Annotated in this window: 56 protein-coding genes (2 of these 56 only partly in view); 48 read left to right on the top strand and 8 right to left on the bottom strand. The window is 72.7% G+C overall.

Going from position 1 to position 57365, the window contains the following annotated elements; all coding sequences use genetic code 11:
- Together IEZ24_RS15515 and IEZ24_RS15520 are read right to left on the bottom strand one after the other, a co-directional pair.
- Window positions 1-127 carry the start of a DUF4126 domain-containing protein gene (locus tag IEZ24_RS15515; RefSeq protein WP_129455074.1) on the bottom strand. It extends 464 nt beyond the left edge of the window, so the window shows 127 of its 591 coding nt (coding positions 1-127); it begins with the start codon at window positions 125-127; its stop codon lies beyond the left edge, outside the window.
- A gap of 10 nt (window positions 128-137) precedes the next feature.
- Window positions 138-611 (bottom strand): YbaK/EbsC family protein, encoded by a 474-nt coding sequence (locus IEZ24_RS15520; protein ID WP_129455075.1) that lies wholly within the window; start codon window positions 609-611, stop codon window positions 138-140.
- Window positions 612-657: 46 nt separating this feature from the next.
- Between IEZ24_RS15520 and IEZ24_RS15525 the strand changes: the two genes are divergently transcribed.
- From IEZ24_RS15525 to IEZ24_RS15555, 7 genes are all read left to right on the top strand, one after another.
- Complete coding sequence (locus IEZ24_RS15525) at window positions 658-1125, top strand: hypothetical protein (protein WP_129455076.1); 468 nt, start codon at window positions 658-660, stop codon at window positions 1123-1125.
- Between the two features lie 177 nt (window positions 1126-1302).
- Window positions 1303-1623: a DUF6504 family protein gene (locus IEZ24_RS15530; protein WP_129455077.1), complete on the top strand. Its 321-nt coding sequence runs from the start codon at window positions 1303-1305 to the stop codon at window positions 1621-1623.
- Between the two features lie 10 nt (window positions 1624-1633).
- Window positions 1634-2035 (top strand): SAV_6107 family HEPN domain-containing protein, encoded by a 402-nt coding sequence (locus tag IEZ24_RS15535; protein ID WP_129455078.1) that lies wholly within the window; start codon window positions 1634-1636, stop codon window positions 2033-2035.
- A 9-nt stretch (window positions 2036-2044) separates the two neighbouring features.
- Window positions 2045-5872, top strand: coding sequence for a DNA polymerase III subunit alpha (locus IEZ24_RS15540; RefSeq protein WP_129455079.1), 3828 nt, complete (start codon window positions 2045-2047; stop codon window positions 5870-5872).
- Between the two features lie 28 nt (window positions 5873-5900).
- Window positions 5901-6659: a methyltransferase domain-containing protein gene (locus tag IEZ24_RS15545; RefSeq protein ID WP_129455080.1), complete on the top strand. Its 759-nt coding sequence runs from the start codon at window positions 5901-5903 to the stop codon at window positions 6657-6659.
- A gap of 51 nt (window positions 6660-6710) precedes the next feature.
- Complete coding sequence (gene dinB / locus IEZ24_RS15550) at window positions 6711-7880, top strand: DNA polymerase IV (RefSeq protein ID WP_242498475.1); 1170 nt, start codon at window positions 6711-6713, stop codon at window positions 7878-7880.
- Window positions 7881-8005: 125 nt separating this feature from the next.
- Complete coding sequence (locus tag IEZ24_RS15555) at window positions 8006-8449, top strand: DUF3040 domain-containing protein (RefSeq protein WP_129455081.1); 444 nt, start codon at window positions 8006-8008, stop codon at window positions 8447-8449.
- A 245-nt stretch (window positions 8450-8694) separates the two neighbouring features.
- Here the strand turns inward: IEZ24_RS15555 and IEZ24_RS15560 are convergent, their stop codons facing one another.
- The 3 genes from IEZ24_RS15560 to IEZ24_RS15570 are packed head-to-tail and all read right to left on the bottom strand — an operon-like array spanning window position 8695 to window position 13317.
- Window positions 8695-11064: a transglutaminase family protein gene (locus IEZ24_RS15560; RefSeq protein WP_129455082.1), complete on the bottom strand. Its 2370-nt coding sequence runs from the start codon at window positions 11062-11064 to the stop codon at window positions 8695-8697.
- A complete protein-coding gene (locus IEZ24_RS15565) occupies window positions 11061-12329 on the bottom strand; it encodes a DUF58 domain-containing protein (RefSeq protein WP_129455083.1) in 1269 nt (422 codons plus the stop codon). Before IEZ24_RS15565 ends, IEZ24_RS15560 begins: the two co-directional genes overlap by 4 nt.
- A complete protein-coding gene (locus IEZ24_RS15570; RefSeq protein ID WP_129455084.1) occupies window positions 12322-13317 on the bottom strand; it encodes an AAA family ATPase in 996 nt (331 codons plus the stop codon). The genes IEZ24_RS15565 and IEZ24_RS15570 overlap by 8 nt, the downstream gene beginning before the upstream one ends.
- A gap of 374 nt (window positions 13318-13691) precedes the next feature.
- Here IEZ24_RS15570 and mraZ point away from each other — a divergent pair, with 374 nt between their 5' ends.
- From mraZ to IEZ24_RS15710, 28 genes are all read left to right on the top strand, one after another.
- Window positions 13692-14120, top strand: a complete 429-nt coding sequence (gene mraZ, locus IEZ24_RS15575) for a division/cell wall cluster transcriptional repressor MraZ (RefSeq protein WP_129455085.1) — start codon at window positions 13692-13694, stop codon at window positions 14118-14120.
- A gap of 290 nt (window positions 14121-14410) precedes the next feature.
- The gene (locus tag IEZ24_RS15580; protein WP_165356075.1) at window positions 14411-14572 is read left to right on the top strand and encodes a hypothetical protein; all 162 of its coding nucleotides are present in this window, start codon (window positions 14411-14413) and stop codon (window positions 14570-14572) included.
- A 4-nt stretch (window positions 14573-14576) separates the two neighbouring features.
- On the top strand, window positions 14577-15563 hold the full coding sequence (gene rsmH, locus IEZ24_RS15585; protein WP_129455086.1) for a 16S rRNA (cytosine(1402)-N(4))-methyltransferase RsmH: 987 nt from the start codon (window positions 14577-14579) through the stop codon (window positions 15561-15563).
- Window positions 15560-16141, top strand: coding sequence for a hypothetical protein (locus tag IEZ24_RS15590; RefSeq protein ID WP_129455087.1), 582 nt, complete (start codon window positions 15560-15562; stop codon window positions 16139-16141). The genes rsmH and IEZ24_RS15590 overlap by 4 nt, the downstream gene beginning before the upstream one ends.
- A gap of 91 nt (window positions 16142-16232) precedes the next feature.
- A complete protein-coding gene (locus IEZ24_RS15595) occupies window positions 16233-18008 on the top strand; it encodes a peptidoglycan D,D-transpeptidase FtsI family protein (RefSeq protein ID WP_242498476.1) in 1776 nt (591 codons plus the stop codon).
- A 17-nt stretch (window positions 18009-18025) separates the two neighbouring features.
- Window positions 18026-19606: a UDP-N-acetylmuramoyl-L-alanyl-D-glutamate--2,6-diaminopimelate ligase gene (locus IEZ24_RS15600; protein WP_242498477.1), complete on the top strand. Its 1581-nt coding sequence runs from the start codon at window positions 18026-18028 to the stop codon at window positions 19604-19606.
- Window positions 19603-21009 carry a UDP-N-acetylmuramoyl-tripeptide--D-alanyl-D-alanine ligase gene (locus IEZ24_RS15605; protein WP_129455088.1) on the top strand — a complete coding sequence of 469 codons (1407 nt, stop codon included), beginning with the start codon at window positions 19603-19605 and terminating at the stop codon, window positions 21007-21009. The genes IEZ24_RS15600 and IEZ24_RS15605 overlap by 4 nt, the downstream gene beginning before the upstream one ends.
- A complete protein-coding gene (gene mraY / locus IEZ24_RS15610) occupies window positions 21006-22118 on the top strand; it encodes a phospho-N-acetylmuramoyl-pentapeptide-transferase (RefSeq protein WP_129455089.1) in 1113 nt (370 codons plus the stop codon). Before IEZ24_RS15605 ends, mraY begins: the two co-directional genes overlap by 4 nt.
- A gap of 7 nt (window positions 22119-22125) precedes the next feature.
- On the top strand, window positions 22126-23604 hold the full coding sequence (gene murD / locus IEZ24_RS15615) for a UDP-N-acetylmuramoyl-L-alanine--D-glutamate ligase (RefSeq protein WP_129455090.1): 1479 nt from the start codon (window positions 22126-22128) through the stop codon (window positions 23602-23604).
- A 31-nt stretch (window positions 23605-23635) separates the two neighbouring features.
- Window positions 23636-24973 (top strand): putative lipid II flippase FtsW, encoded by a 1338-nt coding sequence (ftsW, locus tag IEZ24_RS15620; protein WP_242498478.1) that lies wholly within the window; start codon window positions 23636-23638, stop codon window positions 24971-24973.
- A gap of 10 nt (window positions 24974-24983) precedes the next feature.
- Window positions 24984-26075, top strand: coding sequence for an undecaprenyldiphospho-muramoylpentapeptide beta-N-acetylglucosaminyltransferase (gene murG, locus IEZ24_RS15625; RefSeq protein WP_129455091.1), 1092 nt, complete (start codon window positions 24984-24986; stop codon window positions 26073-26075).
- Entirely contained in the window at window positions 26072-27484 is a 1413-nt protein-coding gene (gene murC, locus IEZ24_RS15630; protein WP_129455092.1) for a UDP-N-acetylmuramate--L-alanine ligase, read from the top strand. Before murG ends, murC begins: the two co-directional genes overlap by 4 nt.
- Complete coding sequence (locus IEZ24_RS15635) at window positions 27485-28270, top strand: cell division protein FtsQ/DivIB (RefSeq protein ID WP_129455093.1); 786 nt, start codon at window positions 27485-27487, stop codon at window positions 28268-28270.
- A 208-nt stretch (window positions 28271-28478) separates the two neighbouring features.
- Window positions 28479-29732, top strand: a complete 1254-nt coding sequence (gene ftsZ, locus IEZ24_RS15640) for a cell division protein FtsZ (RefSeq protein ID WP_129455094.1) — start codon at window positions 28479-28481, stop codon at window positions 29730-29732.
- Complete coding sequence (pgeF, locus tag IEZ24_RS15645) at window positions 29729-30424, top strand: peptidoglycan editing factor PgeF (RefSeq protein WP_165356076.1); 696 nt, start codon at window positions 29729-29731, stop codon at window positions 30422-30424. The genes ftsZ and pgeF overlap by 4 nt, the downstream gene beginning before the upstream one ends.
- A complete protein-coding gene (locus IEZ24_RS15650) occupies window positions 30421-31122 on the top strand; it encodes a YggS family pyridoxal phosphate-dependent enzyme (RefSeq protein WP_129455095.1) in 702 nt (233 codons plus the stop codon). Before pgeF ends, IEZ24_RS15650 begins: the two co-directional genes overlap by 4 nt.
- A 61-nt stretch (window positions 31123-31183) precedes the next feature.
- Complete coding sequence (locus IEZ24_RS15655; protein WP_129455096.1) at window positions 31184-31669, top strand: cell division protein SepF; 486 nt, start codon at window positions 31184-31186, stop codon at window positions 31667-31669.
- Window positions 31670-31683: 14 nt separating this feature from the next.
- On the top strand, window positions 31684-31977 hold the full coding sequence (locus IEZ24_RS15660) for a YggT family protein (RefSeq protein WP_129455097.1): 294 nt from the start codon (window positions 31684-31686) through the stop codon (window positions 31975-31977).
- Between the two features lie 103 nt (window positions 31978-32080).
- Complete coding sequence (locus IEZ24_RS22410) at window positions 32081-32824, top strand: DivIVA domain-containing protein (protein ID WP_129455098.1); 744 nt, start codon at window positions 32081-32083, stop codon at window positions 32822-32824.
- A gap of 182 nt (window positions 32825-33006) precedes the next feature.
- The gene (locus IEZ24_RS15670; protein WP_224745399.1) at window positions 33007-33834 is read left to right on the top strand and encodes a TraR/DksA family transcriptional regulator; all 828 of its coding nucleotides are present in this window, start codon (window positions 33007-33009) and stop codon (window positions 33832-33834) included.
- Window positions 33807-34421 (top strand): signal peptidase II, encoded by a 615-nt coding sequence (gene lspA, locus IEZ24_RS15675; RefSeq protein ID WP_129455099.1) that lies wholly within the window; start codon window positions 33807-33809, stop codon window positions 34419-34421. Before IEZ24_RS15670 ends, lspA begins: the two co-directional genes overlap by 28 nt.
- Window positions 34418-35356 (top strand): RluA family pseudouridine synthase, encoded by a 939-nt coding sequence (locus tag IEZ24_RS15680; protein ID WP_129455100.1) that lies wholly within the window; start codon window positions 34418-34420, stop codon window positions 35354-35356. Before lspA ends, IEZ24_RS15680 begins: the two co-directional genes overlap by 4 nt.
- Before the next feature lie 19 nt (window positions 35357-35375).
- Window positions 35376-36089, top strand: a complete 714-nt coding sequence (locus tag IEZ24_RS15685) for a GNAT family N-acetyltransferase (RefSeq protein WP_129455101.1) — start codon at window positions 35376-35378, stop codon at window positions 36087-36089.
- Window position 36090: 1 nt separating this feature from the next.
- The gene (locus tag IEZ24_RS15690; protein ID WP_129455102.1) at window positions 36091-36603 is read left to right on the top strand and encodes a DUF6886 family protein; all 513 of its coding nucleotides are present in this window, start codon (window positions 36091-36093) and stop codon (window positions 36601-36603) included.
- 64 nt (window positions 36604-36667) lie between these two features.
- On the top strand, window positions 36668-37642 hold the full coding sequence (locus tag IEZ24_RS15695) for a DUF2332 domain-containing protein (protein ID WP_129455103.1): 975 nt from the start codon (window positions 36668-36670) through the stop codon (window positions 37640-37642).
- 157 nt (window positions 37643-37799) lie between these two features.
- Entirely contained in the window at window positions 37800-41369 is a 3570-nt protein-coding gene (gene dnaE, locus IEZ24_RS15700; RefSeq protein WP_129455104.1) for a DNA polymerase III subunit alpha, read from the top strand.
- Window positions 41366-41908: a hypothetical protein gene (locus IEZ24_RS15705; protein WP_129455105.1), complete on the top strand. Its 543-nt coding sequence runs from the start codon at window positions 41366-41368 to the stop codon at window positions 41906-41908. The genes dnaE and IEZ24_RS15705 overlap by 4 nt, the downstream gene beginning before the upstream one ends.
- A 69-nt stretch (window positions 41909-41977) precedes the next feature.
- A complete protein-coding gene (locus IEZ24_RS15710) occupies window positions 41978-43630 on the top strand; it encodes a DUF3352 domain-containing protein (protein WP_129455106.1) in 1653 nt (550 codons plus the stop codon).
- Window positions 43631-43662: 32 nt separating this feature from the next.
- Here the strand turns inward: IEZ24_RS15710 and ybaK are convergent, their stop codons facing one another.
- Together ybaK and IEZ24_RS15720 are read right to left on the bottom strand one after the other, a co-directional pair.
- Window positions 43663-44154 carry a Cys-tRNA(Pro) deacylase gene (gene ybaK, locus IEZ24_RS15715; RefSeq protein ID WP_129455107.1) on the bottom strand — a complete coding sequence of 164 codons (492 nt, stop codon included), beginning with the start codon at window positions 44152-44154 and terminating at the stop codon, window positions 43663-43665.
- A 12-nt stretch (window positions 44155-44166) separates the two neighbouring features.
- Window positions 44167-44832: an LON peptidase substrate-binding domain-containing protein gene (locus tag IEZ24_RS15720; RefSeq protein WP_129455108.1), complete on the bottom strand. Its 666-nt coding sequence runs from the start codon at window positions 44830-44832 to the stop codon at window positions 44167-44169.
- An 85-nt stretch (window positions 44833-44917) separates the two neighbouring features.
- On the opposite strand from IEZ24_RS15720, the gene hisD reads away from it, so the two are divergent.
- The 6 genes from hisD to IEZ24_RS15750 are packed head-to-tail and all read left to right on the top strand — an operon-like array spanning window position 44918 to window position 49765.
- On the top strand, window positions 44918-46234 hold the full coding sequence (hisD, locus tag IEZ24_RS15725) for a histidinol dehydrogenase (RefSeq protein ID WP_129455192.1): 1317 nt from the start codon (window positions 44918-44920) through the stop codon (window positions 46232-46234).
- Window positions 46231-47358, top strand: coding sequence for a histidinol-phosphate transaminase (locus IEZ24_RS15730; protein ID WP_129455109.1), 1128 nt, complete (start codon window positions 46231-46233; stop codon window positions 47356-47358). Before hisD ends, IEZ24_RS15730 begins: the two co-directional genes overlap by 4 nt.
- Window positions 47355-47963 carry an imidazoleglycerol-phosphate dehydratase HisB gene (gene hisB / locus IEZ24_RS15735; RefSeq protein ID WP_129455110.1) on the top strand — a complete coding sequence of 203 codons (609 nt, stop codon included), beginning with the start codon at window positions 47355-47357 and terminating at the stop codon, window positions 47961-47963. Before IEZ24_RS15730 ends, hisB begins: the two co-directional genes overlap by 4 nt.
- Complete coding sequence (gene hisH, locus IEZ24_RS15740; protein ID WP_129455111.1) at window positions 47960-48610, top strand: imidazole glycerol phosphate synthase subunit HisH; 651 nt, start codon at window positions 47960-47962, stop codon at window positions 48608-48610. Before hisB ends, hisH begins: the two co-directional genes overlap by 4 nt.
- Window positions 48611-48635: 25 nt before the next feature.
- Complete coding sequence (locus IEZ24_RS15745) at window positions 48636-49079, top strand: DedA family protein (protein WP_129455112.1); 444 nt, start codon at window positions 48636-48638, stop codon at window positions 49077-49079.
- Window positions 49080-49132: 53 nt separating this feature from the next.
- Window positions 49133-49765 carry a hemerythrin domain-containing protein gene (locus IEZ24_RS15750; RefSeq protein ID WP_129455113.1) on the top strand — a complete coding sequence of 211 codons (633 nt, stop codon included), beginning with the start codon at window positions 49133-49135 and terminating at the stop codon, window positions 49763-49765.
- Here IEZ24_RS15750 and IEZ24_RS15755 read toward each other — a convergent pair.
- Entirely contained in the window at window positions 49762-50265 is a 504-nt protein-coding gene (locus IEZ24_RS15755; protein WP_129455114.1) for a polyketide cyclase, read from the bottom strand. The genes IEZ24_RS15750 and IEZ24_RS15755 overlap by 4 nt on opposite strands.
- Window positions 50266-50405: 140 nt before the next feature.
- On the opposite strand from IEZ24_RS15755, the gene IEZ24_RS15760 reads away from it, so the two are divergent.
- From IEZ24_RS15760 to IEZ24_RS15790, 7 genes are all read left to right on the top strand, one after another.
- Window positions 50406-52112, top strand: a complete 1707-nt coding sequence (locus tag IEZ24_RS15760) for an alkaline phosphatase family protein (RefSeq protein ID WP_129455115.1) — start codon at window positions 50406-50408, stop codon at window positions 52110-52112.
- A 58-nt stretch (window positions 52113-52170) separates the two neighbouring features.
- Window positions 52171-52920 (top strand): bifunctional 1-(5-phosphoribosyl)-5-((5-phosphoribosylamino)methylideneamino)imidazole-4-carboxamide isomerase/phosphoribosylanthranilate isomerase PriA, encoded by a 750-nt coding sequence (gene priA / locus IEZ24_RS15765; protein ID WP_129455116.1) that lies wholly within the window; start codon window positions 52171-52173, stop codon window positions 52918-52920.
- The gene (gene hisF / locus IEZ24_RS15770) at window positions 52917-53690 is read left to right on the top strand and encodes an imidazole glycerol phosphate synthase subunit HisF (RefSeq protein WP_129455117.1); all 774 of its coding nucleotides are present in this window, start codon (window positions 52917-52919) and stop codon (window positions 53688-53690) included. Before priA ends, hisF begins: the two co-directional genes overlap by 4 nt.
- A gap of 27 nt (window positions 53691-53717) precedes the next feature.
- Entirely contained in the window at window positions 53718-54623 is a 906-nt protein-coding gene (locus tag IEZ24_RS15775) for an ABC transporter substrate-binding protein (RefSeq protein WP_129455118.1), read from the top strand.
- Window positions 54623-55492: an amino acid ABC transporter permease gene (locus tag IEZ24_RS15780; protein WP_129455119.1), complete on the top strand. Its 870-nt coding sequence runs from the start codon at window positions 54623-54625 to the stop codon at window positions 55490-55492. Before IEZ24_RS15775 ends, IEZ24_RS15780 begins: the two co-directional genes overlap by 1 nt.
- Window positions 55489-56223 carry an amino acid ABC transporter ATP-binding protein gene (locus tag IEZ24_RS15785; protein WP_129455120.1) on the top strand — a complete coding sequence of 245 codons (735 nt, stop codon included), beginning with the start codon at window positions 55489-55491 and terminating at the stop codon, window positions 56221-56223. The genes IEZ24_RS15780 and IEZ24_RS15785 overlap by 4 nt, the downstream gene beginning before the upstream one ends.
- Before the next feature lie 138 nt (window positions 56224-56361).
- On the top strand, window positions 56362-57365 hold the 5' portion of the coding sequence (locus IEZ24_RS15790; protein ID WP_129455121.1) for an ABC transporter ATP-binding protein. 811 nt of this gene lie beyond the right edge of the window; 1004 of the gene's 1815 nt are visible here — the first part of the coding sequence; it begins with the start codon at window positions 56362-56364; the stop codon falls past the right edge of the window.

Consider the following 57365-nt stretch of genomic DNA (forward strand, 5'->3'; position numbering starts at 1 on the left):
GGCCGAGCACGTCGGGGATCTCGGCGAACGCCCCGACCCGGTCGGAGATGCCGAGCACGAGCACGACGAGGTAGGCGTTGATGCCGCTCGCCCACCCGCTCGAGAAGGTCAGTGCCAGTGCGTCCACGGGGCTGCGCTCACTCCACGCTGACCTCGACGGCGCCGGTCATCGCGACCAGCTCGTCGTAGGTCGTGGAGAACACCGCCGCCGGGTGCCCGGCCGCCGCCCACACCACCTCGTGCTGCCGCAGCCACGGGTCGATCCACGTCGGGACGGGAGCGGGGTGGTCGATGGGGGAGACGCCCCCGATCACCTGCCCCGTGTGGCGGCGCACGAACTCGGGGTCGGCGCGCCGCAGCCGGCTCACCCCGATGCGCTGCGCGACTGCCGACGTGTCGACGCGGTGGGCCCCCGAGGTGAGGATGAGGACGGGCTCCCCGTCGCCGTCGAAGAGCAGGCTGTTGGCGATGGCGCCGACCTCACATCCCAGCGCCGCCGCGGCGAGTGCCGCGGTGTGGGCGGTGTCGGGCAGGATGACCACGTCACCGGTGCCTCCGCGCCGGGTGAGGTCGCCTCGAAATGAGGTGATGGATGCGTGCTCGGTCGCCATGATGCGAGCCTAGCGACGAACGACGATGAGTCTCAGGGGAGTATTGATGGCGCGCGACCTGCCCGGATCCGTGGTCAACAGCATGCGAGTGCTGGGCCTGATCGTGGCCACTGCCGGCGTGATCACGCTGCTGACCTGGTGGATGCGTGACGAGGTGATCCTCGGCTGGGCCGAGGGCAACCCGTCGGCGCAGGAGATCCTGGCCCAGGGCGGCATCGAGCAGCTGCGCGAGAGCCCGATCGTGCCCGGCTTCGTGGCGCTGGCCGTGGTGGCGTTCGTCGGGTTCGCCGTGCTGGCGCTGGTGCTCGGGTCGTTCTTCGTCGGCGGGCACGCCTGGACCCGGCCGGTGCTGGCCGCCACGGCAGGCGTCGGCGTCCTCGTCGGCGTGGTCTGCCTCGACTCCCACCTGCCGGCGATCTTCGTGGCGCTCTCGGCGCTGGTGATCGTCGAGGGGCTCGTGCTCTCGTTCTTCCTGTGGCGCCGGGAGACGACCGACTACCTGCGCCGGGCCTGAGAGCCCTCCGTCTCCGTTCTCCACCATCTGCCGGTCCGCCCTTGACGGGCTGTCGGTGGGGAGTAGTACCGTTCGTGGTGTTCGAACAGATGTTCGATGCGATCCGGGTGGCGGTGACCTCGACCCCCACCGCCGCCCGGGTCGGCCGTGGGGTCGACGGATGTGCGAGGAGGCGTGATGAGGCAGTACGACGACCCCGTCGAGGTGCGACGAGGAGAGGCCGAGGACCCCGACCAGTTCCTGTGGCGGGGCAGGCTGTGGAAGGTGCGCGCCGTGGTGGCGCACTGGGTGGAGACCGGTCCGTGGTGGCAGGGGACGCACGGCGCCGCGACCGACCTCCTCGCCGAGCGGGAGCTCTGGCGGGTGGAGGCGGGCCGCGGCCCCGGTGCCCGGCGGGCCGCACGCGCGGTCGCCGGTGACGAGGAGACCTTCGGCGTCTTCGACCTCTCCTTCGACTGGACCGACGGGCGCTGGCAGCTCGTCGGCTGCCAGGACTGAGGGCGGACGGATGGGTCCCCACATGCTGCCGGCCACCGCCCACTCCTACCTCGAGCGCTCCGCGACGTCGCTGCGCGACGCGATCACCGCCCGTGACGTGCCCACCCGCTACGCGTGCGCCCACGTGGCCGCGCTGTGCGCCGCGGCGGCACTGTTGGCGGCTCGGGCCCGACCGGCTCCCCGCGGGCGCCGCCAGAAGAACGCCTGGGTCCTGCTCACCGAGGTGGCACCCGAGCTCTCGGAGTGGGCGACCTTCTTCGCCGCCGGTGCCGCCAAGCGGGCGGCGGCCGAGGCCGGCTCGACCCGCGCCGTGACGGAGCGCGAGGCCGACGACCTGGTCCGCGACGCAGACCGGTTCCTGGCCGTCGTCGAGCAGGCCCTGGGCCTGGTCCCGCACGCCAGCGTCGCCTGAGGGAGCGAGGTGTCGCGCGACCCCTTCGTCCACCTGCACGTCGCCTCCGGCTACTCCCTCCGGTACGGCGCGTCCCATCCCCACGTCCTGGTCGAGCGCGCTGCCGAGCACGGGATGGACACCCTCGCCCTCACCGACCGCAACGGCACCTACGGCGCGGTCAGGTTCGTCCGCGCCGCCCGCCGCGCCGGCATCCGGCCCGTGCTGGGGGTCGACCTCGCGGTCGCCCCGGTGGCGTTGCCGGCCGGTCCGTCCCGGTCCCGCCCCGACGCCCGGCGTACGCCGACGCGGGGCGGGGCGTTCCGTGAGTCCCCACCCGAGCGGGCCGACGGGTCGGGCGGCTCGCGGGTGACGTTCCTGGCCAGTGGGCGCGACGGGTGGGCGGCGCTGTGCCGGATGGTGTCCGCGGTCCACCTGGCCGGCGAGCGCGGCCGACCGGTCGCCACCGTCGAGGGCCTGGCCCCGCACCTGGCCGGCGGTCACGTGCTGGTCCTGCTCGGGCCGTCGTCCGAGCTCGGCTTCGCGGCCACCCGCCGGCGCGACGACCTCGGTCTGGCGGCGATCGCACCCTGGCTCGACCTGCTGCCCCGGGAGAACCTCGTCGTCGAGCTGGTCTCGCACCGCCTTGGCGGCCGCAGGGGGGACTGGGGCCCGGGCACGTCCCCGCACGCGGCCCGGATGGCCGGCGTCGCCCGCACGGCCGGCCTCACGACGGTGCTCACCAACGCCGTGCGCTACGCCGACCGTCTCGACGCGCCGACGATCGACGTCCTCGACGCCGCTCGGCGGCTGGTCCCGCTCGGCTCGGCCGGCCTCCGCGACGTCGGTCCGGCGGCCGCCCGCGGCAACGCCGAGGGCTTCCTCAAGTCCGGCAAGCAGATGGGGGAGGTGGCCGAGGAGATCTGCCGCCTCGCGGGGTTCGGCGACGGTCGGGACGAGGGTCGGCGACTGCTCGCCCGGACCCGCCTGGTCGCCGATCGCTGCGCGCTGGACCCGCGCCGCGACCTCGGCATCGGCGAGGTGCACTTCCCGGAGCTCGAGCTGGCGAGCGGCGCCACCCACGACCAGACGGCCGACACGTTGCTCCGCCGCCGCTGCGAGGCCGCCATCGACCACCGCTACGGCACCGCGCCCCGCATGCGCATCTGGACGCGGCTCGACCAGGAGCTCCGGACGATCGCCACCCTGGGCTACGCCTCCTACTTCCTCGCGGTCGCCGACGTGACCGACCTGGTCGCCCGCATGGGCATCCGCCGCGCGGCACGTGGGTCGGGTGCCGGCAGCCTGGTCACCTACCTCCTCGGCATCTCGGGGGTCGACCCGCTGCGACACGGGCTGCTGATGGAGCGCTTCCTGTCCCCGTTGCGCGCCTCGCTGCCCGACATCGACGTCGACGTCGAGTCCGCCCGGCGCGAGGAGGTCTACCGGGCGATCCTCGACCGCTACGGCGGCGAGCGCTGCGCGACGGTGTCGATGATGGACACCTACCGGGTCCGTCACGCCGTGCGCGACGTCGGCGCCGCGCTCGGCATGCCGCCGGGCGAGATCGACGCGATCGCCAAGGCGTTCCCGCACGTCCGCGCCCGCGAGGCCAGGCGCGCGCTGCGTGACCTGCCCGAGCTGCGGGTGAGCGGGCTCGGAGACGGTGCCCTCGACCGGTTCTTCGACCTCGTCGAGCGGCTCGACGGGCTGCCCCGCCACATCGCCATGCACCCGTGCGGGGTGGTGCTGTCCGACGCCACGCTGCTCGACCGCACCCCCGTCGAGGCGTCGTGGGCCGGGTTCCCGATGAGCCAGTTCGACAAGGACGACGTGGAGGAGCTCGGCCTGCTCAAGCTCGACGTGCTGGGGATCCGGATGCAGTCGGCGATGGCCCATGCGGTCGCCGAGGTGGAGCGGGTCGACGGCGTACGCATCGACCTCGACGACGAGAGCCAGGTGCCCTTCGACGACCCGGCGACCTTCGAGCTGATCAGCAGTGCCCGCACCCTCGGCGTCTTCCAGATCGAGTCGCCCGGCCAGCGCGAGCTCGTCGGCAAGTCCGGCATCGAGACCTTCGACGACATCGTCATCGACATCTCCCTGTTCCGTCCGGGCCCGGTGAAGAGCGACATGATCACCCCCTACCTCGAGGTCAAGCAGGGCTGGATGAGCGCCCGCTACCTCCACGACGACCTGCGCCCGATCCTCGAGCAGACCCGCGGCGTGGTCGTGTTCCACGAGCAGGTGATGGAGATCATCGCCCGGTTCGCCGGGGTCTCCCTCGCGGAGGCGGACGAGAAGCGGCGTGCCCTCGGCGGCACCGAGGGGATGGCCGAGACGCGGACGTGGTTCTTCCCGCGCGCACTCGCCCGGGGCTACGCCCTCGCGCTGGTCGAGCAGGTCTGGTCCGTGCTCGAGGCGTTCGCGTCCTTCGGGTTCTGCAAGGCCCATGCCGCGGCGTTCGCGCTGCCGACCTACCAGTCGGCGTGGCTCAAGACCCACTGGCCTGCCCACTTCCTCGCCGGGGTGCTGACCCACGACCCCGGCATGTACCCCAAGCGCCTGATCCTCGACGACGCCCGCCAGCTCGGGGTCGGGGTGCTCGGCCTCGACGTCAACGCCAGCGCGTCCTCCTACCTCGTCGAGCCGAGCGCGACGGGCGACGGACACGCCATCCGGCTCTCGCTCGCCGACGTCAAGGGCATCGCCTCCGCGGAGGTGGCCCGGATCGTCGAGGCCCGCGACGGTGCCCCCTACGCCTCGTTGTCCGACTTCTTCCACCGGGCGCGGGTGTCCCGGCCGATCCTCGAGAGGCTCGTGCTGGCCGGCGGGTTCGACGGCGTCTACGGCATCGGCTCGGGTGAGCAGGCGGTGCACAGGCGGGGCCGGGTGACGCGGCGCGACCTGCTCCTGCAGGTCGCCGAGCTCAACCACCACGCCCGCTCGATCGACCGCGGCTCGCGGGCGCGTGGGCGCGGGTCGGCCACCCGGCGTACGCCGCCCGCCGCCGCGGCCGCAGGCGCCGCGGCCGCGCGCAACAGCTCCGACCCCGCACTGCGAGCGGAGTCCGGGCCCACCGAGCGGCACGCGCTCGCCGACGGCGGGGTGTGGGCACGCGCCGCCGCACAGTCCCGCGCCCCCGCACAGGCGCCCCGGGCCGACTCCGTGCAGCTCACCCTCCGGTTGGGCGACGAGCCCGGCGAGCCGGGCGAGCGGCCGAGCGGGCTGCCGGAGATGACCACGCTCGAGCGGATGCGCGCCGAGCTCGAGATCCTCGGCCTCGACGTCAGCCAGCACGCGGTCGGGGCCTACGACCCGTTCCTCGACGCGCTCGGGGTGACCCGCAGCCGCGACCTGCTGCGGCGCCGCAGCCGCTCCGAGCTGCTGGTCGCCGGGGTCAAGGTCGCCACCCAGACCCCACCGGTCAGGTCCGGGCGTCGCGTCGTCTTCCTCACTGTCGACGACGGCACGGGGCCGATCGACGCGACCTTCTTCGAGGACGCCCAGGGGCCCTACGCCACCACCGTCTTCTCGTCGTGGCTGCTGCTGGTGCGCGGCGAGCTGCGGCGTACGGGACGGCGAGGCGTCTCCCTGCGCGCCACGGGTGCGTGGGACCTCCCGGCGCTGCACGGGCTGTGGCAGCGTGCCCGCTCGGGCGAGGACGGCGTCGCGCTGGTGCGCGCCGAGCTGGCGCGGGTGCCCGAGTCGCCCGGCGACGAGCCGGCCGGGCGCCGGGTGCTCGTCCACTCCAGCGGGTTCCGGGTGTCCCCCTACTCCGACACCCGGCCTGCCGGCGATCCCGCCAAGGACGTCGCGCGCCACCTCTGGCACCGCAGCCCGGGGAGTCCGGGATGACCACACCCCACGCACTAGGGTTGGCCCCATGCAGCCTCCCGCCACCGCCTCTGCCAGCGAGCGCCGCCAGTCGGTCCGGGCCGGAGTGGTGTGGGACGGCGTACGCCGGCTGCTGGAGGCTCCCGGGGCGTTCCCCGAGCAGCAGGCCCGGATCGTCGACGTGGGGGGTGGCACCGGCGGGTTCGCCGTACCGCTGGCCGAGCTCGGCCACACCGTCCAGGTCATCGACCCCAGCCCCGACGCCCTGGCCTCCCTCGACCGCCGCGCCCACGAGCGCGGCGTCGCCGACCGCGTCACCGGTCAGCAGGGCGACCTCGACGACCTGCCGAGCCTGGTCGACGGGGCCGACCTCGTGCTGTGCCACGGCGTCCTCGAGATGGTCGACGACCCCGCCGCCTCGCTCGCCGCGATCGCCGGGGTCCTGCGTCCCGGCGGTCACCTCAGCCTCCTCGTCGCGCAGCGCCACGCGGCCGTCGTGGCCCGCGCGATGGCCGGCCACTTCCAGGCGGCGCGCGAGCTCCTCGACGGCGACGCGACGACCCCGGCCGGTGGCCGTGCCGGCCGCCGCTTCACCCACGACGAGGTGGTCGACCTCCTCACCGCCGCCGGCCTCGAGCCCGCGTCCGTCCAGGCCGTGCGGGTCTTCTCCGACCTGGTGCCGGGCAGCCTCCTCGACCTCGAGCCCGGTGCGACCGCGGCCCTGGTCGAGCTCGAGCGGGCGGTCGCCACTCGCCCCGAGTACCTCCCGCTCGCGGCGCAGGTCCACGTCGTCGCCCGCCGCGGCTGACCCTCCCGCCGGTGGCGCAGCCACCGCCTCGCACCCCGGCCGCGGTGCGGCGTGACCGAGACCCCGATCCTGCACGTCGACATGGACGCCTTCTACGCGTCCGTCGCGCTGCGCGAGCGTCCTGACCTCGTCGACCAGCCGGTGGTGGTCGGTGGGAGCGGTCGGGGCGTCGTGCTCGCGGCCAACTACGTCGCCCGCCGCTACGGCGTCCGCTCGGCCCTGCCGATGACCCGCGTACGCCGGCTCTGTCCCCACGTCGTGGTGCTGGCGCCCGACTACGCCACCTTCACCAGTGTCTCCGCCTCGGTGATGGAGACCTTCCGCGAGGTCACGCCCCTCGTCGAGGCGGTGTCCCTGGACGAGGCGTTCCTCGACGTCCGTGGCTCCACGCGCCGGCTCGGTCTGCCCGCACGGATCGCCGAGCGGCTGCGGTCGACCATCCACGACGAGCAGGGCATCACCTGCTCGGTCGGCGTGGCTGCCTCCGTCTCGGTCGCCAAGCTCGCGAGCCGCCGCGCCAAGCCCGACGGGGTGCTGGTGGTGCCGCCGGCCGGGGTGACCTCGTTCCTGCACCCCCTCGACGTCGGGGAGCTCTACGGGGTGGGGGAGAAGACCCAGGCGCTCCTGCACCGCTTCGGCCTGCTCACCGTCGGCGACGTCGCGCACACCCCGCTCGCGACCCTGCAGCGCGCCGTCGGCCACCACCTCGGCCGCGAGCTGCACCACCTCGCCTGGGGCACCGACCGCGGCGAGCTGCACGTCAGCGCCGGCCCGCACGAGCCGGAGAAGTCGATGGGCGCGGACGAGACCTTCGCCCGCGACACCGACGACCGGGACGTCATCGTCCGCGAGCTGCTGCGCCTCTCCGCCCGCGTGGCCGGGCGGATGCGGGCGGCCGGGGTGGCCGGCCGGACGGTCACCATCAAGGTCCGCTTCGCCGACTTCACCACCATCACCCGCTCGCGGACCCTCGCCGAGGCCACCGACGTCACCGTCGAGATCCATCGCGCGGCCACCCGCCTCTACGACCGGCTCGGGCTGCAACGCGCACGCCTGCGGCTCGTCGGCGTACGCGTCGAGGGCCTGGTCCCGCGCGCCACCGTGCACCACCAGCTCGAGCTGGGCGAGCCGGAGCGCGGCTGGGCCGAGGCGGACCGCGCGGTCGACCGCGCGACGCGGCGGTTCGGGGCGGCCGCCGTACGCCCGGGCAGTCTCGTCTAGCCCGGCGACGGGCGCCGGCCCTCCGGGCAGGGTCCAGCCCCTGCGTGAGGGTGGAATTTTCTGGGGACGCCTACCGTGACTGGAAGAGCGTGCCTAGACTTGCGACAAGAAGGTGAGGAGGAACCGTGGAGCTCTCCGAGGAAGAACTGCGACTGCTCGAGCAGATGGAGCGCGCACTCGTCGAGGAAGACCCCAAGCTCGCCTCCACGCTGCGCGGCACCTCGATCGTGCGCACGGCCCGTCGGCGCATGATCGCGGGCGGTGCGATCGTCGTGGTCGGCATCGGCCTCCTCATCGTCGCCGTGCTGCTGGAGCTGAGTTCCGTCCTCCAGACCGTCGTCGGGGTCGTGGGCTTCGTGGTCATGCTGGGCGGAGCGATCCTCGCCCTCACGTCGGCGCGCACGCCCCACCAAGCGCCCAAGGTGCGGTCATCGGGCCGCACCGGCTTCGGTGTCGTCGACGGTGGTCGACCGCACCGCCCGGGTCGGCCGGGTCGTCAGCGCTCCGGTGCCCCCTTCATGGAGCGCATGGAGGAGCGGTGGCGTCGCCGCCGCGAGCGCGGGTTCTGAACCTCCCCTCCCTCCACGCTCCTCGCGTCGCCCCGTTGCAGCGCGCCCACTGAGGTGCGCCCACGGGCGCGTCCGGGCGTCCCTGGCCCGACTGGGAGGGGTAGACCGACACTTGGAGGGGGTTGTACACCCCTCCCAGTGACGGACTCCCCGCTCGAGCGGGGAGTCTGCGCACGCGGTGCGGCGCGATCTCGATCCACAGACCCGCGGACAGCCGACCGGACCAGGCGGCGGCCGGGGCAGGGTCAGCCGACGAGCTCGTCGACTGACCGGACGGACTCGTCGGCGGTGGTGTCGCTCCGGGCCTGACCGGCGCGGGTGCGCGAGCGCCAGGACGTACGACGGCCGCCCACCACCGAGGCGGGCCACCAGGCGGCGCGCCGCACGTCGCGAGGCGTGACGCCGGCAGCCAGGGCTTCCTCGACGAGATCGAGGTCGCCGGCGAAGCGGTCGGCGGTGAAGGTCTCCGGGTCGCGGGCGTAGCGGCTCCGCTCGAGGGCGGCGACGAGCCGGTCGAGGGCCTGGGCGGCCTCGGGGGCCTGGTCGCGGCCGCGTCGGGGTCGGTCGGGCCGCGAGCCGTCGCGGACGGGCGTCGCCAGGAGCCTGCCGAGCCAGTCGCCGGCCCGGCGTGGTGAGCGGCCCTCGGGCCACGCGTGCCCCAGGTCGCGCGCGACGTCGCGCAGCTCGACCCACAGGTCCTCGATGTCGCCGGCCAGGCGGCGCCGGCGCCGTGCCGCGCGCGCCAGCCGGGGCGTCATCAGCAGCAGGGCGACCAGGCCCAGGCCCACGAGCCCCGCCAGGATCGGGACCCACGGGATCGACGAGGCGCCGTCGTCGGCGGCCGCGGCCTCGGCGTCGGGCTCCTCGCCGCGCTCCGGCAGCAGCTCGGTCGAGCTGCTGGCGCTCGGCGACGCGGTCTCGGTGACCGCCTCGAACTCGGCCTCGGTGTACTCCGGCGGCTGGGTGGCGCGGGCCTGCGGCGTCGGCTCGAAGCGCACCCACCCCGAGCCGGGGAAGTAGAGCTCGGGCCACGCGTGGGCGTCGCGCGAGGAGAACTCCCACGACCCGTTGGTGGCGCGATCGGGCTCGAGGAACCCCACCGCGACGCGGCTCGGGATGCCGAGGACGCGCGCCATGATCGCCATCGACGCCGCGAACTGCTCGCAGTAGCCGACGCGCTCGTCGAGGAACGCCAGCAGGTCGGCGCCGCCGTCACCCGCCGACGGCACCTGGCCGAGGTCGTAGCGGAAGCCGCCGTCCTCGCGGAACCACTGCTGCAGCACCTGGGCCTTCTGGAAGCGGGTCGGTGCGTCGGCGGTCACGCTCGCCGCGAGCCGCCGGATCTCGTTGTTGAGGGTGCTCGGGACCTCGGTGAAGATGCCGGCCACCGAGCCCGCACCCGAGACGGCGGAGTTCATCGAGTCGGCGTCGTAGGTCAGCTGGACGCCGGAGAAGTCGTACGTGCTGTCGGCGGTGGTGACGTCCTCGCGCGCGGCGATGACGTCACGGGTGTTGACGTCGTAGCGCCAGTCGCTGCTGGCGGCGATGCGAGTCGTCTGCGCGGCGATGGGCAGCCACGTGGAGCGGAAGTCGGGCCCGACGCGAACGTCGTACTTGAACTCGCGGCGCGGCACCTCGAGGGCCACGCCGTCGAGCGGCGGCAGCGCACCCGTCGCCGACTGCGACTCGGGGATCTCGCGGTCACCCGGCGTCCATTCCGAGCCGCTGAACCGGGAGAGCACCGTGTAGCGGAGGTAGCTCGGCCGGGGGCCCGACGTGGTGACCCACAGCAGCGGCACGTCCACGCCGCGGCGCAGGTCGCGGCGCAGGTCGACCATCGGGTCCTGGACCTCGACCTCGCGGGTGCCGGGACCGTTGCCCTCGAAGACGCTCATGCTCATGGTGGGCACGGCCGCGGGCACGACCACCGCCAGGGCGATGGCGGTCGCGCCGAGGGCGAGGGCGGTGTTGGCGATCGCGCCGGTGCGGACCGAGAAGGACCCCTTCTCGCCGTCGGGCGCACGCCCCCAGCTGGTGACGTGGTCGCTGTGCTGGATGAAGACCAAGGTGAGGAACAGGGCGGCGATCACCGCGAAGAGCCACCACGAGACGGCGTCGCCGGTGACGGCGACAGGCAGGGTGTACGCCGCGAGCAGGACGAGGCCGGCCACGGGCGCGCGGCGCAGGGTGCAGGCGATGACGTCGACCAGCAGCACGACCAGCGCGCCACCGATGAGCAGCAGCGGGTGGACCGGCGGTACGCCGAGCTGGACGGGCGCGGCATAGCTGCGCGAGGTCTCGAGCGCGTCCTGGAGGGCGGCGACGAAGACGTCGACGTTGCCGGGCGTCGGGAGGGGCGAGCCGGTCGTCGTCCCGAGGACCAGGAGGGCGCCGATGACGACCTGGGCGGAGACGATGCCGGCGGCCGGGATCCGCTGCCACCGCGCCACGGCCCCCGCCCCGGCGAGGACCACGCCGATGAGGAGCAGCGGGACGCCGACCTCGGCGAAGCCCTCGGTGAGCACGCGCCACGACAGGACGGTGGTCCAGGCGGCGAGCAGGGCGATCCCGGCCATGCGCAGCTGGTGGGGGAGCGTGCTCCACGGGGCGCTCATCGTGCGGCTCCCGCCGAGGCGGTCGCGCGGCTCTGGAGCAGCCCGAGCTCCTGCCACGCGGTGTCGAGGCGGTCACGCGGGCCCACGGTGATGGACCGCCACCCGGTCGAGGTGAGGTGCGCGGCAGCGCCGGGCCCGGGTTGCACGGGCAGGTGCGGTGCCCAGGCGTCGACGTCGAGCGCGATCGCCAGGCTGGAGGACGCGTGGTGCTGGAGCCTGCGCAGGAACGGGAGGTCCTGCTCGCCGAGGCCGCCGAAGATCCCGATGGTGAGGCCGCCGTGCCCGGGCTCGGCCAGCCACTGGGTGTCGGGGGCGGGGGAGTGGTCGAGCTGCACGACCGCGAGGGCCTCGAGGAGCGGGATCGTGCCGGCCCCGGCGGCGTGCGAGTGCCACTCGGTCTCGCGGCTGTCGCCGGAGGCGGTCACCAGGCGCACGGTGTAGCCGTGGTGGGCGAGGTGGACGGCGATCGACGCGGCCGCCGACACGGCGCCCTCCAGCGAGCTGGCCGCCCCCTGGCCGCGGTGCGAGGTGCCACGGTTGTCGAGGAAGACGGTCGCGCGTGACTGCCAGGGCTGCTCCTCGCGCCGCACCATCAGCTCGCCGACGCGGGCTGAGCTGCGCCAGTGGACGCGCCGCAGGTCGTCGCCGCGCCGGTACTCGCGGACGGTGACGTCCTCGGCGCTGCCGGTCGCGAACGCCCGCGGCCGGTTGTCGCCCGACCCCGTCCACGCACCGCCCAGCGGGATGCTCGGCAGCGCGACGGTGCGCGGAGTGACGGTGAGCCGCGAGGTCGCGTGGAACGTGCGCCCGAGCTCGACGAGGCCGAAGGGGTCGGTCACGCGCACGGACATCGGGCCGATGTCGAACTGGCCGCGCAGCTCCGAGCGGACCTGGTAGGTCGCGTGGCGGCGCCAGCCGTGACCGAGGCCCTCGAGCACGAAGCGCGGTCGCGTGCCGAGGACGTAGGGGAGGCGCTCCTCGAGCAACAGCACCCCCGTCGGCGTGCGGGACTCGTTGGACACCGTCAGCTCGACGGTCGCGGGCTGCCCGGCGACGACGAGCTGGGGGGAGACCGTACGCACCAGCGAGAGGCGGTAGCGGGAGCGGCCGACCCACCATGCGGTGAGCAGCGGCAGCACGGCGACGAGGACGCCGATGCGGACGACGGACGAGTGCCCGACGACGATGGCCGCGACGACGGTCGTGATGCCGGCGGCCAGGAACGCCCGTCCGCGGACGGTCAGCGCACCGAGTGCCTCACGCACGGCTGCCACGGGAGTCGGGCGCCGTGGGGACCGGCACGGACTCCACGATCCCGGAGAGGATCGCGGAGGTGGTGCGTCCGTTCATCGTCGCCTCGACGTTGGGCAGCAGCCGGTGCGCGAGCACCGGCGAGGTGATGCCGTGGATGTCGTCGGGGAGGACGTAGTCGCGGCCCTGGGTCGCGGCGACCGCCTTGGCGGCCCGCACGAGGTGCAGCGTCGCGCGGGGCGAGGCGCCGAGGTGCAGGTCGTTGCTGGTGCGGGTGGCGGTGGTCAGGGCCACCGCGTAGCGCTGGACGGCCGGTGACACGTGGACCCGGCCGACGATCTCGATCACCTTGCGGACCTCGCCGGCGTCGGTGACCGGCTCGAGGTCCTCGAGCGGGTTGTGGGCGGTGTGCCCCTCGAGCATCGCGATCTCTGCGGACTCGACGGGGTAGCCGACCGAGACGCGCGCCATGAAGCGGTCGCGCTGGGCCTCGGGGAGGGCGTACGTCCCCTCCATCTCGATGGGGTTCTGGGTCGCGATGACCATGAACGGCTTCTCGAGCATGTAGGTCGCGTTGTCGACGGTGACCTGTCGCTCCTCCATCGCCTCGAGGAGCGCGGACTGCGTCTTGGGCGACGCACGGTTGATCTCGTCGCCGACCACGATGTTGGCGAAGACGCCGCCGGGTCGGAACTCGAACTCGCGGGTGTCCTGGTTGAAGACCGACACGCCCGTGACGTCGGAGGGCAGCAGGTCCGGGGTGAACTGGATGCGCCGCACCGAGCAGTCGATGCTGCGTGCCAGCGCCTTGCTCAGCTGCGTCTTGCCGACCCCGGGCACGTCCTCGATGAGGAGGTGGCCCTCGGCGAGCAGGACCACGAGGGCGGCGTTGACGACGTCGGGCTTGCCGGCGATCACCCGCTCGATGTTCTGGCGTACGGCACCGGTCACCCGGCGCACGGTGTCCAGGTCGGGCGCCTGCCCGGAGAGCCCTGTCGTCACGTCTGTCCGTCCCCTCGTCCACGCTCGTCACCGCTCGTCACCGCTGGTCACCACCGTATGTGGTGCGCGCAACATACCGGTCCGATCGCGCGCATCCTCCACTTCGCTCCACCTCGGGTGGCCGTTCCTCCCCACCGGCGCTCCACCGGCGCTCCACCGGGGTCGAGATCGGCCGATCTGAGCGTGAGGACGGCCTCGTCCACGCTCGTACGCGTCGTCGCCCAGGACCCCACCGGCAGGGCGCGCAGGCGTCGACCTGCCGAAATTCGTGCCTGAGACACGCTCGATCTGGTTGACGGTGGAGTGAAGTGGAGTACTGTGGTGCGAAGTGGGGGACAGGGTCGATCTGCCCGCCGAGCAAGGGGAGGTGCCGGATGTTCTTCGGCACCTACACGCCCAAGCTCGACGAGAAGGGCCGGCTCTTCCTCCCGGCGAAGTTCAGGGACGAGCTGACGGAGGGACTCGTGGTGACGAGGGGACAGGAGCGCTGCCTCACTGTCTGGTCGCTCGAGGACTTCGGGAAGCTCACCGACCGGCTCCGCGAGGCGCCGGTCACGCAGAAGAACACCCGCGACTACGTCCGCATGCTGTTCGCCGCCGCCAGCCAGGAGGTGCCGGACAAGCAGGGACGCATCAACATCCCGGCACCGCTGCGGGAGTACGCCTCGCTCCGCAAGGAGTGCGTCGTCATCGGGTCGATGAACCGGATCGAGATCTGGGACCCGACCGCCTGGGCGACCTACTCCGAGGAGCAGGAGCAGAAGTTCTCCGAGCTCAGCGACGAGGTCTTCCCCGGGATCTGAGAAGCACCGTTCCCAGCACCATCGACGAGCACAGCCTGACAACTCCACAGCCGACATCGCGACCCGCATCACCAGGTCTCGAGCCCGCTCCTCGCGTGGCCATCTGGGGCACTTCCCCGGCACCAGAGGGCACTTCCCAGCGCAGGGGAGCGGGCAGGGACCTGGTGCGGCGGCTCACCCCGTGCCACACGACGGGGGGTGTCAGCCGCACCGCCAACGTCAGCAGCACGTGTCAGCAGCAGCAACCAGCCACCGGCAACAAGACAGCAGCAACAAGTGGGGTCGAGACCATGAGCACCACCCAGCCCTTGGGACGCAGCGCAGCGGCACCGCCGCTGCGGGTGCGCGACCAGGCGCGCGAGGCGGCCGCCCTGATCGCGTTCTCCGCAGCCACGGCCTGCGGCCTCGCCCTGGCGCTCCTCCTGCTGACGCACCTGGGCTCCCAGGGCTGATCACATGACGACTCCCCGCCACGCCCCGGTGCTCCTCGACCGGGTCGTCGCCCTGCTGGCGCCTGCGCTCGAGGCCCCCGGCTCGGTCTACGTCGACTGCACGCTCGGCCTCGGAGGCCACAGCGAGGCCGTCCTGGAGCGACTGCCCGAGGCCCGGGTCGTCGGGATCGACCGCGACCCCGAGGCGCTGCGGAGGTCGACCGAGCGGCTCGCCGCCCACGGCGACCGGTTCACCGCGGTCCACGCGGTCTACGACGAGCTGCCCGAGGTGATCGCCTCGCTCGGCCTCGACCACGTCGACGCCGTCTTCTTCGACCTCGGCGTCTCCTCGATGCAGCTCGACGTCCGCGAGCGCGGCTTCGCCTACGCCGAGGACGCCCCGCTCGACATGCGGATGGACCCCACCACCGGGCAGACCGCGGCCGAGCTCCTCAACACCGCTTCCGCCCAGGAGCTGACCCGCATCCTGCGCGAGTACGGCGAGGAGAAGTTCGCGAGCAAGATCGCCCGGGAGGTGGTCAGGCGCCGCGAGACGACGCCGTTCTCCACCAGCGCCGACCTGGTCGAGCTGCTCTACGCGACGATCCCCGCCCCCGCCCGGCGTACGGGCGGCCACCCGGCCAAGCGCACGTTCCAGGCCTTGCGGATGGCGGTCAACGACGAGCTCGCGGTGCTGCGCCGGGCGATCCCCGCCTCGCTCGAGGTGATCGGCGTCGGCGGCCGCGTGGTCGTGGAGTCCTACCACTCCCTCGAGGACCGCCTGGTCAAGCGGGCCTTCGCCGACGCCACCCGGCTCGACGTGCCGCCGGACCTGCCGTTCGTGCCGGAGGGCGCGGAGCCGGCGTTCCGGCTGGTCACCCGCGGCGCCGAGCAGGCCGACGAGCACGAGATCGCCGAGAACCCCCGCGCCGCCTCCGTACGCCTGCGTGCCGTCGAGCGCGTCCGTCCCCGTTCCACCACCCGCTCCACTTCCCCAGGAGTCGCCCGATGAGCAGTCCCGCCCTCCAGCCACGCACGCGTGTCACCCGCATCGCCCAGGAGGCCGTGGACCGGGCCCGCCTCACGGTGGTGCCCCGGGTGCGGACCCGGGCGCCGCGGGTGCCGTTCGTGACGCTGGTCAGCCTGGTCCTCGTGGGCGGCATCGTCGGGCTGCTGCTGTTCAACACCTCCATGCAGCAGGCGTCGTTCACGGCGTCGTCGCTGGAGACCCAGGCCGACACGCTCGCGGCCCGCGAGCAGACGCTCCGCATGGAGCTCGACGAGCTCCGCGACCCGCAGCGGGTCGCGACCCAGGCCCAGCAGATGGGGATGGTGATCCCGTCCGCGCCCGTCTTCCTCGACCTCGAGTCGGGCACGACGAGCGGGGTGCCCACGCCCGCCACCCGCGAGAACGCGATCCAGCTGCAGCCGCCGGCGCCGATCAAGCCGGCCAACCTCGCCCCGGCGCCGATCGTCGTGGAGGTGCCCGCGGTGCCGACCGTCGAGGAGCAGGCCGCCGCGACGGCCGCCGAGCAGGCGACGGGTGCGCAGGACGGGCGCACCAAGCAGCGCAAGAACCGCAACCGCTGACGGCGCGGTCGCGCCGATCGGCGCACGCACCGACCTAGATTGACGAGCAGGCCGACTCCAGACCGGAGCCGGCCGGAGGAGAGGGAGACCAGTGCCGAGCACCCGCACCAGGCGTGGCGCCTCGCGCGGCGCGCCGATGCTGCGCCTGCGGATCGGGTTCGTCGTCATCGCGATGGTCCTCTCCTTCTTCGGCGCACGGCTGGTCCAGCTCCAGGGTGTCGACCCGCAGTCCTACGCCCTCCGCGCCGCCGCCGAGGGCGCGGCGCGGGTGACGCTGCCGGCCGAGCGCGGCGACATCCTCGACCGCAACGGCGTCCCCCTGGCCGACTCGGTCAAGGGCAAGATGGTGATCGCCGACCCGGCCCTGACCGCAGACTCGGCCCCGGAGCTCGCCCGCCTGCTCTCGGAGCTGCTGTCCATCGACTACTTCAAGGCGCTCACCGCGCTCGAGGGCCGCAACGAGGGCAGCCGCTACGAGTACGTCGCCCGACGGGTGCCGAGCACCCTCGCCGGCGACACGCTCGCCGCTGTCGAGGACGCCGGGTTCGAGGGCATCCGCCTGGAGGACGACCCGATCCGCGCCTACCCCGCCGGCGACGTCGCGGCCAACCTGCTCGGCTACATGGGCACCGACGAGCCCCTCGGTGGCTTCGAGCGCACCTTCGACGAGCAGCTCGCCGGCGTCGACGGCGAGGCCACCTGGCAGTCCAACTCCGGCAAGGGCGTCCGGATCCCGCTGCGCGAGAGCACGCTGAAGGCCGCCCGCAACGGAGAGGCGCTGCGCACCACGATCGACCGCGACCTCCAGTGGTTCACCCAGAAGGTGCTGGCCCAGTCGGTCCGGCAGTACCGCGCCGAGAGCGGCTCCGCCGTCGTCATGGACACCCGCACCGGCGAGATCCTCGCCCTGGCCGACGTGCCCACCTTCGACGCCAACGAGCCGACCGAGGCAGCGTCCCCCGACGACCTCGGGTCGCGGGCGATGAGCGACACCTACGAGCCGGGCTCGGTCGCCAAGGTGCTCACCGCCGCCTCCCTGATCGACGCCGGCAAGGCGTTCCCACGGCAGCGGTTCAAGGTGCCGCCGAACCTCGCGCGCCAGGACCGGGTGATCGGCGACTGGTTCGACCACGGCAACATCCGGCTGACCCTGGCCGGCATCATCGCCAAGTCGTCCAACATCGGCACCGTCCTCGCCGCCGACGCGTTCACACCGGTGCAGCTCGTCGACTACCTCAACCGGTTCGGGCTCGGCCAGCGCACCAACATCGGGGTCCGCGGCGAGACGGCCGGCATCCTCACCCCCGGTGAGGCCATGACGTCCCAGACCAAGGACCGGGTGGCCTTCGGCCAGTCGCTGTCGGTCAACGTCGTGCAGATGGCCGCGGCGGTCAACACGATCGCCAACGGCGGCGTACGCGTCTCGCCGAGCGTGGTCTCCGGCACCGCCGTCACCGACGACGGCGTCACCGTCGGCACCGACGTCGCCACCCGTACGCGCGTCGTCAGCAAGCAGGCGGCCCGCGGCACCGCGAAGATGATGGAGAAGGTCGTCGACCCCGAGGACGGCGTCGCTCCACGGGCCCAGGTGCCGGGCTACCTCGTCGCGGGCAAGACGGGCACCGCGCAGCGGGTGGACGGTGACTGCGGCTGCTACGACGGCAGCACGTCGGTCTCCTTCGGCGGGTTCGCGCCGGCCGACGACGCCCGCTTCACCGTCTACGTCGTGGTCCACGCACCGTCGGTCGACGGCGGCGGCGGCTCGATCGCCGGACCGGTGTTCTCGCGGATCATGGGCTACGTCCTGGGCCGCTACGGCGTGGAACCGACCGGCGGCACGCCGTCGCGTCTCCCCGTCGAGTGGTGAGTCGATACGCTCGGCCGGTGGACCAGCCAGCCGATCCGGCCAGCGCGACGCGCCCGCGCGTGGCCCCGTCGACCTCTGCCGCCGAGCTCGCCGACTGGCTGGCCGAGTCTCCCGACGCCCACCCCGACGCCCACCCCGACGCCTACCCCGACGCCACGGGCGTGGTCCGACACGGAGACCTCGACGTCGCCGTCTCCGGCCTGTCCCTGAGCACCGCGCGGGTGCGCCCGGGAGACCTGTACGCCGCCCTCCCGGGTGCCCGGGCCCACGGTGCGGACTTCGCGGAGCAGGCGCTCGCCGCCGGCGCCGTGGGCGTGCTGACCGACGCCGCGGGCGCGGACCGGCTGCCGGCCGGCACGCCCGCGATCGTCGTGCCCGACCCCCGCCGCGTCCTCGGCCGGCTCGCCGCCCACCTCTACGGAGAGCCCGCGACCGGGTTGCGGGTGATCGGCGTGACCGGGACGCAGGGCAAGACCACGACCACCCGCGTGCTCGAGCAGGGCCTCACCGCCGCCGGCGTGACGTCGGCGGTCATCGGCACGGTCGGCACGCGGATCGCGGGGGAGGCCGTGAAGACCCAGCTCACCACGCCCGAGGCCCCCGACCTGCACGGCCTCTTCGCGGTGATGCGCGAGCGCGGTGTCGACACGTGCGCGATGGAGGTCTCCAGCCACGCGCTGGTGCTGGGCCGGGTCGACGGGGTCGTCTTCGACGTGGCCACCTTCCTCAACCTCGGCCGCGACCACCTCGACTTCCACGCCGACCTCGACGACTACTTCGCCGCCAAGGCCGGTCTCTTCACGCCGGAGCGTGCGTCGGCCGGCCTCACCAACGTCGACGACGAGTTCGGCCGACGGCTCCTCGAGGTCGCCACCATCCCGATGTCGACCTACTCCTCGCAGGGCGCCGAGGCCGACTGGCGCGCCGTCGACGTCGACCTCACGCCCGGGGGTGCGACCTTCACCGTCGTCGGCCCCGGGGTCGAGGTCCCCGCTGCGGTGGGCCTCCCCGGCGAGTTCAACGTCTCCAACGCCCTCGCCGCCATCGCCTCCGCCGCGATGGCCGGCCTCGACCCGCGCCTGGTGGCGGACGGGATCGCGCGGGGCGGCGGCGTACCTGGGCGCCTCGAGCGGGTGTCGGCCGGGCAGGACTTCACCGTGGTCGTCGACTACGCCCACAAGCCCGACGCGCTCGAGGCCGTGCTCGCCACGCTGCGTCCGCTCACCGACGGCAAGGTCGTCGTGGTGGTCGGGGCGGGCGGCGACCGCGACACCACGAAGCGACCGGTCATGGGGGAGATCGCCGCCCGGCTTGCCGACGTGGTGATCGTGACCGACGACAACCCGCGCACCGAGGACGCCGCCTCGATCCGCGCCGCCGTCCTGGCCGGCGCGGCCGGGGCCACGGCCGAGGTCCTCGAGATCGGCGACCGCCGGCTGGCGGTGCGCGAGGCCGTACGCCGCGCCCGCCCCGGCGACGTGGTGCTGATCGCCGGCAAGGGCCACGAGACCGGCCAGGAGGTCGACGGGGTGGTGCACCCGTTCGACGACCGGGTCGTCGCGGCCGAGGAGATCTCCGGGCTCGGGGGCGCACGATGATCGAGATGACCCTCGCGGAGGTCGCCGACGTCGTGGGCGGGGCGGCCCACGGTGAGGCGACCGTCACCGGTGGCGCCTTCGTCGACACCCGTACGCCCGAGCCGGGCGGGCTGTTCGTGGCGATCGCGGGGGAGCGGGTCGACGGCCACGACCTCGCCGCCGCGGCCGGCGACGCCGGCGCCGTCGCCGTGCTGGGCAGCCGGCCCACCGACCTGCCGACCGTCGTCGTCGACGACGTGACCGCCGCGTTGGGCCGTCTCGCCCGCCACGTCGTCGACCGCCTCCCCGACGTCGTGGTCCTCGCGATGACCGGGTCGCAGGGCAAGACCGGCACCAAGGACTACCTCGCCCACGTGCTCTCCGAGGCCGGGACCACCGTCGCCACCCGGGGGAACTTCAACAACGAGCTCGGCGTGCCCCTCACCGTCCTCCGCGCCACCCCCGAGACCCGCTACCTCGTCGTCGAGATGGGGGCGCGCGGCGTGGGCCACATCGCCGAGCTCTGCCGGATCGCGCCGCCGCACGTCGCGGCCGTCCTCAACGTCGGCACCGCCCACATCGGCGAGTTCGGGGGCCGCGAGGCGATCGCGCGCGCCAAGGGCGAGATCGTGGAGGCCCTTCCGCCCGACGGCACGGCCGTCCTCAACGCCGACGACGACCTGGTCGCGGCGATGGCGGCGCGCACGGTCGCCACCGTCACCACCTTCGGCGACGGCTCGGCAGGTCGCGCGCCCGACGTCTCGGTGAGCGAGGTGTCCACCGACGAGATCGGCCGCCAGTCGTTCGAGCTGTCCCACCGCGGCTCCGGGGCCACCGTGCACCTGGCCCAGGTCGGCGCCTTCCAGTGGCGCAACGCCGCCGCGGCGGCGGCGATGGCGCTCGCCGCCGGCCTCGACCTCGACACCGTCGCCGACTCGCTCGCGGACGCCGGGCCGGCCAGCCGCTGGCGGATGGAGCTGACCGAGCGGGCCGACGGGCTGGTCGTGGTCAACGACGCCTACAACGCCAACCCCGAGTCGATGCGCGCCGCCCTCGAGACCCTCGCGGGCATCGGCGCGCGCAGCGGTCGGCGTACGGTCGCGGTGCTCGGCGAGATGCTCGAGCTCGGCGACGAGGCGGCCGCCGCCCACCACGGCGTGGGTGCGTACGCCGCGGAGGTCGGCGTCGACGTCCTCGTCACGGTCGGGCCCGGCGCCGCGGCCGTCGCCGAGGGCTTCGGGGCAGGCGGCACGGCCGGAGTGATCATCCCCACGGCGGGGCGTGACGAGGCCGCCGACTGGCTGCGGCACAATGTCTCGGCTGCTGATGTCGTCCTGGTGAAGGCATCGAGGGGGGCGGCGCTGGAACTGATCGCCGACGACCTCCTCACCCGGGGCGGCAACGAAGGGAGTAGCACGAGATGAGAGCCATCCTGTTCGGAGGAGGACTCTCCCTGCTGATCTCGCTCCTCGGCACCCGCTACGCGATCCGGTTCTTCACCCGTCAGGGATTCGGCCAGCCGATCCGCGACGACGGCCCCACCACCCACCACGTCAAGCGCGGTACGCCGACCATGGGCGGGGCGGTGATCATCCTCGCCACGGTCATCGGCTACTTCGCCGCCAAGCTCATCACCCAGACGGCTCCGACCGCCTCTGCGCTGCTGCTGCTCTTCCTGCTCGTCGGCATCGGCGCGGTCGGCTTCCTCGACGACTTCCTCAAGGTCAGCCGCCAGCACAACCTCGGCCTGCGCAGCCGCGCCAAGATGATCGGCCAGACGGTCGTCGGGCTCGTCTTCGGCTTCCTCGCGCTGTCGCCGACGCTCGAGGACGAGCGGGGCTGGCGCCCGGCGTCGGACCACCTGTCCTTCATCCGCGACTACGAGGGGTTCGCCCTCCCCACGGTCCTGGCGATCCTGCTGATCTGGCTCATCGTCACGGGCGCGAGCAACGCGGTGAACCTCGCCGACGGACTCGACGGGCTCGCCGCCGGCGCCTCGATCCTGGTCTTCGCCGCCTACACGCTGGTCAACATCTGGCAGAACAGCCAGTCCTGCGCCCTCGAGGCCGGCCCCAAGTGCTACGAGGTCCGCGACCCGCTCGACCTCGCCGTCGTCGCCGCCGCGATCACCGGCGCCTGCTTCGGCTTCCTCTGGTGGAACGCCTCGCCCGCCCAGATCATGATGGGCGACACCGGGTCCCTCGCCCTGGGCGGCGCGATGGCCGGCTTCGCGATCATGACGCGCACCGAGCTGCTGCTGGTGGTCATCGGCGGGCTCTTCGTGGCCATCACCCTGTCGGTGATGATCCAGGTCTCGGTCTTCAAGCTCAGCCGTGCCAGCGGCCTCGTGCGCTCGGTCTTCAAGATCCAGGCCGGCCACCGGGTCTTCCGGATGACCCCGCTGCACCACCACTTCGAGATGCTCGGCTGGGAGCAGGTCACCATCGTGATCCGCTTCTGGATCGTCACCGGCCTCGCGGTCGCCACCGGACTCGGCATCTTCTACGCCGAGTGGGTCGCGGGCATTGGCTGACCACCCGATGAGCACCCCCGACATCGAGTCCCTCGGTCGCACCAGCGACTGGTCCGGCGTCCGCGTCGTCGTCGCCGGCTTCGGCGTCTCCGGCTTCGCCGCCGCCGACAACCTGCTCTTCCTCGGCGCGCAGGTGACCGCGCTCGACGAGGCCACGAGCGAGGAGAAGGCCGAGAAGGCCGGGCTCCTCGAGACCCTCGGCGCCACGATCCGGCTCGAGGCGGGCGCCACCGCGGTGCTGCCCGACGGCACCGACCTCGTCATCACCTCTCCGGGGTGGCGGCCCGACGCCCCGCTGCTGGCCCAGGCGGCTGAGCGCGGCGTACCGGTGTGGGGCGAGGTCGAGCTCGCGTGGCGGCTGCGCGACCCCGAGCGGCCGGCGCCCTGGCTGGCCGTCACGGGCACCAACGGCAAGACCACGACCGTGCAGATGCTGCAGTCGATACTCACCGCGGCCGGCCTGCGCGCCGCCGCGGTCGGCAACGTCGGCCTGCCGATCGTCGAGGTGGTGATGGACCCCGAGCCCTACGACGTCCTCGCCGTCGAGCTGTCCAGCTTCCAGCTGCACTACGCGCACTCGATGTCCGCGGAGTCGGCCGTCGTGCTCAACGTCGCCGAGGACCACCTCGACTGGTACGACGACGACCCCGGGGGACCGACCGGGATGGAGAAGTACGCCGCCGACAAGGCGCGCATCTACGAGCGCGTCCAGCGGGCGTGCGTCTACAACCTCGCCGACCCCGCCACCGAGGAGATGGTCCGCGAGGCCGACGTCGTCGAGGGTGCGCGCGCGGTGGGATTCACCCTCGGCATGCCGGCGCCCGGCAACCTCGGCGTGGTCGAGGACCTCCTCGTGGACCGCGCCTTCATCGAGGAGCGCGCGACCAGCGCCGCCGAGCTCTGCACGCTGGCCGACCTCGCCTCGCCCGCGCCCCACTTCGTGGCCAACGCGCTCGCCGCCGCCGCGCTGGCCCGTGCCCACGGCGTCAGCCAGCAGGCCGTGCGCGACGGGCTGCGCGCCTTCCGGCCCGACGGGCACCGCATCGCACACGTCGCCGAGGCCGACGGCGTCACCTGGATCGACGACTCCAAGGCCACCAACCCGCACGCCGCCCAGTCCTCGCTCTCGGCGTTCGACGACGTGGTGTGGGTGGCGGGCGGGCTCGCCAAGGGCGCGCGGTTCGACGACCTCGTCGTCGCCGTGCGCGACCGGCTGCGCGGCGTCGTCCTGCTGGGCCGCGACCGCCACGTCGTGGCCGACGCTCTTTCGCGACACGCGCCCGATGTGCCGGTCATCGATGTGGGCGCCGACGAGACTGGGGACCCCATGGAGCGTGTGGTCGACGCGGCCGCCGGGCTCGCCAGGTCCGGTGACACGGTGTTGCTCGCGCCGGGCTGCGCCTCCATGGACATGTTCACCAACTACGGCGCCCGCGGCGACGCGTTCGCAGCCGCCGTGCACCGACGGATCGCCCGCACCGACTAGTCACCGCCATCGACAGAGGGGAGCGCGAGGAGTGACCACCGCGAACCCCGAGGACGTGAAGGTCGGGTCCGCCGCGGACGCCAGTGCGTCCCCCTCCGTGCCGCTCAAGGTCCGGCCCCCGCTCGGGGCCGGCGTCGTCGCCGCCTCGCAGGGCGTACGTCACACCGTCGCCGGCGGCTGGCGCGCGCTCCGCGAGGCCGTCGACAAGCCGCTCTCCTCCTACTACTTGCTGCTCGGTGCGTCCGCGCTGCTGCTCACCATCGGCCTGATCATGGTGCTCAGCGCCTCCAGCGTCCGCTCCTACATCGTCTACGACGACTCCTACGCGGTGGTCAAGCGCCAGCTGATGTGGGTCGCCCTGGGCCTGCCCGCCGCCTGGGTCGCCTCCCGCGTCCCGATCCGGCACGTACGCCGCCTGGCCTACCCCGGCTTCCTCGTCGCCCTCGTGCTGCTGGGGCTCGTCGCCCGCTTCGGCGTGGTGATCAACGGCAACAAGAACTGGCTCGCCCTCGGGCCGGTCAACATCCAGCCGGCCGAGATCGCCAAGCTCGCCATCGTGCTGTGGGCCGCCAACATCTACGCCCACAAGGAGCGCCGGCTGCGCGAGCTCCACCACCTCCTCGTGCCGGTGGTCCCCGGACTGTTCGCGATCATCGCGCTGGTGCTGGTCGGCCGCGACCTCGGCACCGCCCTCGTGCTCGCGGCGATCCTGCTCGGGATGCTGTGGGTGGTCGGTGCGCCACTCAGGCTCTTCGGGCTCAGCCTGTCGGTGCTCGGCGTCGCGGCCGTCGCCCTCGCCGCCACCGACCCCGAGCGGCTCAACCGCATCACGCACTTCACCGACCCGTTCAAGGACTACACCGACGCCGGCTGGCAGCCCGCCCACGGCCTCTACGCCCTGTCGAGCGGCGGCTGGTTCGGCCAGGGCATCGGCGCCTCCACCCAGAAGTGGGGCGACCTGCCCGAGGCCCACACCGACTTCATCTTCGCGGTGCTCGGCGAGGAGCTCGGCCTGGTCGGCACCCTCCTCGTCGTCGCGCTGTTCTTCACGATCGCCTACGCCGCCATCCGGGTCGCGCTCAGCACCCAGGACCCCTTCGTCCGCTACGCCACGTTCGGCATCGTCGTGTGGCTGCTGGGCCAGATGATCATCAACGTCGGCATGGTGATCGCCGTGCTGCCCGTCATCGGCATCCCGCTGCCGATCGTGTCCTACGGCGGTTCGGCCCTGCTGCCGTCGCTGGTCGCCCTCGGCCTCCTCATCGGGTTCGCCCGTCGCGAGCCGGAGGCGGCCGCGGCCCTCGCCGCGCGCCGCCGCGACCGCTCCGCCGGGCTCTCCGCTGCTCCGTCCTACGACCGCTCTCGATAGATTCACCCTGATGCGCGTACTCCTCGCCGGCGGCGGCTCCGCCGGCCACACCTCGCCCCTGCTCGCCACCGCCGACGCCCTGCGCCGCCTGGACCCGGCGACGGAGATCACCTGCCTCGGCACCCGTGAGGGTCTCGAGGCGCGGCTCGTCCCGGAGGCCGGCCTGCCCCTGGAGGTCGTCCCGCGGGTGCCCCTGCCGCGGCGCCCGGGCCCCGACCTGCTCCGTACGCCCTCCCGGCTGCGCGCCGCCCGCGCCGCGGCGCTCGAGGTGGTCGACCGCGTGCGCCCCGACGTGGTCGTCGGCTTCGGCGGGTACGTCTCGGTCCCGGCCTACCTCGCGGCCCGTGCGCGCCGGCTGCCGATCGTGGTGCACGAGGGCAACGCGATCCCCGGCATCGCCAACAAGCTCGGTGCCCGGATGACGACCCACGTCGCCACGAGCTTCCCCGACACCGCGCTCCCGCACGCCGTCTGCACCGGCCTGCCGATCCGCCGCCTCATCTCCACCATGGACCGGGCCGCGCTGCGAGCCGAGGCGCTGGCGACCTTCGGCCTGCGCGACGACCTGCCGACGCTCCTGGTCACGGGAGGGTCCCAGGGGGCGGCGCGGATCAACGCCGCCGTGTCCGGCGCGGCGTCCGAGCTCGCCGCAGCCGGCGTGCAGGTGCTCCACGTCGTCGGGCCCAAGCACGAGCTGGTCGTCGCGTCCGGGGAGGTCCCCTACGTCGTCGTCAACTACGTCGACCGCATGGACCTCGCCTACGCCGCGGCCGACGCCGTGCTGTGCCGCTCGGGCAGCAACACCGTCACCGAGGTGTCCGGCGTCGGCCTGCCCGCGATCTACGTCCCGCTGCCCATCGGCAACGGCGAGCAGGCGCTCAACGCACGCCCCGTCGTCGACGCCGGAGGGGGGCTGCTGGTCGCCGATGCCGCCCTCACGCCCGAGTGGGTCGCTGCGAGCGTCCCCGGCCTGCTCAGCGACGCGGACCGGCTCGCCGAGATGGGCGCCGCAGCGACCGGAGTGATCCCGCTCGACGCCGACGAGAAGCTCGCCCGCCTCGTCCTCGACGCGGCCCGGGGCGCGACGGGAGCCGCCTCGTGAGGATCCCGGTCCCCGACGAGCTGCTGCCCGCCGCCGAGCTGGGCCGGGTCCACTGCGTCGGCATCGGCGGTGCCGGCATCTCCGCGATCGCCCGGATCATGGCCGCGCAGGGCGTCCACGTCACCGGCAGCGACGACCACGACACGCCGTTCCTGCCCGCCCTGCGCGAGCTCGGCGTGACCTGCCACCTCGGCTACGACGCCGCCCACGTCGGCGACGCCGACACGCTGGTCGTCACCACGGCCGCCCGCGACGACAACCCCGAGGTCGTCGAGGCGCGGCGCCGCGGGCTGCGGATCCTGCCCCGCTCGGCCGGGCTCGCCGCCGTGATGGCCGGCTCCCGCGTCCTCGCCGTGGCCGGCACGCACGGCAAGACCACCACCACCGGGCTGCTCACCTCGGCGCTGCTGGCGGCCGGCGTCGACCCGTCGTACGCCGTGGGCGGGGTGCTGACCGCCACGGGTCGCAACGCCGACGCCGGCACCGACGACCTCTTCGTCGCCGAGGCCGACGAGAGCGACGGCGCCTTCCTCCACTACCGCCCGTTCGCGGCGATCGTGACCAACGTCGAGGCCGACCACCTCGACAACTGGGGCACCGAGGAGGCCTACCACCGCGCGTTCGAGGAGTTCGCCGACACGATCGACCGGTCCGGCTTCCTGGTCTGCGTGCTCGACGACCCGGGCGCCGCCGGGCTCGCCGGCCGGGCCCGCGCCCAGGGCCTCGACGTGGTGACGGTGGGGGAGTCGGCCGACGCCGACCTCCGCATCCACGACCTTGTCCTCGACGGCTCCACCTCCTCGTGCCGGGTCTCGCAGCACGGCGAGGACCTGGGCGAGCTGCGGTTGCGGATCCCGGGGCGCCACTACGTCCTCGACGCCGTCGCCGCCCTGGCGACGGGGCTGCGCCTCGGTCTGCCGTACGCCGCGCTCGCGGAGGGGCTGGGCCTCTTCACCGGCACCGGCCGCCGGATGGAGCTCAAGGGCGAGGTGGCCGGGGTGCGCGTCTACGACTCCTACGCGCACCACCCGGTCGAGATCCGTGGTGACCTCGAGGCCGCTCGCGCGCTCGCCGGGGACGGGCGCGTCGTCGCCGCCTTCCAGCCGCACCTCGTCTCCCGCACCCGCATCTTCGGCGAGGCCATGGGCGTCGAGCTGGGCGCCGCCGACGAGGTCGTCGTGCTCGACGTCTACGTCGCCCGCGAGGACCCCGACCCGGCCGTGACCGGGCTCCTCGTCGCCGACGCCGTACCCCTCCCGGCCCAGCACGTGACCTACGTCGACGGCCTGGGGGCGGCCGCGCAGGCACTCGCCGAGCGCGCGCGCCCCGGCGACCTCGTCATCACCCTCGGGGCCGGCGACATCACGGGCGTCGGGCCACGGGTGCTCGAGCTGCTCGGGGGTGCGTGAGTGGAGCAGGGGACCGTCTCCGACGCCGAGCCGGACACCCGGGCCGGGTCGGCCAGGCAGGCCCGTACGGTCTCGCGCACCCGGCGCCGCTTCGCGCGGCGCCAGTGGGCGCGGCGCTGGCTCTCCCTGCGCTACGTGCTGGCCGTGCTGCTGGTGCTCGCGATCGTCGGCACCGCCGTCCACCTGGTGCTCTTCTCCGCGACGACGCAGGTCAAGCGCGTGGAGGTCGTCGGCAACTCCCTGCTGAGCGACGGCCGGGTCCGCGAGATCGCCGACGTGCCGCTCGGGGAGCAGCTCGCGCTGGTCGACCTCGGCCGCGCCGACGCCCGCGTCGGATCGCTGGCCGAGGTCCGCTCCGTCGACGTCACCCGCACCTGGCCCGACACCGTGCGCATCGAGGTCGCCGAACGCACCGCAGTGGCGGTGGTCGAGCTGGCCGGACGGCTCCGCGGCCTCGACGCGGAGGGCGTCGTCTTCCGCGAGTACCAGCGCGTGCCCCGGGGCATGCCGCGCATCCGGCCCGGCTCCGCGGCCGGCACCGACGCGTTGCGGGAGGCCGCCACGGTGGTCTCGGCGCTGCCGGACGACCTCGCGACCCGCGTCGACCACGTCGAGGTCACGACGATCGACCAGATCACCCTCGTGATGCGCGACCAGCGGCAGGTGCTGTGGGGGAGTGCCGAGGAGTCCGAGCTGAAGGCCCAGGTCGTCGACCGGCTGCTGGCCGCGCAGAAGGCGTCCTACTACGACGTCAGCGTCCCGGGGAACCCGACCTACCGCCCCTGACCCGCAGGCAGGAAACCTGCGCGACCCACCGACACGCGGCGTGTCCGGCAGGGTTTCGGGTCGAGCGCTGCCTATGGTCTAGCGAAAGGCGAGGTTGACATAACTATAACCCTCAGGCTCACGGTTAGGGTTCCGAGCCCGAGGAACAGCACCAGTCGACCCGCACCCCCTACGTCACACAGACCCACTCAAGGAAGGCCCCGGAGCCGTGGCAGCAGCGCAGAACTACCTGGCGATCATCAAGGTCGTGGGCATCGGCGGCGGTGGCGTCAACGCCGTCAACCGGATGATCGAGGTCGGCCTCAAGGGCGTCGAGTTCATCGCGATCAACACCGACGCCCAGGCACTCCTCATGAGCGACGCCGACGTCAAGCTCGACATCGGCCGCGAGCTCACCCGCGGCCTCGGTGCCGGCGCCAACCCCGAGGTGGGGGCGAAGGCGGCCGAGGACCACGCCGACGAGATCGAGGAGGTCATCAAGGGCGCCGACATGGTCTTCGTGACCGCCGGCGAGGGTGGCGGCACCGGCACCGGCGGCGCGCCCGTCGTGGCCCGCATCGCCCGGTCCCTGGGCGCCCTGACGATCGGTGTCGTGACCCGGCCGTTCGCCTTCGAGGGCCGTCGCCGCGCCAACTCGGCGGAGGAGGGCATCAGCCAGCTCCGCGAGGAGGTCGACACCCTCATCGTCATCCCCAACGACCGGCTGCTGTCGATCACCGACCGCAACGTGTCCATCCTCGACGCCTTCAAGCAGGCCGACCAGGTGCTGCTCCAGGGTGTCTCCGGCATCACCGACCTGATCACCACCCCTGGCCTGATCAACCTCGACTTCGCCGACGTGAAGTCCGTCATGGCCAACGCCGGCTCCGCCCTCATGGGCATCGGCTCGGCCCGCGGCGAGGACCGCGCGGTCGCCGCCGCCGAGATGGCGGTCTCGAGCCCGCTGCTCGAGGCGAGCATCGAGGGCGCCCACGGCGTGCTGCTCTCCATCGCCGGTGGTTCCGACCTCGGCCTCTTCGAGATCAACGAGGCCGCCGCGCTCGTGTCGCAGGCCGCGCACGCGGAGGCCAACATCATCTTCGGCGCCACCATCGACGATGCGCTGGGCGACGAGGTGCGGGTGACCGTGATCGCGGCCGGCTTCGACGGCGGGATGCCCAAGCGCCGCTCGGACGGCAACGTGCTGCGCCAGGGCCAGCCTGCCCAGACGCAGGAGCAGACCCGCGCCGCCGCCCAGCAGCTCGCGACCCAGGCGCCGGCGCGTTCCGAGTCGTCGCCGGGGACCACGACCTTCGCGCCGTCGGCGCCCCAGCAGCCGGCCCAGCAGTCGGGCCAGCAGTCGGGCCAGCAGTCGGCGCAGCCCCGGTCGACGCAGCCCGCCCAGCAGCCCGCCTCCCCGCGGCCGGCCCGTCAGGTCCAGTTCGACGACGACGACCTCGACGTGCCTGACTTCCTGAAGTGACCCTGCTTCGCCACCGTGACCGGATCGAAGGCGACCTCGTGATCGAGGTCGCCTTCACCGACGTCACCCTCAGCCTCGGCGACGCGGCCGACGACGCGGTGCGCACCGCCGCGTTGGCGGAGGTGGCCGAGGCGACCGGGGCCACCCCGGTGCTGATGCACCAGGTGCACGGGGCGGACGTCGAGCTCGTCGCCGGCCGGGGCGACGCGACGGCGCCGACCTGCGACGCCATGATCACCTCCCGCCCCGCCGTGGCCCTGCTGGCTCGCGCGGCCGACTGCGTGCCGGTGCTGCTGGCCGACCCGGCCACCGGGTGGATCGCGGCTGCCCACGCCGGCCGCCCCGGTCTCGCCGCGGGCGTGGTGCCCCGGGCGGTCGCCCGCCTGCGCGAGCAGGGCGCCGAGCCGGCGGTGGCGTGGATCGGCCCGCACGTGTGCGGCTCCTGCTACGAGGTGCCGGCCGACCTCCAGGAGGAGGTCGCCGCCGTGGTCCCCGAGGCGCGCTCCACCACCTCGTGGGGCACGCCCGCGCTCGACCTCGGCGCCGGCGTACGGGCGCAGCTCTCCACCGCGGGCGTCCCGGACGTACGCGTCGTCGGGGCCTGCACCCGGGAGGACCGCACCTGGCCGTCCTACCGGCGCGACGGAGCCGACGCCACCCGCTTCGCCGGCGTGATCTGGAGCCACGCGTGAGCGGCCGCGCGGACGAGATCGCCGCCAACCTCGACGCCGTGCGCCGGCGCATCCGCGACGCCTGCACGGAGGCCGGCCGACCGGAGGACGACGTCTCGCTCGTCGTCGTCACCAAGTTCTTCCCCGCCTCCGACGTGCGCGTCCTCGCCGACCTCGGTGTCACCGACGTGGGGGAGAACCGCCACCAGGAGGCCGAGGCCAAGGCCGCCGAGTGCGCCGACCTCGGGCTGCGGTGGCACTTCATCGGCGGCCTGCAGTCCAACAAGGCAGCCGCCGTGGCGGCGTACGCCGACGTGGTCGAGTCGGTCGACCGCGCCAAGCTCGTGGGCCCGCTCTCTCGTGGAGCCCGGGCGCGCGGGGCGGAGGTCGACGTGCTGCTGCAGGTCAGCCTCGACCCGCCCGGGGCCGACCACCGGTCCGGCGCAGCGCCCGCCGACCTGCCCGACCTCGCCCGCCGGGTGGTCGAGGCGGACCTGCTCCGGCTGCGCGGCCTGATGGCGGTCGCGCCGCTGGGGGAGGACCCCCGTACGGCCTTCGCGAGGCTCGCGGACGTGCGCGAGGAGCTCGTGCGCGAGCACCCCGGTGCCACCGTGCTGTCCGCGGGGATGAGCGGTGACCTCGAGGCGGCCATCGCGTGCGGTGCGACACACGTGCGTGTCGGCTCCGCGGTCCTCGGTCCGAGGCCTGCGGTCCAGTAATGTCCACAACAGTCAACAGGTGTCCCGATCGGGGCGCCAGGTCTAGCGGAGGATCTGTCTCATGAGCGGCGCGATGCGCAAGATCGGCGAGTACCTCGGCCTGCTCGAGGACACCGGCCACTACGACGACTACGACGGCGACACCGAGACCACGACGCACGACGCTGTCGACCAGCGCCCCGTCGCGCGGGAGCGTCGCCCAGCCCCAGTGTCCGACCTTGCCGAGCGCCGTCGACCGGCCCCGGTCCAGACGGGAGTCGTGGCCGAGTTGAGCCGCATCACCACCCTGCACCCCCGCAACTACAACGAGGCACGCCTGGTCGGGGAGAACTACCGCGACGGCACGCCCGTGATCATGAACCTCAGCGAGATGGACGACAACGACGCCAAGCGCCTCGTCGACTTCGCCGCCGGCCTGATCTTCGCCACCCGAGGCACCATCGAGCGAGTGACCAACAAGGTCTTCCTGCTCTCGCCGCCCAACGTCGCGGTCTCGGCCGAGGACAAGGAGCGGATCGCCGAGGACGGCTTCTTCAACCAGAGCTGACCCATACTCGACTCGTGCAAGCCATCGGCCAGATCCTCTACGTCCTCCTGTTCCTGTTCATCGCGCTCCTGTGGGTGCGGTTCATCGTGGACTGGGTGCAGGTCTTCGCGCGCCAGTGGGAGCCGCGCGGCCCGCTCCTGGTGGCGCTGGAGGGCGTCTACACGACCACGGACCCGCCCATCGTGGCGCTCCGCAAGGTCGTGCCCCCGCTCCGCATCGGCTCGGTCGCGCTCGACCTGAGCTTCCTGCTCGTGATGGTGGGAGCATGGCTGCTGCTCAACGTGGTCGCCACCATCTTCGGGCTCTGAACCATCCGCCACACGGGTCACTGTGCCCCGTGGCTAACCGGGCGCTATTGTCTCCTGACAGCAGAGCCACCGTGATTATCGATCGTGAAAGTTTGGTGAGGTCATGCCGCTGACGCCTGAGGACGTGAGCAACAAGCGCTTTACGCCTGTCCGTCTCCGTGAGGGCTACGACATGGGCGAGGTGGACCAGTTCCTCGACGAGGTCGAGGCCGAGCTCGCCCGGCTGACCAAGGAGAACGACGACCTGCGGTCCAAGCTGTCGGCCGCCCAGTCCGGCGGTGCGTCGACTCCCGCAGCCGCTCCCGTGTCGTTCGCGCCGACTCCCGAGCCGGAGCCCGAGCCCGAGCCGGAGCCCGTCGCCGCCGCACCGGTCGCCGCCGCGCCCGTGCAGACCATGCGTGTCGAGACGGTCGCCGACGCGTCCAACGCCGCAGCGCGCCTGCTCGAGATCGCGACGCGCAACGCCGACGAGCTCGTCGAGGACGCCAAGAACGAGGCCGACCGCATCGTCGGCGCCGCGCGCACCAAGGCCGAGCGCCTCGAGGCCGAGTCGAAGACCAAGGCCGACCGCATGGAGGCCGACGCCCGCCAGCGTTCGCAGATGCTCGACTCCGAGACCGCCGAGCGCCGCCAGCAGATGTTCGGCGACCTGGAGAAGGAGCGCGACAAGCTCAACAGCGACGTCGAGACCCTCCGCCAGTTCGAGCGCGAGTACCGCTCCCGCCTGAAGACCTACTTCACGCAGCAGCTGGAGGCGCTCAACAACGGCAGCGAGACGCAGGCGCCCGTCGAGAGCGGCAGCGCGCCCAAGCGTCTGCGCTCCGTGCTCGGCGACGACGAGGGCTGATCCCTCCGAGCCCAGCGGCACGGCCTTCGAACAGGCCTCTGAAAATGCGAGGACGACCGCCCGTACGGGTGGTCGTTCTCGCATTTCGGCGAGCCGCTGTTGGTTCGTCAGGCGCCAGCGGCTAGCCTCCCTGCCACCGTGTGGTTCCTGCCACACCCGACGCATGCTGGAGGCCCTCGGAGATGGCTGGCACCACGCGCAAGTCCCTGGCCGGTACGGCCGCCGCCGCCGCGAAGCGCGTGATGGGCCGCCGCGGAGCCGCCAAGGACGCGCCGGCCTCGACGCCGACCGCGAAGAAGGCCCCCGCCAAGAAGGCCGCTCCGGCCAAGAAGGCAGCCGCGAAGAAGGCCGCCTCCAAGAAGGCCGCTCCGGCGAAGAAGACCGCTCCGGCCAAGAAGACAGCCGCGAAGAACGCTGCTCCGGCGAAGAAGACGGCTCCGGCGAAGAAGACGGCAGAGCCGGCCAAGAAGACCGCTGCAAAGAAGGCCGCGCCGGCCAAGAAGACCGCAACGAAGAAGTCCGCCACACCTACCAAGAAAGCTGCGCCCGTGACGAAGGCCGCCCCGACGCCCGCCAAGAAGGCCGCGCCGGCGAAGAAGGCACGCAAGGCCACCCCCTCGACCCTGGTGGTCCTCGAGGGCGAGGACGCCTGGACCCGCGCCGAGCTCAACGAGGTCGTCAAGGAGCTCAAGGAGCACCAGGAGCGACTCACGACGATCGTCGGCCAGTCCGAGCAGGAGCTCGCAGGGCTGATGCGCGACGCCGGTGACGGCGCCGGCCAGGACCAGGCCGACGTCGGGGCGACCAGCTTCGAGCGTGACCACGAGCTCACCGTCCTCGCCAAGGAGCGCGAGACGCTGGAGCAGATCAAGCGCGCGCTGTCGCACATCGACGACGGCACCTACGGCGTGTGCGACTCCTGTGGCAACCCCATCGGCAAGAATCGGTTGATGGCGGTGCCCCATGCCACACTGTGCATGTCATGCAAGCAGCGCGAGGAGCGTCGCTGAACCACAGCGACCAGGCCGATTCCGTCCCTGCCCGCCGTCGCGTCGACGCGCGGCTGGTCTTCGCGGGCGTGGCCCTGCTGGCGTACGCGCTGGACCTCGGCACCAAGCAGTGGGCGCTGTCGGCGCTGGCCGACGGCGACATCCCGGTCCTCGGTGACTGGTTCACGTTCCACCTGACGTTCAACCCGGGTGCGGCGTTCAGCACCGGCACGGACTTCACCATCGTCTTCACCGCCCTCGCGATCGTCGCCGTGGTGGTCGTGCTCTGGCTGAGCCGCCGGATCGCCAGCACCGGTTGGGCGCTCGCCCTCGGCATCCTGCTCGGCGGTGTGAGCGGCAACCTCACCGACCGCATCGTGCGTCCGCCCGAGCCGTTCCACGGTCACGTGGTCGACTTCCTGATGCTGCCCAACTGGCCGGTGTTCAACATCGCCGACATCTGCATCAACGTCGCGGCGGGGCTGATCATCCTGCAGACCTTCCGGGGCATCAACCTCGACGGCACCCGCGAGGCCTCCACCGGCAAGGACCGCGAGCAGCCGGAGACCCAGCCCGGGTCCGAGCCCGGCTCCGGGTCGGCGGCGTGAGCACCCGGGCCGAGCAGCGCACGGTCTTCGTACCCGACGGGCTGGCCGGAGAGCGCGTCGACGCCGCGATGGCGCGCATGTTCGGGTTCTCGCGCACCAAGGCGGCCGACCTGATCTCCCAGGGCCTCGTCCACGTCGACGGCACCGCGGTCGGCAAGAGCGACCGGGTCCACGGGGGCGCGATGCTCGACGTCACCATCCCCGCCGAGTCCGACCCGCTCGAGGTCGTGCCGGAGATCGTCGAGGGGATCCGGATCATCCACGACGACGACGCCATCGTGGTGATCGACAAACCCGTCGGCGTCGCCGTGCACCCCTCGCCGGGCTGGACCGGGCCGACGGTCGTCGGGCATCTCGCGGGGGCCGGCTTCCGGATCTCCACCAGCGGCGCGAGCGAGCGCCAGGGCATCGTGCAGCGCCTCGACGTGGGCACGAGCGGCGTGATGGTGATCTGCAAGTCGGAGCACGCCTACTCCGTGCTCAAGAACGCGTTCCGCCACCGCACCGTCGACAAGACCTACCACGCGCTGGTCCAGGGCCACCCCGACCCGCTCGCCGGGACGGTCGACGCCCCGATCGGCCGACACCCGCACCACGACTACAAGTTCGCCGTCATGGCCGACGGGCGGCACAGCGTGACCCACTACGAGACCCTCGAGGCGCACCGCTTCGCCAGCCTGCTCGAGGTCCACCTCGAGACCGGCCGCACCCACCAGATCCGGGTGCACATGAGTGCGCTCAAGCACCCGTGCGTCGGCGACCTGACCTACGGTGCCGACCCCAGGCTCGCGGCGCGGCTCGGGCTCCAGCGGCAGTGGCTGCACGCCATGCGGCTCGGCTTCGAGCACCCCGAGACCGGCGAGCAGGTCAGCTACGAGTCCACCTACCCCGACGACCTCGCGCACGCGCTCGACGTCATCCGGGACGAGCACTGACGGGACGAGCACAGACGCGATGGGCACCGACGCGACCAACACCGACGTGGAGCTCCGGCCGGCCTCCCAGGAGGACCTGGCCCCGATCGCCGACGTCCACCTCGCGGCCCGCGCGGGCGCCGGCAGCGCGTTCCCGCCGAGCGTCCACAGCGACGACGAGGCCCGGGCGTGGGTGGCCGGCTGGGACCTGGCGGCGTACGACGTGTGCGTGGCCGTGCTCGAGGGCCGGGTGATGGGCTACACCCGTGCCACCACGACGTGGCTCGACGATCTCTACGTCCTGCCCGAGGCGCAGGGTCGAGGCGTCGGCAGCACCCTCCTGGCCCGCGTGCTGGCCCTGCACCCCGATGGCATCGGGCTGTGGGTGTTCGAGTCCAACCGACCCGCCCGGGAGTTCTACGCCCGCCACGGCTTCGTGGCCCTCGAGCGCACCGACGGCTCGGCCAACGAGGAGCGCGCGCCCGACATCCGGCTCGTGTGGCCCGGCGCCGACCCGCTGGCCTGCTTCCGCTCGATGATCGACGACGTCGACCTCGCGCTCGGCGACGTGCTCGCCCGGCGTACGGCGCTGACGCGCGCGGTCCAGGCGGTGAAGCCCTCGGGCGAGCGGGACCCTCGCCGGGAGGCGGAGATCGTCGCCCGGGTCGCCGCGGTCGTGCCCGACCTCGGTGCCGAGCGGGTCGCGCGGATCGTCGACGTGATCATCACCGAGTCGCTCGACGCCGCCCGCTGACGTGCTGCCGCGAGCCGGGGAGGTCCTCCACTTCAGCGAGGACCCGGCGATCGGGCGGTTCGTGCCGCACGTCGCCGCCACCGCCCAGCAGGCCGAGGCCTACGTGTGGGCGGTCGACGCCCTCAACGCCCCCTGCTACTGGTTCCCGCGACAGTGCCCCCGGGTGTGCTCGTGGGGCGACGGAGTCCCGCGGGTCCACGCGATCGAGGACGTCTGGCTGGACGCGATGCGGACGACCCGGCTGTACGCCTACCGCTTCGCCGCGGCGGACTTCGCGCCGTTCGGGGACCGGCCGCACGCCCACGTCGCGGCTCGGGCGGTGTCGCCGCTGGGACCGCCCACGGAGGTGACCGACCTGGTGCGCCTGCACCACGAGCACGGCATCGAGCTGCGGGTCCTCCCGGATCTGGCCGACCACTTCGCCGGCGTGCGCGAACGGGGGCTGGAGTTCTCCGGGATCCGGATGGGCAACGCCGGCATCGGACCGGCCGGTCCGTTCCCGACCCGGCGCTGACCACCGCGTCGACCACCCTTGACCCGCGCCGATCCCGGCCGAGGTCGCCGGGCAGGATGGGCCCATGCTGCTCCATGACGACGTGATCGAGGAGTACCGCGACTTCGCGACGTACGCCGCGGGCGCCTCGCCGTGCTTCGAGGAGTGGGCGCTGGGCGTCGCCGGTGACGACGAGGTGCTCGAGTGGCTCGGCACCCTGCCGTCGGTCAAGCGCCAGCCGAACCTGGTCTTCGCCGCCGCGCGCTGGCACGGCGCGCCCGCCCCGGGACCGTACGAGGGGTTGCGCCGCGTCCTGCGCGAGCAGGAGCCGGCGATCCGCGAGACCGTCATGACCCGGGCGACCCAGACCAACGAGGTGGGACGGCTCGCCACCCTCACCCCCGTGCTCGGCCTCGTCGAGGGTCCGCTCGCGCTGGTCGAGGTGGGCGCGAGCGCGGGCCTGTGCCTGTTCCCCGACCGGTACGACTACGACTGGTCGCCCGCGGGCACGCTGCGGGGGAGCGGTGGACCGCTGCTGGGCGCGCGGGTCACGGGTCCGCTGCCGGTGCCGTCGGCCCACCCCGACGTCGCGTGGCGCGGCGGCGTCGACCTCAACCCCCTCGACGTGACCGACGCCGACGCGACGGCCTGGCTGGAGAACCTCGTCTGGCCCGAGCAGGACGAGCGGCGCGACCGGCTCCGCGGGGCGATCGAGGTGGCTCGCGCCGAGCCGCCGGCGGTGCGGAGCGGCGACCTGTTCGAGCACCTGCCCGGGCTGCTGGACGACGCGGCTCCCCATGGCACGCCGGTGGTGTTCCACTCCGCCGTGATCGCCTATCTCGAGCAGCCCGACCGGGAGCGGTTCCACGACCTCATGTCGGAGCTGGTGGCGGCGGGCAGGTGTCGGTGGGTCAGCAACGAGGGGCGCCGGGTCCTGCCTCGCGTGCTGCCGCGCGTCACCGGTGACAGGGAGGTCCCGTCCGGCCGGTTCGTGACCGCGCTGGACGGTGTCCCGGTGGCCCACAGCCACGGTCACGGCCACGCCATCGACTGGCTGTGAGCGCCCGGACGCGTCGTGTGTCCTGTCGGTGGGGCCGGGCAGACTGACGTAGGCTTGCTGCTCTTCCCCCCTTCCCGATCAGCGTGGCCCCGCTGAGCAGTCAGCACCCTCGTACGACCCCTGTCAGCGACCCACGAAAGGCGCGGAAGTCTCCTCCATGTCGGCCGGCTCCTCCACCAGTTCCGCGGGCAACTTCGTGCACCTGCACGTGCACACCGAGTACTCCATGCTCGACGGGGCGTCGCTGCTCGACGGCCTGTTCAGCCGCACGAGCGAGCTCGGCATGCCGGCGATCGCGATGACCGACCACGGCAACCTGCACGGCGCCTACGACTTCTACTCCAAGGCCCGCAAGCACGGCGTCAAGCCCATCATCGGCATCGAGGCCTACCTCACCCCCGGCACCATGCGCGGTGAGCGCCGCCGGGTCCGCTGGGGCCAGGGCGACCTGGCCGAGGAGGGCGGCAACGACGTCGCCGGCGGCGGCGCCTACACCCACATGACGATGTGGGCGGAGAGCACCGAGGGGATGCACAACCTGTTCCGGCTCTCCTCGCGCTCGAGCCTCGAGGGCTACTACTTCAAGCCCCGCATGGACAAGGAGATCCTCGCCGAGCACAGCAAGGGCCTCATCGTCAGCACCGGGTGCCCCAGCGGCGCGATCCAGACGCGGCTGCGCCTGGGCCAGTACGACGAGGCGGTGCGCGAGGCCGGCGAGCTCCAGGAGATCTTCGGCCGCGACAACGTGTTCCTCGAGCTGATGGACCACGGCATCGACATCGAGAAGCGCGTCCGCGACGACCTGCTGCGCCTCGGCAAGGAGATGGGCCTCCCGCCGATCGCCACCAACGACTCCCACTACAACAACCCCGAGGACGCCGCGGCGCACGACGCCCTCATCTGCGTCGCGTCCGGCAAGCGGCTCTCCGACACCAACCGCCTCAAGTTCGACGGCGGCGGCTACTACATCAAGTCCGCGGCCGAGATGCGGGAGCTGTGGGCCGACCGGTTCGGCATGCCGGAGGCGTGCGACAACACCCTCGCCATCGCCGAGCGCTGCGAGGTCGAGTTCACCGAGTCCACCGGCGGCTACATGGCGCGCGCGGACGTGCCCGCCGGCGAGACCGAGGAGAGCTGGTTCCGCAAGGAGGTCTGGCGCGGCATCGAGGCGCGCTACCCAGGTGAGCGCACCACGCAGGAGGTGCGCGACCGGGTGGAGATGGAGCTCGCGATCATCTCCCAGAAGGGCTACTGCGGCTACTACCTCGTGGTCGCCGACTTCATCAACTGGGCCAAGGACAACGGCATCCGCGTCGGTCCCGGCCGCGGGTCCGGTGCCGGGTCGATCGCGGCCTACGCGCTGCGGATCACCGACCTGTGCCCGCTCGAGCACGGGCTGTTCTTCGAGCGGTTCCTCAACCCCGAGCGCCCGTCGATGCCGGACTTCGACATCGACTTCGACGACGCCCGCCGCGGCGAGGTCATCCACTACGTCAGCGAGAAGTACGGCGCCGAGCGGGTCGCCCAGATCGCGACGTTCGGTCGCCTCAAGGCCAAGGCCGCCATCAAGGACGCCGCTCGCGTCCTCGACCACGGCTTCGCGATCGGCGACCGGATCACCAAGGCCTACCCGGCCGACGTGATGGGCAAGGGAGTCGCGCTCAAGGACATCTTCAACCCCGACCACAAGCGCTACAACGACGGCGGCGAGTTCCGCGCGCTGCACGGCCAGGACCCCGACGTCCGGACGATCTACGAGACCGCGGTCGGCCTCGAGGGCCAGATCCGCAACTGGGGCGTGCACGCCGCCGGCGTCATCATGTCGAGCGAGCCGCTGATCGACATCGTCCCGATCATGGCCAGGCCGCAGGACGGCGCGGTCATCACGCAGTTCGACTACCCGATGTGCGAGTCGCTCGGGCTGGTCAAGATGGACTTCCTCGGCCTGTCCAACCTCCGCATCCTCGACGACGCGGTCAGCAACATCGAGGTCAACCGCGGCGAGAAGGTCGTCCTGGAGGAGCTGGGCTTCGAGGACCGCGCGACCTACGAGCTGATGGGCCGCGGTGACACCCTCGGCGTCTTCCAGCTCGACGGTTCGGGCATGCGGTCACTGCTCCGGTCGCTGCAGCCCGACGCCTTCGCCGACATCACGGCCGTCAGCGCGCTCTACCGCCCCGGCCCGATGGGTGCCGACTCCCACAACAAGTACGCCCGCCGCAAGAACGGCCGCGAGGCGATCGAGCCGATCCACCCGGCGCTCGCCGAGGCGCTCGAGCCGGTGCTGGGGGAGACCTACGGCCTGATCGTCTACCAGGAGCAGGTGATGGCGATCGCGCAGGTGCTCGCCGGCTTCACCCTGGGTGCCGCCGACAACCTGCGTCGCGCGATGGGCAAGAAGAAGAAGGAGGAGCTCGACAAGCAGTACGCCGGCTTCCAGGCCGGCATGCTCGAGCGGGGCTTCCCCCAGCAGGCCATCGACAAGCTCTGGGAGATCCTGCTCCCGTTCTCCGACTACGCCTTCAACAAGTCGCACTCCGCCGCCTACGGTGTCATCACCTACTGGACCGCCTACCTCAAGGCCAACTACCCGACCGAGTACATGGCCGCGCTCCTCACGTCGGTGAAGGACGACAAGGACAAGATGGCGATCTACCTCAACGAGTGCCGCCGGATGAAGATCCAGGTGCTGCCGCCCGACGTCAACGAGTCCCACGCCAACTTCACGCCCGTCGGCAACGACATCCGCTTCGGCCTGACCGCCGTGCGCAACGTCGGCAGCAACGTCGTCGACGGCATCGTGTCCGCCCGGGAGGACAAGGGCCGCTACCTCGACTTCAACGACTTCATGGAGAAGGTCCCGGCGCTGGTGTGCAACAAGCGCGTGGTGGAGTCGCTGATCAAGGCCGGCGCCTTCGACGACATGAAGCACAAGCGTCGCGCCCTCGCAGCCGTCCACGAAACCGCGGTCGACCAGTTCGTCGACCTCAAGAAGAACGAGGCCATCGGCCAGGACTCGCTCTTCGGGGGGCTCGAGGACGACGACGCGGGCTTCGGCGTCAGCGTCGTCATCCCCGACATCGACGACTGGGACAAGCTCACCCTGCTCGGCCACGAGCGGGAGATGCTCGGCCTCTACGTCTCCGACCACCCGCTGCTCGGCCTCGAGCACGTGCTGTCGCAGGGCACCGACTGCACGATCGGCCAGCTGATGCTCGACGAGGAGCGCGCCCACAACTCCACGCTCACCGTCAGCGGTCTCATCACGTCCGTCTCGCGCAAGATCACCAAGCGCGGCGACCCGTGGGCCACGATCACCCTCGAGGACCTCGACGGCGCGATCGACGTGCTGCTGTTCCCCAGCGCCTACACGCTGGCCTCGACCCTCCTCGTCGAGGACAACATCGTCCGCATCAAGGGCCAGCTCTCGCGTGACAAGGACCAGCCCGAGCTGCGCGCCCAGGAGGTCACCGCACCCGACCTCACCCAGGGCCCGGCCGGCCCGGTGGTGATCAGCCTGCCGTCGACCCGGTGCACCCCGCCGGTCGTGGCCCAGCTCCGCGACGTCCTCGGCACCCACCCCGGCATGACCGAGGTCCAGCTGAGGCTGCTGACCCGGAGCTCGACCAAGGTGCTGCGCCTCGACGACAACCTGCGGGTCAGCCCGAGCCCGGCGCTGTTCGCCGACCTCAAGCAGCTCCTCGGCCCCGGGTGCCTGACCGGATGAGCGAGCCCGCCACCCGGCGCTCCTCGCCACTGCGGCGGGTCCTGTTCGTGCTGGTGCTGTTCGCCGTCGGTGGAGCCGCGGGCGGGGTGCTGTGGGAGCGGTTGTGGGACGCGCCGACCGGCCTGGCCTACCAGGGCGCCTGGTACCTCGAGCCCGCGGGCCCGGACTTCTCCTTCGAGGCGATCGCGCTGTTCGTCGTGATCGCGTTCCCGCTCGGACTGCTGCTGGCGGTCCTGTCCGGGATGTGGCGAGGCCACGAGACCGCGACGCTGGTCAGCGTGCTGGTGGGCGCGTGCGCCGCCGCCTTCGTGATGTACGCCGTGGGTCACGCGCTCGGCCCGGGCGACCCGCAGGCCCTGGCTGCCGGGCAGCCCGACTACACGCCCGTGCCCGGGGACCTCGGCCTGACCGCTCCCGACCAGGGGCGGGTGCCCTGGCACTCGACCGCCCTGCTCGCACTTCCGGCCGGCGCGATGACTGGTCTGGTCGGCACCTACCTCTTGGGAAGTCGGGGGTTCGTCCGGCGTCCGCGTGGGTAGGCTTTGCACGCCCGCACCAGGGCAGTCCCGGCGCCTGCCGGGAACCGTGCAACGGGGGAGCAGGACGAGATGAGCATGACACCGGGCGGTCCGACCAACGGCCCCGAGTACCTCGACGGATCGGGCCCGGTCGAGACCGCGCCCGCCAACGACAACAAGAAGCGCCTCATCGCGCTCGGCGCCATCGTCGCCGGCGGTGCCGTGGTCGCCGGCGGTGCCTGGGCAGCCACCAGCTTCTTCGCCACCGGCTCGCAGCCGGCCGAGGCCCTGCCCGACTCGACGGTCGCCTACTTCAGCGTCGACCTCGACCCGAGCGGCGGCCAGAAGATCGAGGCCATCAAGACCCTGCGCAAGTTCCCCGGCTTCACCGACAACGTCGACCTCGAGACCGACGACGACCTGCGCGAGCGGCTCTTCGAGGAGATCACGTCCTCCGGTGAGTGCGAGGGCCTCGACTACGCCGCCGACGTCGAGCCGTGGCTCGGCTCGCGGGCCGCGATGGCCGCCGTCGACCTCGGCGAGGACGAGCCGGCGGCGGTCGGTGTCGTCCAGACCACCGACGGCGGCAAGGCCGAGGACGGCCTGGCCAGGCTCATCGAGACGTGCGGTGGCGACACGGCCGGGGGTGGGGCCGAGAGCGAGGGCGAGACCGGCAGCGACGTCGGTGGTTGGGTCGTCGAGGGCGACTGGATCGTGCTGGCCGAGACCAAGGAGATCGCGCAGCAGGTCGTCGACGCCGCGGACGGGTCGTCGCTGGCCGCCGACTCCTCCTTCGCGCAGTGGACGGGCGAGGCGGGCGACGACGGCTTCATGTCCATGTACGTCGCCAAGGGCGTCACCAAGTACGCCGAGGACCTCGCCGGGATGGGCATGATGGGCACGATGGGCGTGCCGGGCGCCTCGACGGAGACCGAGGAGGTCCCCGAGGAGCTCCAGCAGATGATCAACGACTTCGACGGCGCGGCCGCCACCGTCCGCTTCGACGACGGCGCGGTCGAGGTCGAGTACGCCATGTCCAACTACAACAAGGACCTCACCCGCTTCGTCGAGAGCGAGGAGGGCGTCGAGATGCTCTCCGCCCTGCCTGAGGACACGGTCGCGGCGTTCGGGTTCGCCCTCGAGGAGGGCTGGGCCGAGGGTCTCCTCGACTACGTCAAGACCCTCGCGCCCGACGAGGCCGCATCGATCGACGAGCAGCTCGCCCAGTTCGAGTCCGAGACCGGACTCGCCTTCCCCGAGGACGTCGAGACGCTGCTCGGCGACGGGGTGACCGTGTCGATGGGCAGCGGGCTCGACCCCGACGCCGTCACCAACGGCGGACCGGGCGAGGTGCCGGCCGGCATCCGCATCAAGGGTGACGCCGACGAGATCCAGGCCGTGCTCGACAAGATCAGCGCCCAGGCCGGGCCCGAGGCCGCCGAGTTCCTCCAGGTCACCGAGGGCGACGGCTACGCCGTGCTCGCCCTCCAGGACGACTACCGCAGCGCGCTGGAGGGCCGGGGCAGCCTGGGCGACAGCGCGACCTACTCGGAGGTCGTGGACGCCGACGAGGCCCAGTCGGTGATGTTCGTCAACTTCAACGCCGACGACGACTGGCTCGTGCGCCTCACCGGGGAGATGCCCGAGGTGAGCGAGAACCTCGAGCCGCTGGCGGCGTTCGGCTTCAGCAGCTGGGTCGACGACGAGGTCGTCCACGGCCTCATGAAGGTCACGACCGACTGACCGACAGCGGCGGCGGGACAGCCCGCCGCCGCTCAGCGACGGATGGTGGCGATCACCGCTCCGGTGATCGCCACCAGGTCCTGCGGCGCGATCTCGAGGTCGAGGCCGCGCCGACCGCCGGAGACCAGGACGGTGTCGTGCTCGAGCGCCGAGGCGTCGAGGACCGTACGGTGCGGACGCCTCTGGCCGACGGGGGAGATGCCCCCGGCGACATAGCCCGTGGCGCGCTCGGCCGCAGCCACGTCGGCCATCAGGGCCTTGCTGCCGTCCAGCGCCTTGGCGAGCGCCTTGAGGTCGAGGTGTCCCGACACCGGCACGACGCCGACGACCAAGCTGCCGTCGAGCGTGGCGAGCAGGGTCTTGAACACCCGGTCCGGGTCGACGCCCAACGCCTCGGCCGCCTCGGCACCGTAGGACTCCGCCCGCGGGTCGTGCTCGTAGGCCCGGACCTCGTAGGCGATGCCGGCCTGCGTGAGCGCGACGGTTGCCGGGGTGCCGCCGGCTGCACGCGACTTCTTCGCCATCAGCTGCGCGTCTCAGTTGGGCGACCAGGCCGTACGCGCGACCTGGGTGGCGGGCAGCGACGGGATGACGTTGATGGCGCGCAGCTCGTCGGTCAGCAGCTGGGTGACGAGGATGAGCCGCTCGGTCGCGTCGGTCGCCTCGAGCAGCGACTGGCGCTCGGCCATCGGGAGGGGAGCGAGGGCGGAGAGCGTCCACGCGAGGTAGTCGGGGTCGCGGGGGAGCGTCCCGCTGTAGGGGTCGCCCTGGAGCTCGGTCATCGCGGCGCGGAAGGCGGTGAAGGTCGCGCGGGCGCGGTCGAGCAGGTCCTGCGGCACCTCGACGTCGGGCTCGGGCAGGACCGCGGCGACGCCCTGGGGGAAGTCGGCGCCGCGCTGCATCTCCTCGAGCACCAGCCGTTCGCGCGCCACTGCGACGATGTCGAAGGTCCCGTCGTCGCGGCGCTCGACCTCGGTCAGCTGGAGCATGCAGCCCACCCGGTAGACCGACTGGGCGCCGTGGTCGCCGACCTCGTAGCCCTCCCGGATGGCGACCGTGCCGAAGACGCGCTGCGCCGGGTCGTCGACCTCGAGGAGGTGGCGTACGAGCATCCGGTAGCGGTCCTCGAAGACGTGCAGCGGCACGCTCATCCCGGGGAACACCACGGTGCTCAACGGGAACATCGGCAGCGGATCGCTCACACCCGTGACAGTAGTCGGCGGTGTCCACCCCACGCCCGCGACTTCGGCCCGACCCGCCGGGGAACCTAGAATCGACGGCATGTCCCTGATCCGCCGCATCGACCTCAGGGGCGCCGACCCGGCGTCCGTCGACTACCGCACGAGCGTGCCTCGCGCCGAGTTCGACGTCGAGGCCGCCACGCATCAGGTGCAGCCCATCATCGACGCGGTGCGCGCCCGTGGCGTCGAGGCGATCACGGAGCTCTCCGAGCGCTTCGACGGCGTGCGGGTCGAGGACATCCGGGTCCCCCGGGAGGCACTCGACCGCGCCCTCGCCGAGCTCGACCCGGCCGTGCGCGCCGGGCTCGAGGAGTCGATCCGGCGGCTTCGGGCGACCAGCGAGGCCGAGCTCGAGCGCGACGTCACCAGCGAGGTGGCCCCGGGCGCGACCGTGACCCACCGCAAGGTCCCGATCGGCCGGGTCGGGCTCTACGTCCCCGGCGGCCTGGCCCCCCTCGTGAGCAGCGTCGTGATGAACGTCGTGCCCGCCCAGGTGGCCGGCGTGCCCTCGATCGCCCTGGCCAGCCCGCCGCAGAAGACCCGCGGCGGCCTGCCGGAGCCGACCATCCTGGCCGCGTGCGCGCTGCTCGGCGTCGACGAGGTGTACGCCGTCGGTGGCGCGCAGGCGATCGCGATGTTCGCCCACGGCGCGGGCCCGTGCGAGCGCGTCGACCTGGTGACCGGCCCCGGCAACATCTACGTCGCCGCCGCCAAGCGGCTGCTGCGCGGTGTCGTCGGCATCGACTCCGAGGCCGGACCGACCGAGATCGCGATCCTGGCCGACGACAGCGCCGAGCCCGCGTTCGTGGCGTCCGACCTGATCAGCCAGGCCGAGCACGACCCGATGGCCGCCTCCGTGCTGGTCACCGACTCCACGCACCTCGCCGACGCGGTGGAGACCGAGCTGGAGAAGCAGGTCTTCGAGACCCGCCACACCGAGCGGATCCGCACCGCCCTCGGTGGGCGGCAGTCCGGCATCGTCCTGGTCGACGACATGGACCAGGGTGTCGCGGTCGTCGACGCCTACGCCGCCGAGCACCTCGAGATCCACACCCGCGACGCGTCCGCGCACGCCGCGCGCATCCGCAACGCAGGGGCGATCTTCGTCGGCCCGTGGGCACCGGTGTCCCTCGGCGACTACTGCGCCGGCTCCAACCACGTGCTGCCCACCGCGGGCTGCGCCTGCCACTCGAGCGGGCTGTCCGTGCGCGCGTTCACGCGCTCGGTCCACGTCGTCGACTACTCGCAGGCCGCCCTCGCCGAGGTGGCCGACCACGTCGTGACGCTCGCAGAGGCCGAGGACCTGCCCGGCCACGGCCAGGCCGTCAGCGTGCGCTTCGAGCCGGGGCGGTCGGCACAGTGAGCCCGGTCTTCCCACCCCTGCGCGAGGAGCTGCAGGGGATCGAGCCCTATGGCGCGCCCCAGCTCTCGCTGGAGCAGGCCCCGGTCCAGCTCAACGTCAACGAGAACCCCTACGGCCCTTCGCCGGAGGCGACGGCCGACATCGCGCGCGCCGTCGGCGAGGCCGCGGTCTCGCTCAACCGCTACCCCGACCGTGAGTTCGTCGAGCTGCGGACCGCGCTCGCGGCGTACCTCGACACCTCCGGCGGCACCGGCGTCACCGCGGAGATGGTGTGGGCCGCCAACGGCTCCAACGAGGTCATGCTGCAGCTGCTGCAGGCCTTCGGCGGGCCCGGGCGGGTGGCGCTGTCGTTCGCGCCGACGTACTCGATGTACCCCGAGTACGCCCGCGACACCATGACGGAGTGGGTGGCCGGACACCGGGCCGAGGACTTCTCCCTCGACCTCGACGCCGCGAGGCAGCTCGTCCTCGAGCGGCAGCCGTCCGTGGTGCTGCTGCCGAGCCCCAACAACCCGACCGGGACGGCGCTGCCGCCCGAGGCGGTGACCATGCTGTGCGAGGCGGCCGCGTCCTACGAGCCCGGCGGGCTGGTCGTCGTCGACGAGGCGTACGGCGAGTTCCGGCGCGCCGGCACCCCGAGCGCGCTGGAGCTGCTGCCCCGGCACCGCAACCTGGTGGTGACGCGCACGATGAGCAAGGCGTTCGCCCTCGCCGGAGCGCGGCTGGGCTACCTCGCCGCCGACCCCGCGATCTGCGACGCGATCCGGGTCGTACGGCTCCCCTACCACCTCTCGGCCGTCACCCAGGCGACCGCCCTGGCCGCGCTGCGGCACGCGCCCGAGCTGCTCGGCAGGGTCGACGACCTGCGTGCCGAGCGCGACGAGACAGTCACGTGGCTGCGCGAGCAGGGCTTCGAGGTCGCCGACTCCGACGCCAACTTCGTGCTCTTCGGCCGCTTCGCCGACCGGCACGCGGTCTGGCAGGGTCTGGTCGACCGCGGTGTGCTGATCCGCGAGACCGGGCCCGACGGGTGGCTGCGCGTCTCGGTGGGCACGCCCGACGAGATGGCAGCATTCAGGCAGGCACTGCTGGACACAATCGACACGACGGAGGAGCCGGCATGAGCCGCATCGCCAGGATCGAGCGCACCACCAAGGAGTCGAAGGTCCTCGTCGAGGTCGACCTCGACGGCACCGGCCGCTCCGAGGTGTCCACCGGGGTCGGCTTCTACGACCACATGCTCGACGCGTTCGCCCGACACTCGCTCGTCGACCTCGTGGTCCGCACCGAGGGCGACACCCACATCGACGCGCACCACTCGGTGGAGGACACCGCGATCGTGCTCGGCCAGGCCCTGCGCGAGGCGCTCGGCGACAAGTCCGGGATCCGCCGCTTCGGCGACGCGACCGTCCCGCTCGACGAGGCGCTCGTCCAGGCCGTCGTCGACGTGTCCGGTCGCCCCTACTGCGTGCACACGGGCGAGCCCGAGGGACAGGTCTACGTCGCCATCGGCGGCTCCGGCGTCCCCTACATGGGCTCGCTCACGCAGCACGTCTTCGAGTCGATCGCGCAGCACGGCCACTTCGGCCTGCACGTCCGCGTGCTGGCGGGCCGCGACCCGCACCACATCGTCGAGACCCAGTACAAGGCGTTCGCCCGGGCGTTCCGCGACGCCGTGGCGATCGACCCGCGCGAGACGGGCGTGCCGTCCACCAAGGGCAGCCTGTGAGCGAGCCTGCGAGCCGGCCTGGCGTCGTCGTCCTCGACTACGGCTCGGGCAACCTCCGCTCGGTCGTGCGCGCCGTCGAGCGGGCCGGCGCGTCGGTGACGCTGACCGGTGACTTCGACACCGCACTCGCGGCCGACGGGCTCGTCGTCCCGGGCGTCGGGGCGTACGCCGCGTGCATGGCCGGCCTGCGCGGGATCAAGGGCGACCGGATCATCGGACGGCGCCTCGCCGGCGGCCGCCCGGTGCTCGGCATCTGCGTCGGGATGCAGATCCTGTTCGCCGGTGGGGTCGAGCACGGCGTGGAGACCGACGGCTGCGACGAGTGGCCCGGCCTGGTCACCCGGCTCGAGGCCGACGTGGTGCCGCACATGGGCTGGAACACCGTCGAGGCGCCCGCGGGGACGCGCCTGTTCGCGGGCGTCGAGGACGAGCGCTTCTACTTCGTGCACTCCTACGCCGCCCGGTCGTGGGACCTCGTGACCAACGACCGGACGGCGGCGCCGCTCGTGACCTGGGCCGAGCACGGAGGCGACCGGTTCGTCGCCGCGGTGGAGAACGGCCCGCTGTCCGCCACCCAGTTCCACCCGGAGAAGTCCGGCGACGCGGGCGCCGCGCTGCTGCGCAACTGGGTGTCCTCGCTGGCCTGACCTGGCCTGCTGGGAGGATGGCTCCGTGCCCGACTGGCCGGTCCTGCCGCTCTACGCCTTCCTCGTGGTCGTCGCGTTCTGCCGGGCCGGGGCCACCTACGCCGTGGGCCGGGCGGCACGAGGTGCCGCCGGTCGGCGCTGGCGCCTCGACGCGGCGTGGCTGCGTCGGGGGGAGGACGTCGTACGCCGCTTCGGTGCGCCCGCGGTCACGCTGTGCTTCCTGACCGTGGGGGTCCAGACCGCCGTGAACCTGGCGGCGGGGACGCTCCGGATGCCGCCGCGCCGCTACGTGCCCGCGCTCTTCCTCGGCGCCCTGCTGTGGGCCGGGGTCTACCTGACGGTCGGCATCGCGGTCGTGGAGACGTTCTGGGGGAGCGGCCGCCCCTGGCTGCTGCTCGCCGTGCTCGCGGCGGCAGCGCTCACCGCCGTCGCCGTACGGCGCCTGCTGCGCCGCCGGGTCACCGGCTGACCGGTCGCGAAATCGGTCGTCAGGTCCGGGCGGACGGGGTTAGCGTCCCGCGCATGAGCGATCGCATGAGCATGAACCAGGTCATCCATGCCGCGGTGCGTCGCGACGTGTCCCGCACGGAGCGGGCGCTCCGCGCGCTCCCCGCCGGCGACGTCGTACGCGCCCGGCAGGTCCGCACCGCCTGGCGCAACCTGGTCCGCGAGCTGACCCACCACCACGAGGCGGAGGACACCATCGCGTGGCCGTTCCTGGCGTCACGCGGCTTCGACGCCGCCCTCCTCGGTGAGATGGAGGCCGAGCACGTCGCCATGAAGCAGGCGCTGGTCGCGTCGTCCGCCGCGATCGACGCGGTCGTCGCCGCGCCCACCGAGGCCGCGGCGACCGCCGCGGCGGACGAGGTCGCCCGCGCGAGCGACGTGATCAACGACCACCTCGCCCACGAGGAGGCCGACGTCGAGGGCATCATGGGCGAGCTCGAGGACGACCCCGAGTGGAAGAAGGCCGCGGGCCGGATGCGCCCGGCCAGCATCGTCGACGCCGCCAACGCGCTGGCGTGGATGCAGGACGGCGCGGGGGAGCGGGAGCGGTCGTCGCTGCGGGCCACGATCCCCGGCCCGGTGGTGACGATCCTGACGCTGCTGCTGGCGCGCCGCTACCGGCGCGAGGTCGCACCGGTCTGGCGCTAGCGGGTCCCGGCGTCGCGCTCGGCCAGCTCCTTGAGGGTCCGCAGCTGCTTGCGGGCCATCACGAGGTCACCGACCGAGAGGAGCGGCGCCAGCCACCGGGTCGTACGGGCGACCACCTTGAGCACGAGCCGTGAGCCGCGCGGGTGCGGCAGCACGGCGTACGTCATGCAGGCGCCCATGATCTGCGCGGTCAGCTCCTGTCCGGGGACCACCGCCACGACCCGGCCCTGGTCGCGGCCGAACGCGCGGGTGAACGGGTCGCCGACCTGCGGCTCCGGCACGTCGAGGAGCTGACGCGGTGAGCGGCTGCCGAGGTTGTCGACGAGGTCGTAGGAGTACGGCGCCACCCGCACCTGCCGCACCCGTGCCCAGACGACGCCCGGCGGTGCGTGGACCGTGACCCCGCGCCACGCCTCCAGCGTCGGGACCAGGACCAGGTCGTCGCACCCGTAGTGGCGCTGCACCTCCGCGTCGCTCACGCCCCACTGGTCCCCGATCACGGGACCACGCTAGCGGTGCGTCACCGCGGGCGAGCAGCGGACCGACCTACCCATCCCGGGGGATTGCCGCGGGTGAAGGCCGGGTCTACGTTCGGCTCACGCGCCGCGGCAGCGCCGCCGCGCGCGTGGAGGGAGTCGTGATGACCCGGCACCGTGCCCGCCTGCTCGCCGTCGTCACCGCCGCCGCGGTCGCGCTCACCGTCGCCGGGACGCAGTCGGGCGCCCAGGCCGGGGACCGCGACCGGCACGGGCCGGGGTCCGCGGAGCGGCCGACGAAGGTCGTGATCATCGTCGTGGACGCGCTCAGCAAGGAGATCGTCGAGACCTACGACATGCGCAACGTCGAGGCGCTCATGAAGGACGGCGTCGACACGCCGAACGGCTACCTCGGCCACACCGGATCGGTCACCGTCGTCACCCACAACGTGGTCACGACGGGCGCCATGCCCAAGAACATGGGCTGGACCACCGAGGGCTACCGCGACGTCGACGGACTCCTCGGGGCTCCCGGAGGCCTCTACATCACGAGCAACTTCGGTCGCGCGCAGATGGCCCCGCTGCAGGTGGCGGCCGGCTACCGCCACCTCTCCGACTACCTCGACGACACCGGCAAGGTGTTCACCGTCAGCCCCAAGGGGTATGCCGCCTGGGGGCTGAGCGGTCCCGGCTCGGCGAACACCTCGACGATCACGTTCGGGAGCGGCCCGACCTGCCCCAACCCCGACGGGACCACCACGCGCTACCGCCAGCCGACCGGCTTCAACGTGCCTGCGTACTTCTCCGCCGCCTGCGGCTCCCGGTGGCTCGCCCGGCGCGACACCATCTACGACACCGGACAGTTCCCGGCCCAGCTCTACCCCGCGACCGACAACCGCTACGTCGTGGGCAACGACGCGGCCCAGCAGGGCGGGGACGTCTGGGCCACCGACGCGGTGCTCGAGATCATGGGCCAGGAGGGCGACGCCTGGAGCGGGATCTTCGTCAGCCTCCCGGGCGTCGACAAGGCCGCCCACATGTGGGGCGGGGTCAACGACCCGGAGGGAGCGACGCCCGGCTACGACCCGATGACGCACATGGAGTACGCGACCGCGACCGCCGACGCGCAGGTCGGCCGGATCGTGCAGGCGCTCGAGGACAGCGGCCAGCTCGACGACACGCTCGTCGTCCTCACCGCCGACCACGGCTCCGTCGCGGCCGCCGAGGGCCACTTCCACGGCGACTTCGAGCCGGAGAACGACTACGGCTACTACAACTGGTACTACGGCTCGCCGGCCAACGACGTGCCCTACCTGCGGCCGCAGGAGGCCCTGCTCCCGCTCATCGAGGGCACCGACGACGGGACCGGCGACAGCAACGTGGGCCTCTCCTACAGCGACTCCTCGCTCAATGTGTGGCTCGACGACCAGTCGTCCGCAGCGGTCGCCGACGCGGCGGCCATCATGGCGGACCTGCCCGACGTGACCGCGGTGTGGCAGCGGCGGGGCGACCGCTACGAGCGGGTGGGCCCGGTCCGGTGGGACCGGATGCACGGAGCGGAGAAGCGGTGGTTCGCCGCGAAGGCCCAGGAGCTCGTCGACACCCAGGCCGCCGACTACGGGCCCGACCTGATCGCCACCCTGCCCGACGACACGACGTACTCCGTCCTCGGCGACCACGGAGGCATCCAGCGTGCCTCGCAGCAGGTCCCGATCGTGTTCGCCGGAGCCGGCACCTCGCACCAGGACCTGCGTGCCGAGGTGAGATCGGTCGACATCATGCCGACGATCCTGCGCGCCATGGGCATCGCGCCGACCCGACCCATGGACGGCACCGCCTACGAGCTGCCCACACGGGGGAGTCGGCACTAGCGTCTCGCGGGGCCACCACCGGGTGGGTGCCGCACCGGGCCCCTCCTAGGATCGACCCATGCCCAGCACCCCCGAGCAGCCCTACCTCGAGCTCCTGCCCGCCGTCGACATCAAGGGCGGCCAGGCCGTCCAGCTGGTGCAGGGCGTGGACGGCTCGGAGAAGCGATTCGGTGACCCGGTCGAGGCCGCGCTGCGCTGGCAGGACGCCGGCGCGGAGTGGATCCACCTCGTCGACCTCGACGCGGCGTTCGGGCACGGGCACAACCGCGAGCTCCAGGCGCGGATCGTCGGCACGCTCGACATCCAGGTCGAGATGAGCGGCGGCATCCGCGACGACGAGTCGCTCGAGGCCGCGATGGCCACCGGCTGCCGCCGCGTCAACATCGGCACGGCCGCGCTCGAGCAGCCCGAGTGGTGCGCGAAGGCGATCGCGACGTACGGCGACCGCGTGGCGGTCGGCCTCGACGTGCGCGGCACGACCCTCGCGGCGCGCGGCTGGACCCGCGAGGGCGGCGACCTCTACCAGACGCTCGCCCGCCTCGACTCCGAGGGATGCGCGCGCTACGTCGTCACCGACGTCAACAAGGACGGCATGCTCCAGGGCCCGAACCTCCAGCTCCTGCGCGACGTGTGCGCGGCGACCGACAAGCCCGTCGTCGCCAGCGGCGGCGTCACCACCCTCGACGACATCCGGGCCCTCATGACCCTCGTCGACGAGGGCGTCGAGGGGGCCATCGCCGGCACCGCGCTCTACGAGGGTCGCTTCACACTCGAGGACGCGCTCGCCCTGACGAGGCCGGCGACGTGAGCCTCGCCGTCCGGGTCATCCCGTGCCTCGACGTCGACGGCGGCCGCGTCGTCAAGGGCGTCAACTTCACCGAGCTCCGCGACGCCGGTGACCCGGTCGAGCTGGCCCGCCTCTACGACGCCGAGGGCGCCGACGAGCTGACCTTCCTCGACATCTCCGCGTCCCACGAGGGCCGCGCCACCACGATGGAGGTGGTGAGCCGGTGTGCCGAGGAGGTCTTCATCCCGCTCACCGTCGGCGGCGGGGTCGGCAGCGTCGAGGACGTCGACCGGCTGCTGCGAGCGGGTGCCGACAAGATCGCGGTCAACACCGCGGCGATCCACCGCCCCGAGCTGGTCGCCGAGATCGCCGACCGCTTCGGCAACCAGGTGCTGGTGCTCAGCGTCGACGCGCGGCGCACCCGCCCGGACCAGCAGCGCACCGACAGCGGCTTCGAGGTCACCACCCACGGCGGCCGCCAGAGCGCGGGGCTCGACGCGATCGAGTGGGCCGTACGGGCCGCCGAGCTCGGTGCCGGCGAGATCCTGCTCAACGCGATGGACGCCGACGGCACCACCGACGGCTTCGACCTCGAGCTCATCCGTGCCGTGCGCCGCGAGGTGAGCATCCCCGTCATCGCCAGCGGGGGAGCGGGTGCCGTCGAGCACTTCCCGCCCGCGGTGGAGGCCGGCGCCGACGCCGTGCTGGCCGCGACCGTCTTCCACTTCGGCACCCTCACCATCGGCGACGTCAAGGCCGCTCTGTCCGCGGCCGGTCACCCGGTCCGCTGAGGCGGGGCGGGGTCGTAGGATTCCGCCATGCTGAAGACCTCCCGGCGCGCCGCGAAGCGCCCGCTCGCCGTCGCCGCCCTCGCGGCCGCCACGCTCGCGCTCACCGCCTGCGCACCGACCGACGAGGCCGACAGCGCCGACGACACCTCGAGCGAGACGTCCTCGGAGACGCCCGCCGCCGAGGAGTGCACGCCCGACACGATGGAGACCGTCGCCGACGGCACGCTCACCATCGCCACCGACGACCCGGCCTACGAGCCGTGGTTCGTCGACAACGACCCGACCAACGGCGAGGGCTACGAGTCCGCCGTGGCCTACGCGATCGCCGAGCAGCTCGGCTACACCGCCGAGCAGGTCACCTGGGTCAAGGTGCCCTTCAACAAGGTCGTCCAGCCCGGCCCCAAGGACTTCGACTTCGACATCAACCAGGTCTCCATCACCGAGGCCCGCCGCAAGGCCGTCGACTTCTCCTCCGGCTACTACGACGTCGTCCAGACCGTCATCACCAACGCCGGCAGCTCGATCGACGGTGCCACCAGCGTCGCCGACCTCGCCGACGCCAAGCTGGGCGCGCAGGTCGGCACCACGAGCTACACCGCCATCACCGAGCAGATCCGGCCGTCGGAGGACCCGGCCGTCTTCGACACCAACGACCAGGCGGTCCAGGCCCTCAAGAACGGCCAGATCGACGGCATCGTCGTCGACCTCCCGACGGCCTACTTCATGACCGCCGTCCAGCTGGACGACGGCGTGATCGTCGGCCAGCTGCCGCTCCCGGAGGGTGAGACCGAGCAGTTCGGTGCCGTCCTGGGCAAGGACAGCCCGCTCACCGACTGCGTCTCCAGGGCCGTCGACACGCTCCGCGAGGACGGCGTGCTCGACCAGATCGGCCAGGAGTGGCTGGCCCAGCAGGGCGCGCCCGAGCTGTCCTGATGACCCACCAGCTCGCCCCACAGGCGGACTGGCAGCCTTCCGACGTCCAGCGCGAGCGCGACGAGTGGCGACGCCGCCGTACGGTGCGCAGCGCGGCGATCGCCGCCGTCAGCACCCTGCTCCTGCTCGGCACCCTCGGCGGCGCGGTGGTCAGCTCGCCGGGCTGGGAGCGGGTGCGGGAGACCTACTTCGACTGGGACAAGGCGGTCTCGTCGTTCCCGGCCGTGGTCGACGGGCTCTGGCTCAACATCCGGGTCATGGTGGTCTGCTGGCTGCTGATCCTGGTGCTCAGCCTGACCGTCGCGATCGTGCGTACGCTCCGGGGTCCCGTCGCCTTCCCGCTGCGGATGCTCGGCACGGCCTACGTCGACGTCTTCCGTGGCCTCCCGCTGCTGCTCGTGATCTTCCTCCTCGGCTTCGGCGGTCCGGCGCTGAGCCTCCAGGGCCTGCCGACGTCACCGCTGTTCTGGGGCGGCGCCGCGCTGGTGCTCTCCTACTCCGCCTACGTCGCCGAGGTGTTCCGCGCCGGCATCGAGTCGGTGCACCCGAGCCAGCGCCTCGCCGGCCGGTCCCTCGGGCTGTCCTACGGGCAGACGCTGCGCCACGTCGTGCTGCCGCAGGCCTGGCGTCGCGTCATCCCGCCGCTGATGAACGACCTCGTGTCGCTCCAGAAGGACTCCGGCCTCATCGCCGTGCTCGGGGTGAGCGACGCCATCCGGAGGGCCCAGATCGAGACGGCCCTGGACTTCAACTACACGCCCTACGTCGTCGCGGGCGTGCTGTTCTGCTGCCTGACCATCCCGATGGCGCGACTCACCGACCGCTACGCCCGCAAGAAGGGCTACCACGGCGCAGGAGGCCACCTGTGAGCGAGCTGCTGAGGCTGGAAGGCGTCCGCAAGTCCTTCGGCGACAACGTCGTCCTGCGCGACGTCGACCTCGCCGTCGAGCCCGGGCAGTGCGTGGTGCTCATCGGTGCGTCCGGCTCCGGCAAGTCGACCCTGCTGCGCTGCGTCAACCTCCTCGAGGTCGTCGACGACGGCGTCATCACCTTCGACGGGCGCGACATCACCGACCCGAGGGTGGACGGCGACGAGGTCCGCGCGCGGATGGGGATGGTCTTCCAGGCCTACAACCTGTTCCCGCACCTCGACGTCATCGGCAACGTCACGCTCGCGCTGCGGCTGGTGCACGGCGTGGGCGCCGACGAGGCCCGTACGAGGGGGCTGGCGATGCTCGACCGGGTCGGGCTCGCCGAGAAGGCCCGGGCCCGCCCCGACGACCTGTCCGGAGGCCAGCAGCAGCGCGTCGCCATCGCTCGCGCCCTCGTGGCCAACCCGCGGCTGATGCTGCTCGACGAGGTGACCAGCGCGCTCGACCCCGAGCTGGTGGGGGAGGTGCTCGACCTGCTCGGCGAGCTCAAGGCCGAGGGCGTCACCATGCTGCTCAACACCCACGAGATGGGGTTCGCGCGCGACGTCGCCGACCAGGTGTGCTTCCTCCACGACGGCCGGATCCACGAGCAGGGCCCGCCCGGCCAGGTGATCGACGACCCGCAGCAGGAGCGCACCCGCGCCTTCCTCTCCCGGATCCGGGTATGAGCGCACTTCGGGAGGTATTCGATTCGTCCGCTGTCGGTGCCGAGGAATAGCCTGACCCGGTTGGTTGGTTGCGCTCGGCAACCGACGAGCGGGTCGGCGGACGAGACGGACTGAGATGCGAGGGGGCGGGCGACACCTGTGGGCGAGGAAGCGGAGCCGCGGGGCACCACCACACTCGACGGCTTCCGCGTCCTGTGGGTCGGCGTCAAGCGCGAGCCCAAGGTGTTCACGGTCGCGACGCTCGGCGCCGTCCTGTTCGGCGTGCTCACCGTGGCCGACGCGTGGGTGCTCGGCTGGTCCACCGAGCACGTCCTGATCCCGGCCTTCGACAACGGCGAGATCGGCACCGACATGCTGGTCTGGGTCTTCGCGCTGTTCATGGCCGTCGCCATCCTGCGCGCGGTCGGCATCGTCGCCCGGCGCCTCGGCGGCGGCATCATGTACTACCGCATGCAGTCCCACACCCGCCGGGCCGTCACCAGGCAGTACCTCTCCCTGCCGATGGAGTGGCACCAGCGCCACCCGACCGGCCAGCTGCTGTCCAACGCCTACTCCGACGTCGAGGCCGCGTGGTCGCCGATCATGCCGCTGCCGATGGCGCTCGGCACCGTCGTGATGATGGTCATCGCCGTCGTCCAGATGTTCGTCGCCGACACCGTCCTCGCGCTGGTCGGGCTGCTGGTCTTCCCGGCCGTCGTCGTGGCCAACCTGCTCTACCAGCACTACTCCTCGCCCCTGATGACCCGCGCCCAGGGCCTGCGCGCCGAGGTCAGCGAGATCGCCCACGAGTCCTTCGACGGCGCCATGGTCGTCAAGACCCTCGGTCGCGAGACCGAGGAGACCGACCGGTTCGGTGCCAAGGCCCGCGAGCTGCGCGACGTCAACATCCGCGCCGGTCGCATCCGCGCCGTCTTCGACCCGGCCCTGGCCAGCCTCCCGGGGCTGGGTGTCCTGGTCGTGCTCGCGGTCGGCGTCTCGCGCGTCACCAGCGGTGCGACCGACGCGGGCGACGTCGTCACCGTCGCCTACCTCCTCACGATCGTCTCCTTCCCGATCCGCGCCATCGGCTGGCTGCTCGGTGAGTTCCCGCGCTCCGTGGTCGGCTACCGCCGCGCCAAGGCCGTGCTCGACGCGCAGGGGTC

Origin of the sequence: Nocardioides ganghwensis, from assembly GCF_014779655.1 — a bacterium.
GTDB lineage: Bacteria > Actinomycetota > Actinomycetes > Propionibacteriales > Nocardioidaceae > Nocardioides > Nocardioides ganghwensis.

Coding starts and splice junctions, on each gene's coding strand:
- IEZ24_RS15520 (WP_129455075.1), bottom strand. CDS start 611: ATGGCGACCGAGCACGCATCCATCACCTCATTTCGAGGCGACCTCACC.
- IEZ24_RS15525 (WP_129455076.1), top strand. CDS start 658: ATGGCGCGCGACCTGCCCGGATCCGTGGTCAACAGCATGCGAGTGCTG.
- IEZ24_RS15530 (WP_129455077.1), top strand. CDS start 1,303: ATGAGGCAGTACGACGACCCCGTCGAGGTGCGACGAGGAGAGGCCGAG.
- IEZ24_RS15535 (WP_129455078.1), top strand. CDS start 1,634: ATGGGTCCCCACATGCTGCCGGCCACCGCCCACTCCTACCTCGAGCGC.
- IEZ24_RS15545 (WP_129455080.1), top strand. CDS start 5,901: ATGCAGCCTCCCGCCACCGCCTCTGCCAGCGAGCGCCGCCAGTCGGTC.
- IEZ24_RS15560 (WP_129455082.1), bottom strand. CDS start 11,064: ATGAGCGCCCCGTGGAGCACGCTCCCCCACCAGCTGCGCATGGCCGGG.
- mraZ (WP_129455085.1), top strand. CDS start 13,692: ATGTTCTTCGGCACCTACACGCCCAAGCTCGACGAGAAGGGCCGGCTC.
- IEZ24_RS15580 (WP_165356075.1), top strand. CDS start 14,411: ATGAGCACCACCCAGCCCTTGGGACGCAGCGCAGCGGCACCGCCGCTG.
- rsmH (WP_129455086.1), top strand. CDS start 14,577: ATGACGACTCCCCGCCACGCCCCGGTGCTCCTCGACCGGGTCGTCGCC.
- IEZ24_RS15590 (WP_129455087.1), top strand. CDS start 15,560: ATGAGCAGTCCCGCCCTCCAGCCACGCACGCGTGTCACCCGCATCGCC.
- IEZ24_RS15605 (WP_129455088.1), top strand. CDS start 19,603: ATGATCGAGATGACCCTCGCGGAGGTCGCCGACGTCGTGGGCGGGGCG.
- mraY (WP_129455089.1), top strand. CDS start 21,006: ATGAGAGCCATCCTGTTCGGAGGAGGACTCTCCCTGCTGATCTCGCTC.
- murD (WP_129455090.1), top strand. CDS start 22,126: ATGAGCACCCCCGACATCGAGTCCCTCGGTCGCACCAGCGACTGGTCC.
- murG (WP_129455091.1), top strand. CDS start 24,984: ATGCGCGTACTCCTCGCCGGCGGCGGCTCCGCCGGCCACACCTCGCCC.
- IEZ24_RS15655 (WP_129455096.1), top strand. CDS start 31,184: ATGAGCGGCGCGATGCGCAAGATCGGCGAGTACCTCGGCCTGCTCGAG.
- IEZ24_RS22410 (WP_129455098.1), top strand. CDS start 32,081: ATGCCGCTGACGCCTGAGGACGTGAGCAACAAGCGCTTTACGCCTGTC.
- IEZ24_RS15670 (WP_224745399.1), top strand. CDS start 33,007: ATGGCTGGCACCACGCGCAAGTCCCTGGCCGGTACGGCCGCCGCCGCC.
- lspA (WP_129455099.1), top strand. CDS start 33,807: ATGCAAGCAGCGCGAGGAGCGTCGCTGAACCACAGCGACCAGGCCGAT.
- IEZ24_RS15685 (WP_129455101.1), top strand. CDS start 35,376: ATGGGCACCGACGCGACCAACACCGACGTGGAGCTCCGGCCGGCCTCC.
- IEZ24_RS15695 (WP_129455103.1), top strand. CDS start 36,668: ATGCTGCTCCATGACGACGTGATCGAGGAGTACCGCGACTTCGCGACG.
- dnaE (WP_129455104.1), top strand. CDS start 37,800: ATGTCGGCCGGCTCCTCCACCAGTTCCGCGGGCAACTTCGTGCACCTG.
- IEZ24_RS15705 (WP_129455105.1), top strand. CDS start 41,366: ATGAGCGAGCCCGCCACCCGGCGCTCCTCGCCACTGCGGCGGGTCCTG.
- IEZ24_RS15710 (WP_129455106.1), top strand. CDS start 41,978: ATGAGCATGACACCGGGCGGTCCGACCAACGGCCCCGAGTACCTCGAC.
- ybaK (WP_129455107.1), bottom strand. CDS start 44,154: ATGGCGAAGAAGTCGCGTGCAGCCGGCGGCACCCCGGCAACCGTCGCG.
- hisB (WP_129455110.1), top strand. CDS start 47,355: ATGAGCCGCATCGCCAGGATCGAGCGCACCACCAAGGAGTCGAAGGTC.
- IEZ24_RS15750 (WP_129455113.1), top strand. CDS start 49,133: ATGAGCGATCGCATGAGCATGAACCAGGTCATCCATGCCGCGGTGCGT.
- IEZ24_RS15760 (WP_129455115.1), top strand. CDS start 50,406: ATGACCCGGCACCGTGCCCGCCTGCTCGCCGTCGTCACCGCCGCCGCG.
- priA (WP_129455116.1), top strand. CDS start 52,171: ATGCCCAGCACCCCCGAGCAGCCCTACCTCGAGCTCCTGCCCGCCGTC.
- IEZ24_RS15775 (WP_129455118.1), top strand. CDS start 53,718: ATGCTGAAGACCTCCCGGCGCGCCGCGAAGCGCCCGCTCGCCGTCGCC.
- IEZ24_RS15780 (WP_129455119.1), top strand. CDS start 54,623: ATGACCCACCAGCTCGCCCCACAGGCGGACTGGCAGCCTTCCGACGTC.